Raw genomic sequence first — 57,671 nt, forward strand, 5'->3', positions numbered from 1 at the left:
CCCTGGGACAGGGAGACCCCGTCGGCCAGATTGAACGACACCGTCGTCGCCAACTCGCCGTTCTGGTGGTTGACCGAGGTCGCGGTCGGCGCCTGGCGCACGTCGGCGACCACCGACAGGGGGGTCATCGGCGTGGCCGTGGTCGCCAGGGCCGATCCTGTCGAAGGATCGTTCAGGGCCGGATTGGTGACGCTGGTCTGGGTCGTGTCGGTCGATGACGAGGTGGGCACCTGGACGTCGGCCAGGGCCTCCGGCCCCTGGGCGAACTGGGGCATCCATTCCATGATGACCGAATACTGGTTGATGTCCTCGTAGATGGTCGCCACCTGGCGCTGGCCGAAGGCGTTGTAGAGGCTGTTATCGATGGCGCGGGGCGTCACGCCCAGGCGGGCGGCCACGTCGCGGTCGATGGTCAGATAGGTCTCGACCCCGTTCTGGGCCAGGTCGCTGTCGACGTCGATCAGCTCGGGCCGGGTCTTCATCTCGGTCTCCAGCTTCTGGGCCCATTCGCGCAGATCGTCGCTGGAATCGCTGATCAGCGTGTACTGATAGGTCGAGTTCGAGGATCGTCCGCCCATGCGCAGATCCTGGACGGGGTTGAGGAAGATGCTGATCCCCTCGACCTTCTCCAGTTGCGGCCGCAGCCGGGCGATGACGGCGGCGCTCTTCTCGCCTCTGCGCTCGGCCAGCGGCTTCAGATTGACGAACATGAAGGCGCCGCCCGACCGCGCGCCGCCGGTGAAGCCGACGACCGTATCGACCGACGGATCGGCGTCGATGATGGCGACCACCTTCCTCAGCTTGGCGGACATGGACTGGAAGGACACGCTCTCATCCGCCCGCACGCCGGCCATCAGCTGACCATTGTCCTGCTGGGGGAAATAGCCCTTGGGCACGACGACATAGAGGTAGGCGGTCAGGCCGATCACCGCCGCCAGCGACAGCATGACGATCGGCTTGGACTGCAGCGCCCAGTCCAGGCACCAGGAATAGCCGTTCTGGATTTTCGTGAAGCCGGCTTCCAGCAACCGCCCGACCGGCCCCTCGCGGCGGCCTTCCTCGCGCGGCTTCAGCAGATAGGCGCACATCATCGGCGTCAGGGTCAGGGAGATGACCAGCGAGATCATCACCGCCGCCGACAGGGTCACGGCGAACTCGCGGAACAGCCGCCCGCTCTGGCCGCCCATGAACAGCAGGGGAATGAAGACCGCCACCAGCGAGACGCTGATCGACAGGACGGTGAACCCGACCTCGCGCGCGCCCAGCAGGGCGGCCTTGAACCGCTCCATCCCCGCCTCGATGTGGCGCTGGGTGTTCTCCAGCACGACGATGGCGTCATCGACGACGAAGCCGGTCGCCACGGTGATGGCCATCAGGCTGAGGTTGTTCAGCGAGAAGCCCATCAGATACATGACGCCGAACGTCCCCAGCAGGGACACCACCGTCGCCACCGTCGGGATGAAGGTCGCCCGCGCACTGCGCAGGAAGACCGAGACCACCAGCACCACCAGGATCAGCGACACCACTAGCGTGATCTCGATCTCGTGCAGCGAGGCGCGGATGGATTTGGTGCGATCCGACGCGACCTGGATGCTGATGTCGCCGGGCAGCTGGGCCTGGATTTCGGGCACCGCGGCGCGGACGGCGTCCACCGTGTTGATGATGTTGGCGCCCGGCTCGGTCGTGATCAGGACGATGATGGCCGGCTTGCCGTTGAACAAGCCCAGGGTGCGGGTGTCGGACACGCTGTCGGTGACCTCGGCGACGTCGGACAGGCGGACGCCGGCGTTGTCGCGCCAGGCCACGATGAGGCTGGCGTAGTCGGCGGCCGTCTTGCCCGCCGCGTCGGTATAGATCTGGAACCGCCGCCCCTCGCCTTCCACCGTTCCCTTGGGCCGGTCGGCGTTTGCGGCCTCGATCGAGGCGCGCACGTCTTCCAGGCTGATGCCGTAGTTGTTCAGCTGGAACGGATTGACCCGCACCCGCACCGCCGGCAGCGAGCCGCCGCCGATCTCGACCTCGCCCACCCCGTCCACCTGGGCCACGCGCTGGGTGACGACGTTTGAGACGGCGTCGTAGATCTCGCCCGGCGTCTTGGTGTCCGAGGTCAGGGCCATGATGATGACCGGGGCGCTGGACGGATTGACCTTGGAATAGGTCGGATTGCTGCGCAGCGTCGCCGGCAGGTCGGCGCGGGCGGCGTTGATGGCGGCCTGGACCTCGCGCGCGGCGCCGTCGATGTCGCGGTTCAGGTTGAACTGCAGATTGATCCGGGTGGAGCCAGTCGAACTTTGCGACGTCATCTCGTTGACGTCCGAGATCACCCCCAGCCGGCGTTCCAGCGGCGTGGCGACGCTGGAGGCCATGGTCTCGGGACTGGCGCCCGACAGGCTGGCCTGGACCGATATGGTCGGGAAATCGACCTGCGGCAGGGGCGAGATCGGCAGGACGAAGAAGGCGCCGATCCCGGCCAGAGCGATGCCCAGGCTGAGCAGAACCGTCGCGATCGGCCGGCGGATGAAGGGTTCCGACAGGTTCAACGGACCGGCTCCGGCTCGATGTCCGCCGCCGGACCGTCCGCCTCATTCGCGCCCGCCGCGCCGGTCCTGCGCCTGGCGGGGGCCAGCCGGTCGAAGGCCAGATAGATGACCGGGGTGGTGAAGACCGTCAGCAACTGGCTGACCAGCAGGCCGCCGAAGATGGCGATGCCCAGCGGTCGGCGCAGTTCCGCGCCCTCGCCCATGCCCAGCATCAGGGGCACGGCCGACAGCAGGGCCGCCATGGTCGTCATCAGGATCGGCCGGAACCGCAGCACCGCCGCCTGGAAGATGGCGTCGTGCGCCGACTTGCCCTCGCTGCGTTCGGCGTCGATGGCGAAGTCGATCATCATGATCGCGTTCTTCTTCACGATCCCGATCAGCAGGATCAGGCCGATGATGCCGATTACGCCCAGGTCGTTGCCGGTGATCAACAGGGCGAACAGGGCGCCGACGCCCGCCGACGGCAGGGTCGACAGAATGGTCAGCGGGTGGACATAGCTTTCGTACAGCACCCCCAGGACGATGTAGACGCAGACCACCGCCGCCAGGATCAGCCACATCTGATTGGACAGCGAGCCCTCGAAAGATCCGGCCGCCCCCTGGAAGGAGGTCGTCACGCTGGCGGGAACCTCCGCAGTCTTCAGGGCGGCGCGGACCTGGCTGACGGCGGCGCCCAGCGACACGCCCGGCGCGGCGTCGAAACCGATGGTCGCGGCCGGGAACTGGGCCACCCGCGTGACCTGGGTCGGGGCGTCCTTCTCGGTGATCGAGGCGAAGGCGCTCAGCGGCGTCGCCCCGCCCGAGGCCTGGAGGTTCAGTTGCCCGAGGGATTGGGGCGTGGTCAGCATGCCGGGCGCCGCCTCCAGGATGACGCGGTACTGGTTGGTCTCGGTGAAGATGGTCGAGACGATCCGCTGGCCGAAGGCGCTGTAGAGGGCCTCGTCCACCTGGGACGCCGTGATCGACAGGCGGGCGGCGGTGTCGCGATCGATCGAGATCTGGGCCGCGGGGGTCGTCGCCTCGGAGGCGCTGTAGATGTTCCTCAGCTTGGGCTGTTCGGCCATGGCCTTAGCGATCTTGTCGGCCCAGTCGTTAACCGTCGGGGTGTCGGCGCCCTCGACCGACAGCCGGTACTGGGTCGCGCCCGTCTCGGTGTCGATCGTCAGGTCCTGGGTCGGCTGGACAAACAGACGCAGGCCCGCGATCGCGCCGACCTCGGTCTTCAGCCGTTCCATGACCTTCTGCTGCGAGCCGTGATCCGACTTCAGATTGATGGTCATCTGGCCGACGTTCAGAGCCGAGGTGCTCGACCCGTCGACCCCGACGGTGGAGCTGAGGGAGTCGACGGCGGGATCGGCCAGTATGACCTTGGCCGCCTGCTGCTGCAGTTCGCTCATCCGGTCGAAGGAGACCGAACTGGTCGCCTCGACGCGCGCCAGCAGCTGGCCGGTGTCCTGGGTCGGGAACAGCCCCTTGGGGATGACGACGTACAACAGCCCGGTCAGGATCATGGTGCCAACGGCGACCAGAAGCGTCGCCTTCTGACGCGCCAGCACCCAGACCAGGGCCTTCTCGTACCAGGCCTCGACCTTTTCGAAAGCCCGCTGCGCATATCTGCCGACGCCCTTCACCTCGGCTTCGGGATGGGACTTCAGCCAGCGTGCCGACAGCATGGGCGTCAGGGTCAGGGAGACCACGGCCGAGATCAGGATGGTGATGGCCAGGGTGACGGCGAACTCGCGGAACAGCCGCCCGACCACGTCGCCCATGAACAGCAGCGGGATCAGCACGGCGACCAGCGAGATGGTCAGGGAGATGATGGTGAAGCCGATCTCGCGCGCGCCCTTCAGCGCCGCCTGCAGCGGCTTTTCGCCCTTCTCGAGATGGCGCGAGATGTTCTCGATCATGACGATGGCGTCGTCGACGACGAAGCCGGTCGCGATGGTCAGGGCCATCAGGCTGAGATTGTTCAGGCTGTAGCCGAGCAGATACATGGCCCCGCACGCCCCGATCAGCGAGATCGGCACCGCCAGGCTGGCGATAAGGGTGGCCCGCAGGCTGTGGACGAACAGGAAGATCACCAGAACCACGCCGACGATGGCCAGCAGAAGCTCGATCTCGACGTGATGGACCGACGAGCGGATGCCGGTCGTACGGTCGGTCAGGACCGTCATCTCCAGCGAGGCCGGCAGTTGCGCCTGAAGTTCGGGCAGGCGGGCCTTGATGGCGTCGACGGTGGAGATGACATTGGCGCCGGGTTGGCGCTGGACGCTCAACAGGATGGCGGGCTTTTCGTTGGCCCAGGCGGCGAGGCGGGAGTTCTCGGCGCCGTTCACGACCGTGGCGACGTCCTTCAGCCGCACCGGCGCGCCGTCGCGATAGTCGACGATCAGGTTCTGATAGTCCTCGACCGTCAGCAGCTGGTCGTTGGCGTTGATGGTGTAGGACTGCGTCGGCCCGTCGAAACTGCCCTTGGCGCTGTTGGCGTTGGAGGCCGCGATGGCGGTTCGCATGTCCTCCAGGGTGACGCCGTAGGAGGCCAGGCGCTGGACGTCGGCCTGGATGCGGATGGCGGGCTTCTGCCCCCCGCTGAGCGACACCAGGCCCACGCCGGACGTCTGGCTGATCTTCTGGGCCAGCCGCGTATTGACCAGGTTCTGCACCTCGGTCAGCGGCAGGCTGTCGGAGGTGACGGCGATGGTCAGGACCGGCGCATCGGCCGGGTTGATCTTGGCATAGACGGGCGGCGACGGCAGGTCGGCCGGCAGCAGGGCGTCGGCCGCATTGATCGCCGCCTGGACCTCCTGCTCGGCTACGTCCAGCGTTTCGGACAGGCCGAACTGCAGGGTGATGACCGAGGCGCCGGCCGAGCTGATCGAGCTCATCCGCTCCAGCCCGGCCATTTCGCCGAGTTGCTGTTCCAGCGGCGCGGTGACGGTCTGGCTCATCACCTCCGGGCTGGCGCCCGGGTACAGGGTCTGGACCTGAATGGTCGGGTAGTCGACCTCGGGCAGGGCCGAGAGCGGCAGCAGGCGGAAGCCGACCAGGCCCGCCAGCACGATGGCCAGCATGAACAGCGAGGTGGCGACCGGCCGCTGGATGAACGGGCGGGAGGGATTCATCCGATCAGCGTCCCTGGCCCTGACCCTGGCCCTGACCCTGGGCTTGACCCTGGGCTTGACCCTGGGCTTGACCCTGGGCCTGGGCCTGAGGCCGCGCCTGACCGGCCACGCTGACCTTGCCGCCTTCGGTCAGGCGATCGCCGCCCTCGGTGATGACTTTCTCGCCCGCCTTCAGGCCCGAGGCGATCACGACGGTCGTGGTGGTGGAGACCCCGGTCACGACCTTCCGCTGCGACACCGTATTGTCGGCGCCCACGACCCAGACAAAGGAGGACGTCTCGTTCTGGCGCACCGCCGTGGACGGTACGGTGACCGCATCCTGCAAGGTGTCCAGGGTCATGCGGATATTGACGAACTGGCTGGGGAACAGGGCGCCGGAGACATTGGGAAACCGCGCCTTGCCGCGCACCGTCCCGGTCGTCGTGCTGACCAGATTGTCCAGGGTGGAGAAGACGCCGGCGTCCAGCGTCTGCTCGCGTGTCGTGTCCAGCGCCAGGACCGGCAGGCGGGCGCCGGAATAGGCGCGCTGCTGGATGGCGCCGATCTGGGCTTGGGGCACGCTGAACTCGACGTCGATGGGGGTCAGGGTGGTGATGACGGCCAGACCCGAGTCGTCGCCTGCCCCGATATAGTTGCCGGCGTCCACGACGCGCAGGCCGATACGCCCGCTGGAGGGCGCGACGATGCGGGCGAAACCGAGGTCGAGCTGCGCCGTTTCGACGGCCCCGCGATTGGCGGTGACGGCCCCTTCCAGCTGTTGGACCAGGGCGCGTTGGGTGTCGACCTCCTGGGTGGCGATCGAATCCTGCTGCAGCAGGGTTTCGTAGCGGGCCAGGGTGACGCGCGCCGCCGTCAACTGGGCCTGGTCCTGCTGAAGCTGCCCCTGGGCCTGGGTCAGGGCGGCCTGGAAGGGTCGCGGATCGATCTGGGCCAGCACCTGACCCTTGCGGACCATCTGCCCCTCGGTGAAATAGATGTCGGCGATGACGCCCGAGACCTGGGGTCGCACCGTGACCGTCCCCGCCGGAACGACCGTGCCGATCGCGTCCAGGATCACGGGGACGTCCGCGGTCGCCGCCGTGGCCACGCCGACCGTACTGGCCGCCGTACGTGGCCCGCCTGGACCGCCAGGGCCGCCAGGGCCGCCGCCGCCTTCCGCTCCCGGCGTGCTCTCCGTGCCGAGCGAACGCGCCACGACCAGGGCGAGGGCCGCCACGACCAGGGCGGCGACGATCCCGCCGATGATCTTCTGGCGGCGGGAAAGCTGACGCATCCGCGTGTGCGTCGGGCGGGGCTCTGGAGTCATGATCGGGGGCTCTGGGTCTGTATCGATCCGTCGAAGGAAGCTCTGCCTAGCGGCCATTTCAGGTTCCGCCTTGTCTCAGTGTGTCGAGCGGCGGAAAACATGTGTCGCAACGTGTCAGACAGCGACCAGAGAAGAAGCGAAACCGAATGAGGCGAGCCCCTCCCCGCCCGGCGGCGCATATTGGGCCGATGGAGACACCGTCCCGCATCCTGCTGGTCGACGACGACCGCGACATCCGCACCCTGCTGGGCGAACAGCTGACGGCCGCCGGGTTTCAGGTGGAGACCGCCGGCGACGGCGCGCGCATGCGCGAGGTCATGGCCGCCTGGACGCCGGACCTGGTGCTGCTGGACCTGAACCTGCCGCGCGAGGACGGGCTGAAGCTTTGCCGGGACATCCGGGCGACGTCGACGACTCCGATCATCATGCTGACCGCGCGCGGCGAGCCGGTCGACCGCATCCTGGGTCTGGAGATGGGCGCCGATGACTATCTGACCAAGCCGTTCGAGCCGCGCGAACTGATCGCACGCATCCGCAACGTCCTGCGTCGCACCCAGGCCCTGCCCGCCAATCTGGCGCCCCTGGAGGCGCGGCGCGCCCTGATCAACGACTGGACCCTGGATATCGAGCAGCGCCTGCTGAACGATCCCGGCGGCCGGGTCGTCATGCTGTCCGGCGCCGAATTCCGCCTGCTGCGGGTGCTGATCGACTACGCCAACCGGGTGCTCAGCCGCGAACAGCTGATCAATCTCGGCGCTGTGCGCCAGGAAGACGCCCTGGATCGCGCCGTGGACATCCAGGTCAGCCGGCTGCGTCAGAAGTTCGGCGACGATGGCGCCGTCCTGATCCGCACCATCCGCAACGAGGGCTATGTCCTGGCCGCGACGGTGACCCTGGCATGAACCCCGTTCGCGCCTTCATCGGCTCCCTGACCGGACGCATCTTCTTTCTGTTGCTGATCGGAACCGGCGCGGCGGCGGTCCTGTCCCTCAGTATCGCCGATCTTCGCCAGCGCGCGGACATCGACGCCTTTCAGCAGGAACGCACCGCCGACCGCATCCAGGCCTATGTCAACCTGCGCCAGAGGATCGGCGATGCGGAGGCGCACGCCCTGGCCGCGCGTGGCGCCACCAGCGTGCGCCCGGCGCCCGAGAACGCCGTCGTCTCCACCCCGGATCGCCTGCTGAACCGGGTGCTGGGGGACGGTCGACTGGGCGCGGTCCAGGCGTTTGCGTCCCGCACCTCGCCCGAGACCTGCGTGCGTCCTGAACCCGGCTGGCCTGATCGGGACCGACAGGCCAGGGCCGCCGTCGTCAATCAGGCCGCGTCCCTGGGGCTGGGCCCGCCGTCCTGCTGGATCGTGGAACTGCGCGAGGGGGACGCAAGCGAACGTATCGCCGTCTGGGCGCCGCCTCAGGCTGTCCGCCCTCGTTTGCTCGATCCCGGTTTCCTCCTGGCGCTGGCTCTGGCCGCAGCCCTGCTGTCCCTCGTGGTCGCCCGCACCGCGACCCGTCCGGTCCGCCATATGGCGGCCGGCGCCCTGGCCCTGGGCGAGTCTCTCGACGTGCCCCCGATGCCGGAGGCCGGTCCTGTCGAAGTGCGCCGCGCGGCCCAGGCCATGAACAGCCTGCAGAGCCGGCTGAAGGCGTCGATCGCCGCCAAGAGCCAGATTCTCGCCGCTGTGACCCACGACATCCAGACGCCGATGACTCGAATGCGGCTGAGGCTCGAGAAGGTCGCCGATCCGGAGCTTCGCGAGAGACTGCTGGGCGACCTCGCGGCCATGCAGGATCTGGCCCGCGAAGGGCTGGAGATCGCCCGCGACACGCCCAGCGCCGAACCTCTGGCCGTGCTGGCGCTCGATTCCCTGATGAAGTCCCTCGCTGACGACGAGCGCGACGCCGGCCACGACGTCGTCTTCGTCCAGGGCTGCGACTGCGACGTCGAGGTTCGACCGCAAGGCCTGAGGCGCTGCGTCGCCAACCTGATCGACAACGCCATCCGCTATGCCGGCGGCGCACGGATCAGCACGCTTCAGCGGGGCGAGCGCATCCTGATCCTGATCGACGACGACGGGCCGGGGATTCCGGAAGCCGATCTGCCCGCCGTCATGGAGCCCTTCGTCCGACTGGAGACCTCGCGCTCGCGCGACACCGGCGGCTCCGGCCTGGGGCTGGCCATAGCGGCGCGGCTGGCGCGGGACATGAACGCCGAACTGACCCTCGCCAATCGCGTGGAAGGCGGTCTGCGCGCGACCCTGTCGTTGCCGCGGGCCCGCCCCCGACCCTGACGAAGATGCAAGCCCGTTTCGCCTCACGACGGCGCCGCTTCATTTCAGCATCGTATCAAACCCGCCCTAGCGGGGACGCAAGTCGTTGCTCTCCTGTCATGGTCAGAATGCTCCCTTTCGGGGAGGCGACGATGGGGACGACCTTGAATATCACGGGATTGGAGGCGATCCGCCGGCGCGAGAGGATGCGCGCATGATCGGCGGATTCCGTCTTCCTGCCATGCCGATCACCGGCCATGTGATGATTCTGGTGATCGGGGTTCTGATCGTCGCCCAGGGCGCGACCCTGATCCTCACCCTCGCCTTCCCGCCTCAGCCGCCGCCCCAACACAGCCTGGAGGACATCGCCAGAGCGATGCGCGGTCAGAAGGTCGAGGCGGAAGGATCCCGCCCTCTGATACGCAAGGTTCTGGACAGCGCGCCGCGCCCGCAAGGACCGGGCTGGCTGAGCGCCGAGGGTCCGCGCGACCGGCTGGCCACGATGTTGAACGCGGACCCGTCCGACGTCGTCCTGATGTTCTATGTCCCGCTTCCGGCCGGAGCCCAGCCGATGACGCGACCGTCGCCCCCCCAGACGTCCCAGCAGCAGACGCCCCAGGATCGTCGTGTCTCCGAGCCCCCGCCCCCTGCCCCGCCGCCGGAGCTTGAGCCGCCTGGCGAAGCGGAGCCGGTGGTGGTGGCTGCGGCCTTCGTCGGTCAGGAGGCGCCCAACCCGCTGCTGATCCGGGCGCGCTATTCGCCCGCCGATCAGCCCGCCTTCCTCGGCGATCGCTCGTTTCCAGGCCCTCCGGCCGGCGGCCTCTCGTCAAACGTCTTCAGTCCTTCCCGTAACAGCGCCTGGTCCCGACAGGCCCCGCGCCAGAGCGCCGAACGGCCGGTGAGCGTCGCACAACAGGGGCGGCCGTGGGCGAACGGCGGCCGCGATTTCGTCCGCACCCCAAACCGGTCGACCTCGCCCAGCTTCAGTCCGCCCACGACCGGAGCCCATTCGACAGGACGATCGTTAGGCGCGGCCTGGTCGCGTCCCGCCGGTCAGTCGTCGGGCGACGACGCCTCGCCCAGGCTAGGCGGCGCCGGGTTCGGTCGAGCATTGGCGGCCGCCCTGGTGGAACGGCGTCGCAAGGCCGCGACGTCGTCCGGCGTCATGATCGGGACTTCGGTCTCGACCACGATCTCGCTCGCTTCCGCCGCACCGATCCCCAAGTCCTCGGTCGTGGCCTCCCCTCCGTCGGTCGCCGCCGACTTGAGGACGCCCCCGGCCGCAACGCCGCCCGCGCCGGTCACGCCCGTCGACGTCTCCTCGGCCAACCTTGCGGTCGATGCGCCGACGACGACGGCGGTCCAGACGGCCTCCGAACCGAGGCCCGAACCCGCGGATGTCGTCCTGACGCCGGCCGAGACGCCGCCGCCTGTTCGCCGCGGTCTCTTCGCGCCCGCCCCGGCCGGTTATATCGAGGGCGACTTCATCGCCGCCCAGCGGGTCGGCGACCGGTGGATCGTGGTCGAGCCCCGGCCGGAAGGCTTTCCATCCGCCTGGCAGAGCCGCGTGATGTTGTGGTTCCTGCTGTCCTTCGCCCTGGTCGCTCCGTTCGGCTGGCTGTTCGCCCGGCGCATCACCGCGCCCCTGCGCAGCTTCGCCGACGCGGCCGAACGCCTGGGCCGCGATCCGTCCGCGCCCGCCACTGTTCAGGGCGGATCCGCCGAGATCAGCCGCGCCGCCGTCGCCTTCAACCTGATGCAGGGGCGGCTGAAACGGTATGTGGATGACCGGACGGCCATGATCGGCGCCATTTCCCATGACCTGCGCACGCCGCTGACCCGGATGCGGTTCCGGCTGGAGGCCGCGCCCGACAAGCTGAAGCCGGGCTTCGAGACCGACATCGACCAGATGGAGGCGATGATCAGCTCGGTCCTGACCTTCATGCGCGATCAGGCCGAGGGCGGCGCACGCCAGCGGCTGGACCTGCGCGCCCTGCTGAAGGCCGCTGTGGACGACGCCGTCGCCGGCGGGGCGAACGTGGCCATAGAACCGGGCGAGGCGGTCGAGGTCGAGGCGGACGCCGTGGCCCTGAACCGGGTTTTCGCCAATCTGCTGGACAATGCGGTCAAATACGGCGGTCGGGCCGTCGTGCGCCTGGGCCAGGACGGCGGCGACGTGGTCGCCGCCGTGCGGGACTTTGGGCCGGGCCTTCCGGACAGCGAACTGGAGCGGGTGTTCAAACCCTTCTACCGCGCCCCTCACGCGGTTTCGAGCGACGCGCCCGGCATGGGGTTGGGCCTCGCCAACAGCCGTTCCATCGTCCTGGCCCACGGCGGCACGATCCGGCTGAAGTCACAGGACGGCTTGACCGCCGAAGTCCGGCTGCCGCTGGCGGTCTGACCCCGCTCGAAACCTAGACCGCCTCGGCCTCGACCAAGGGCAGGCACAGGGTGGCGATCAGCCCGCCTTCGGGCGCATTGCTCAGCGTCAGATCGCCGCCGTGGGCGCGCACGGCGTGACGAGCGATGGACAGGCCCAGGCCCGCGCCCCCCGTCTTGCGGCTTCGGGACGCTTCCAGGCGGAAGAAGGGATCGAACACCCGCTCCAGCTGGTCATCCGGAATGCCGGGTCCGCGATCCTGAATCCGGGCCACGGCGCGCCCGGCCTCGGCTCCGACCCGCACCGTCACCGCGCCGGCATGTCCGATTGCGTTGTCCATCAGGTTGGAAAGTCCGCGCCTCAGCACGCCCGGATCCCCGCGCACCTCCAGTCCCGGCTCGGCGATGACCGTGATCTCGGCGCCGGTGTCGGCGTAACGGTCGGCCATGTCCTGGACCAGATCGCCGAAATCCAGCGTCTCGGCGTGACCGACGTCGAACTGGCCTTTGACGAACTGCATCGCCTGGGCGATCAGCGCGTCCATCTCTTCGATGTCCCGGATCGCCTGACTCTGGTGCTCGGGCGGCATCGTCTCGATACGGAACCGCAGCCGCGTCAGGGGCGTGCGCAGGTCATGCGCGATCGCCGCCACCGTGTGGGTGCGGCGTTCGATATGTTCGCGCAGCTTGGCCTGCATGTCGTTGAAGGCGGCGATCGCCAGACGCACCTCATTGGGACCGGTCGGCGTCAGCGGCGCCGCGTCCGGGTCCGCGCCCAGCCGGTCGGCGGCATGGGCGAACCGTCCGATCGGACGGGCCAGCCTCTGCGCCATCCACCAGATCAGCGGCGACAGCAGCACCAGGCTGAGCAGCATGCTCAACAACAGCGCGACCTGCCAGGGCGCCAGCAATCCTCGCGGAGGGGCGATCGTCGACCACCGCCCGTCGTCCGTTCGCGCTGTCGCCAGAAAGGGGGGAAAGGCGATCTGGTCCGACACGACGCCGATCCGAAGCCCGCCCAGCCATTGGTCCCGCCCAGACGCACGACCCGGCCCGGGCGGTTCGCGGCGCTCCTCGCCTCGAGGGGGCCGGGGTCCCCAGGGGCGGCCTGCCCGATCCATTCGGACATGAACCGTCGAAACCTCCTGTCCCAACTCGTCCGCCAGGGACCGCGCCAGTGCGTCGGCGAGCGGATCCCGCTCTTGTTCGAACGGCGCGTCCGAGCCCAGACGCCGCCGCAACGGCCGACCGTCGACGGTCTTGGCCGGTTGTCCGCGAAGGGCGGCCGACGCCGACGCCAGAGTATAGCCGGCGGGCCTGGGCGCCGGCGCCAGAACGACGATGGCCAGCGTCACCAGTTGGGTGGCGATGACCGCCATCACGGCGATAAGGGCCACCTGCAACAGGACGGTGGGCGGCCGAATGCTCTTCATCAGTTTAGTGTTCGTTTTCGACCACGGCGTCGAAAAGATAGCCCTCGCCCCGCACGGTGACGATCAATTCCTTGCTGTCTTCCTCGTTCAGCTTGCGACGCAGGCGGCTGATCTGCACGTCCATGGCGCGTTCGTTGACGTCGCGACCGGCCGCGCGCGCATGTTCCAGCAGATGTTCGCGGCGCACGATGCGGCCGGCGTTCTCGACCAGCATCTCCAGCATGACGAACTCGCTGCGCGATAGCGAGACTTCCTGGCCGTTCGGCGTGGTGATCTCGCGACGCACCCGGTCCAGACGCCAGCCCATGAAGGTCACGACGGTGCCCGACATGACCGACTGGGCCGTGTCCTGGCGACGCAGCACGGCGCGGACGCGCGCCAGAAGTTCACGGGGATTGCAGGGCTTGCCGATATAGTCGGCGGCGCCGAGTTCCAGACCGACGATACGATCCGTCTCCTCGCTCATCGCGCTCAGCATCAGGATCGGGGCGCCCTTGCCCGACATGCGCCGACAGACGGACAGGCCGTCCTCGCCCGGCATCATCATGTCCAGCACGATCAGATCGACCGGCGTGCTGGCCAGGACGTCGTCCATCTCGCTGGCCGACCCGGCCTGATAGGCGATGAACCCATGCTGCGAGAGATAGTCGCCCAGGACGTCGCGAATGCCCGCGTCGTCGTCCACGACAAGTATCCGGGAGGCGGTGCTTTCCAACATCAATGACCCTCGTTTGAACAGGCGTTTGTTTCAAACCAGAAACAAAACCGCCTCACAAACCTATTTATAGCGGTCACTGGGAGCGATTTTATGTTCCGAAACCTGTCAATTGGACACTTTCGTGCAGCTGAGGACATGGAAGGGCGGCGGATCGATCCGCCGCCCTTCCCGGTTCAGAAGGACTTGCTGAGGTTGATGAAGGCCGTTCGGCCGACATAGTCGTAACCGGAATACAGCGGCACATTCCCCACCATATTGACCACGCCGGCCGACACTTCGTCGCCCGTCTTGTTGGTCAGGTTGCGAACCCCCACCGTCACGGCCCAGTCGTCGGCCTCGTAGCGGACGGACATGTTCTGGGTCAGATACGCGCCGACTTCCGCGTCATATCCCAGGCTGGCCAAAGTATATCCGTAGTATTTCCGGTAGTAGGCGTCGTAGCCCATGCCGTCGATCCACTCGAGGCCATAGTGGAGACGCCACTGGTTCCATGCATAGGAGAATTCGGCGGTAGCTGTGAACTCGGGCGTGCCGATCGTACCGACTTCGTCATAGACGGGATCGTCGGCGAACAGCGTGCTGTGGCGCTCCGTCATCTGCGTCACGGTCAGATTGGCGAGCGCCGTGCCCACGCCCACCGGCTTGCGATAGCGCACAGTATAATCGATGCCCTTGACCACGTCGGTAGCGACATTGACGTAGCTGTCATAGACCGTCAGCCCGTTCGACGCGGCGTTGCGATCGATCAGCGAGCAGTAGCCGTTGCCCGCGGCGAAGTCGGCGCTGGCGGAGGCGTAGCAGAGGCTCAGGATGCTGCTGGCGCCGATCCGATCGACGCCGTTGTCGACCTCGATCTCGTAATAGTCGACGGCGAAAGCCAGTTCGCCCCAGTTGTCCGGCAGCTTGGGCTGCAGGATCAGCCCGACGGTCAGGTTGGTCGAGGTTTCCGCCTCGAGCCCGTTATCCGCGCCGCCCGAGGTCACGACCTTCACGCTGGACGTCTGCTGGAAGGTTCCGGCCAAGCCTTCGCTGGCGCAGTTGGCCGCAATCCGGGCGTCCGTGCCCTCGTCGCCGTAGCTGTTGCACGGGTCATAGGACGAACTCAGATAACCCGATGTCGCGCCGACGAACTGTTCGAACAGGGCGGGCGCCCGATAGGAGGTGCCGTAACTGCCGCGGAAGGTCAGGAAATCGACCGGCTGATAGACCAGACCGACCTTGTAGGTCGTGTCGTCGCCGTAGGAGGCGTAGTCGGTGTAGCGGCCCGAAGCGCTGAGGGTCAGATTTTGAGCGAAACGCAGGTTCCGCAGCAGGGGAACCTCGACTTCGCCGAACACTTCCCAGACCGAGTCGTCGCCCCGCGTGATCGCGGCCGTCGAATAATTGTAGATGTTCGACGTCTGCATATCGATGCCGGGAATGTCCTCGATCGACATCTCGCGGTACTCGGCGCCCAGGAAGACGGCGACTTCGCCGGCCGGGAGGGTGAACAGCGGGCCGTCGATGCTGGCCGACAGGACAGCCTCGTCATAGAAGGTGCGGCCAGTCACGTCGGTCATCACATAACCCAGCCAGTCGGCGGGCAGTTCACCGGCGAGGGTCTTGCTGTTCAGGGCCGGAGCGGCGACGCAGCCTTCGGCGCCGCTGGCGCAGGAGAAGGAGCCGTCGCTGTTGGCCACCACGTCCAGGCTGTTCTGCAGCCGGTCGATCAGGAACTGTTCGCTGGTGTAGACCGAGTCCGACTTGGTGTAGCTGGCGGACAGATCATACCGCCAGCCTTGAAGCGGCGTGAAGTCGCCCCGGATCCCGCCGACGGTCTTGGTGAAGTCCACCTGCTGGGTGGACGTGGTGTTGCCATAGCCGATGAAGGCGCGGACGCCCACCGCCTGACCGAGGTTAAGGCCGAGGTCGGAGGCGCTGAAGACGCTGGTCGACAGGTTATCCGGTATCAGGGGACTGCCGACCGCATAATCCAGCACCAGTTGGCGATAGCCCGTCTGCGACGACTTGCGCTGATTATAGAGGAATTCGCCGTAGACCTCGGCGTTGCCGAGCGCATGCAGGTCATAGGAGCCCTGCAGATAGACGGTCGCCACCTCGACGGGGGAGATCAGCGACTCGTTGAGCATGTCGGCGTCATAGGTGTCGCGCACGCTGGTGTTGGTGCCCGTGCCCCCGACACCCTCGAAACCGACCAGACCCGTCGTCACGGCCGAATTCGGCCGCCAACGATTGAATCGGGTCGCGGTGGTCCCATCCGCAGCCTCGCCCGTCATATAGGAGGTGCCGATGGTGTTGATGGTCACGCCGCCCGCGTTCAGCGACCAGCATTTCGATTTGCCGGTCAGCGGGTCGATATAGTCGGACCCGTCCAGATAATTGTCGGTCGGGCAGCGGGTGAAGTCGCGATCGCCCAGGGTCAGTTCGTCGCGCTGGTAATATTCAGCCGAGCCCGACAGGCTCCAGCGGTCGCCGTGGGTTCCGCCCACGATCGAATAGCGTTTCTGCTGACCAGCGCCGTCGGCGTCCATCGGCGCGTTGAACTGGCCCTCGACGGTGACGCCGTCGACGTCGTTGCGGGTCACGATATTGACCACCCCGGCGACGGCGTCCGAGCCGTAAAGCGAAGACGCGCCGTCCTTCAGCACTTCGATACGCTCGATCATGGCCGACGGCAGGACGTTCAGGTCGGCCGAACCGACCGAACCCCGCGAACCCGCCGGTGCGACGCGACGCCCGTTCAACAGGACCAGTGTGCGGGTGGCTCCCAGGCCGCGCAGCGACAGGGTGTTGGCGCCGGGACCGCCGTTGGTGACATAGCCGCCGTAGGCGTTGTTGATCTGGGAGGTACCCTGGGTGATGGCTGTGCTCTGCAGCACCTCGGTCGTCGAGGCGAAGCCGGCCAGGGTGGCGTCCTCGCGGGTCACCACCTGAACCGGCGAGGCCGAGTTGTAGTTGTCGCGCCGCAGCCGCGAACCGACGACCACGACCTCTTCGACCGCCGCCGCGTCGGCGGCGGCGTCATCGGCGGAAGCGCCCGCGCTCGACTGCGTCTGCGCCCAGGTCGGCGCGGACAGGAAAGTCAGACCCACGACGACTGTGGTGCCCAACAGATGCTTTTTGAAATCGATCATGCTCTCGATCGGCCCCTCAAATAATATTAGTCGGCCCGCAAATGGATCGACGGCGTATTGAGGCGCAAAACCGGCTTATGTGGAGCGGAATAGCAAATTGAAAACAATTCTTGGACAATGATGCGACTTCACGGTGACGGTTTTCATCACAACTGAACATAAAGACATACAATATTGCCTCTTTGTTTCCAGTCGGACGCACGGATTAAATCTGAATGTCTGATTGATTTCCATTCTGACACCTCAATAACTACAATGCCCGTTAGACCGCACACCAACCGTGGCCTATCGCAGATAGTCCGACAGCTTGATCGAAATCAGGATGTTCAAAGTCGAGTACGAGGTTTGCAGAAGCGTCTCGTACTGGGTCGCGAGGATCGCCGCCTCGGCGAGGTCGGTCTCCTTCAGCGTGCTGACGACCGTGGTCAGGGTGTCGCTGCGGGCCGTGGCCTGTTCGGAGATCCGCTCCAGTCGCGACGCGGTCGAGGACAGGGAGGCGCGCAGGACGCCGATGCCGGACGCCGCCGTCTGAACGGCGTCGAGGGCGTCGGCGCTGGACATCGTCCCGGCCTCCAGTCCCTTCAGGGCGTCGATCAACCCGCTGAGCGCCGGATCGGCTGCGGTCACCGACAGAGCCAGGACCTGGCCGTCCGCAGTCGTATAGGCGCGGGCCGAGCCGCCGCCGTTGTAATAGGCGTCCGCGTCCGCCGCGTCCCAGGCGTCCAGATCGACCGCCTGGGCGTCAAGGGCGTCGCCGGCGAACAGGGCCTGATCGCCATAGGTGCTGTTCAGCAGGCTCTCGAGATCGTCCAGCCAGCCGCTGGCGAGCGAGGCCAGGGTGGCGCTGTCTTCGCCATAGGTGGCGAGCGACGACAGGATGGTTTCGGTCAGGTCCGAGATCGAGCCCAGCGCCGAATAGGCCTGTTCGACCACATTGAGCGCGCTGGCGGCGCTGGCGGCTTCGGCGTCGGCGGCGGCGATCTGGCCCTCGTGCCGGGTGATGGCGCTGGTCGCCGAACCATAGCCTCCGAAGGTGTCGCTCTTCAGGCCGGACGCGGTTTGCGCCTGAACGTCGGCGAGGCGCGCCTGGCTGGCCAGGCTGCGGTCCAGCACATAGAGGGTCTGACTGAAGGTGGACACGCGCCCGATCATCAGGACACCATGCTGATCAGGGCGTCGTACATGGCCTGGATGGCGGCCATCAGCTGGGCCGATATTTCGTACTGCTGCTGATACAGGCTGACTAGGGCGGTCTGCTCGTCCAGGTTCACGCCGGTGGCGTTGCTCAGGCTGTTGGCGTAGCCGTCGCGCAGGGCCGTGGCGCTGGCCGCCGTGCTGGCGGCCGTCGATATGGTCGTCGCGGCCCCCGACAGCACATCCGTCGCATAGTCCATCAGGCTGCGGCTCCGCGCCGACAGATTTCCGGACTCGGCGAAGGACCGATCCTCGGTCAGGGCCGTCATGAGCGCCACCGCGCCGCCGGCGCCGCCCGAGGCCACGGCGGTCTGGCCGACGGCCGCCGACGTGTCCAGACTGGACGCCGCCAGAAGACCTGGGTTCGTCGTCAGGGCGGCGACGACCCGGATGGTCGAGGCGTCGTCGCCGGAAAAGACGTCGTTGAATCCCATCCAGTCGGTCAGGGTTTCCCCGTCTGCGGTCAAGGCGACGGACGAATCCAGGGTCACTCCGCCCGAACTGCTGGAAATCGTCAGCTTGCCGTCCACGATACTGGCCGTGACGCCGCTGACGCCGTTCAGGGCGTCCATCAGTTCCCCGACCGTGGTCACCGTCGACAGGTCGATCTGGTCGACGGCCGTGGCGACGCCGGCCGTGGTCGATTGCACGACGCCCAGGCTTCCCGTCAGCGACAGGGGCGTGGCCGCCGTCACGGCGGCGGTCGAGGTCAGGGTTCCGGGCGGGGACGCCGCGCCCGTGGACGCCGCCGTATTGACTGCGGAGATCAAGGTCGCCGCCAGACTGTCCAGCGCCGCCTGTTCGGCGGGCAGGGCCTCGTCGCGCAGGTCAATCAGGGCGCCAAGCTCTCCACCGGTCAGGCTGGAGGTCACGTCCCGCCCGTTGACGCTGACGCCGGACAGACTGGTGGGATAGGCGGAGTCGGACGACACGGCGCCCGAGGCGGTGAAGGACAGGGTGCTGACGGTCGTCCCGACCAGCATCTGTCCGCCAGCGTAGATGTTCAGCCGTCCCGACGCATCGGTATAGCTGGTGACGCCGACCAGACCCGACAGAGTCTGCAGGGCCGTGTCGCGCGCATCCGCCAACGTGGTCTGGTCGCCCTGCCCCGCCACGATCTGGTCGTTCAGGGAATCGATCTCGAGCAGAAGCGCATTGATCTCATCGACCGTGGTGGCGATGGCGGCGTCGGCGTCGGACCGAAGATCCTGAATTCCGGACGACAGGGTGCGCAGCCCGTCGGCCAGTTCGCTCGCCGCGCTGACCACCGCCGCCGCGTCGGTGTCGCCCGTGCCCGCCGCCAGAGTGGTCAGACTGGTCGCCAGCGCCGACGTCAGGCTGGCGATGTCGCCGCTGCTTGAGGTGTCGCCGAGCAGGGTGTCGTAACGCGACATATAGCTGTCGATGGTCTCGGCGTAGCCGGCCGAGGCGCTGCTGGAGATCAGCGACTTCTGAAGATAGGTGTCGGTGACGCGCGACAGTTCGCCGGTGCTGAGCGCCAGGGTCGCCGTCTGGGATGTCGCCGAATAGGTCTTGGTCGTGTAGCCGTCGGTGCTGGCGTTGGCGACATTGGTCGTGCTCAGCGCCACCTGATACTGGGACGTCGTCAGTGCGGCGGACGCATTGGCGAGGGCCCCGGACAGGCTCATTTCCGCCTCCGCGCGCCCAACCGTCCTCCGGCCGCATAGGCGCCCGCCGCGCCGGCGCCGCGGTTCAGCCGCACGATCTCGGCCGAGGTTTCGCTCATCCCGGCGCGCAGAGTGTCGGCCCGGCGCTTCAAGGCGGCCTCGAGCAACCGAATATCGCTGATCAAGGTCGCTCTATCCGACCAGGGCAGGGCGGCCAGGCGTTCGGCCAGATCGTGGGCGATGGCCGCCGCCTGTTCGTAGCTTTCGACGATGGGACGGTCGAAGCCGGTGCGCCGCGAGCGGCCGGCCCGGTCGAGGATGCGGCCGATCTCGTCCATCAGCGCACCACGGAGATCAGGGTGTCGAACATGTCCTTGACGCTGCTGACGACCTGGGACGCGGCCGAATAGGCCTGTTGCGCCACGATCATCTTGTTGAACTCGGTCGCGGTGTCGGTCGTCGAACCTTCCAGGGCGCTGGCCACGATGCTTCCCGAGGCGCCGACGCCCGACAGGTTTATCGTCGCCGATCCGCTGAGGTTGGTCGCCTTGAAGGTCGTGCCCGAGATCTGCGTCAGACCTTCGGAGTTGGCGAAGGTGGCGACCGGGACCTGATAGATGACCTTCGTCAGCCCGTTGCTGAAGGTCGCCTCAACCTGGCCGCCGTCATTGATGGCGACGCTGGTCAGGGAACCGGCGACGATGCCGTCGTCGGTGATGCTGGAAATCGTGATGCCGGGCTCGTTGGCGCCGGAATCATACTGGGTGAGACCCGACGACTTGCCGATGTCGCCCAGATCCATGTCCACGGCAGCCGCCGCCGCGCCGTTGGTGAAGGTGAAGCCCACTTCCGTCGGATCGGGGCTGATGCTGGCCGGCAGACCCGAGGAATCGAAGGTGATGGTGATGGTCGTGCCGTCGGCCGTGCCGGTCGTTTCGCCAGTCGCGGCCGAATAGGGATCCCCCGTCGACAGGGTCCAGGTGTTGGCGTCGGTCTTGGTCCAGGTCTGATCGACGATATGGGTCGCGCCAAGACTGTCGACGATTGAGGCCGTCGAGGTGAAGACGTCGCCCACCTCGGCGTCGGCGGGCAGGTTGGCGGCGACGCTGACCGTGGTGGTGGCTTCCGCCGGGCTGGTCAGGTTGGAGAGGTTGATGGTCTCCAGACCCGAGACCCCGCCGCCGATGACATTGCCGTCCTCATCGGTGGGATAGCCCTGAAGGTAATAGCCCTCCGAGTTGACCAGATAACCCGAGGCGTCCGTCGAGAAGCTGCCGTTGCGGGTATAGGCGAGGTCCGAAGCCTGGCCCGTGGTGCTGTCGGCGACGATGAAATAGCCGGAGCCGTTGATCGCCAGATTGGTGCTGGTCGCGCTGGTGGAGATGGTGCCCTGAACCGACATGGCGCGGCTGAGAGAGGTCGTCACACCGCCGGCGGCGGCGCTGGACTTCATGCTGGCGCTGACCAGGGCCTCGAACGAGGTCTCCTTGGTCTTGTAGCCGGTGGTGGAGGAGTTGGCGATGTTCTCGGAGATCGCCGACAGGGCGGCGCTCTGGGCCGTCAGGCCGGAAACGGCCGAGGAAAGGGAGGCGGACAGGCTCATGGGATATTCCTCAGGCCTGGCCGTAGAAGGCGAGGACGGCGGATGGATCGATGACCGCGTCGCCCGCCCGATAGGACGTGACGCCGTCGGCGAGGAGGACGGCGTCCAGGGTGGCGAAGGCGGTGACGGCGTTGGACGCGGACGTGTCGTCGGCGTTGGTGGAGACCGAGGTCAGGGTCAGGATGTCGCCCTCGGCGACGCCGCTCAGGTCGGACAGACTCAGGGACAGGCCGTGCTCGCCGTCGCCGGTCTCGCCGCTTCCGCTCCAGACGACGTCGCCGTCCTGATTGGTGACCACCAGGGCGGTCGAGGCGGCCTCGCCGTCCAGGGTGTAGGTCCAGCTGGCCGCGCCGTCCTGAACCGGGGCCATGGCGCTGTCGTACTCGACCTTCTGGCCGACATAGCCGGCGCTCTGGGTCGTCAGGATGGAGGTGAGAGAGGACGACAGGCTTTCCAGCGTCTCGTTGGTGGAGGTCTGCTGGCCCAGCTGGGCGTAACCGACGAGCTGGTTGGTGAACTCGGTGACGTCAGTCGGTTCGAGCGGGTTCTGGTTCTGCAGCTGGGTGACCAGGATCTGCAGGAAGTCGTCCATGTCGATGGACAGAGCGGACGACGACGACGAGGTGGTCGCCGCCGCCGTTGAGGTCGTCACATTAACCGTGGTCATGGGTCTTCGCCGAAGCCGGTGGATGTCACGGCTTCAACGGGACGAGGCGCGCCGATGGGGCGCACAAAATATCAGCGCCCCATTTGGCGGGGTCGCTCCGTTTCTCTGCTGAAGGTCGGGGTCAGAAAGCGCCCTGGCCTTCCCGTCCGGCGTTCGCCTGACGGTGTTCAGTCTGGAGAGAATGAGGAAAGAATGCCCAGTATCTCAACCAATACCGCCGCCAACACCGCCCTGCGTTATCTGAACGCCAACTCCGAAGCCCAGTCCGCCTCCCTGGCGAAACTGTCCAGCGGACAACGCATCCAGAGCGCCAAGGACGATGCGGCCGGCCTCGCCACCTCGACCAATATCGCCGCTGACGTGGTGGTGCTGGAACAGGCCGCCATCAACGCCCAGCAGGGATCCGCCGTGCTTCAGACGGCCGACGGCGCCCTGTCGCAGATCAGCGACATCCTGCAACGCATGAAGTCGCTGACGGCCCAGTCCCAGTCGGGCTCGGTCGACGACGCCGGGCGGGCGAACATCGACGCGGAATATCAGCAACTGATCGAGGAAATCGACGACATCGCGTCGTCGACCAACTTCAACGGTTCGGCTCTGCTCGATGGCGCAGGCGACTTCTCGACCGGCGTCTCATTCCTCCTGGGGACCAGCAGCAGCGATACGCTGACGATCACCATCGACGGAGCGACGGCGACGGACCTGGCTGTCGATACGACCGACGTCACCTCCTCGGCCAATGCCGCCACGGCGATGGACGCGGTCGATGCGGCGATCAACACCATCTCGACGGCTCGGGCGAATGTGGGCGCAAGCCTGTCGCGCTTCGAGTATCGGGCGAGCGTCATCGACACTTCGCTCGAGAACCTTGAGGCCGCCAAATCGGCCATCTCGGACGTCGATCTGGCTGCTGAACAGACCAACTACACGAACCTGTCGACCCTGACGCAGGCCGCCATCGCGGCTCTGGGCCAGGCGAACAGCATGTCGTCGTCGTTGCTCAAGCTGCTGCAGTGACAGCGCGGGCGGGGGTTCGCTCCCGCCCGTTCCCTTTGACCTCCAGAACCGCGCCCCGGATCATTCATGTCCACGACCTCCACAGCCGGCGTCTCGACCAGCAGCGGCGCCAGCTACATCACCTCGACCGCCTCGGGCCTCGACACCGACGCCCTGATCGAGACCGCCGTGGCGCAGAAGACCGCGCGCGCCGACACGATCGACGCCAAGGTCACCGCCAACGAGGCCAAGATCGCGGCCTATGAGGAGATCCAGACCTTGGTCGCGGCGGTGTCCGACGCCATCGAGGGGCTGGCGCTGCCGGCCTATTCCAGCCTGGGCTCCGAAAACGCTTTCGACTCGCGCAGTGCGTCGCTGAGCAGCAGTTCCGGCGAGACCGTCACCGGCCTGGCCGTGGACGTCACCAGCGACGCCATCAACGGCGACTACGAGATCGAAGTCCTGCAACTGGCCCAGGCGATGAAAGTCAGCGCCTCCGCCGGTTCCTCGACCGAGGCCATAGGCGCGGCGGGCGTCCTGTCGCTTGGCGTCGACGGCGGAGAGACGGTCGAGATCACCGTGACCGCGACCACGACCCTCAGCGATCTCGCCAAGGCGATCAACGCCCAGAGCGACAAGTCCGGTGTCCAGGCCTCGCTGATCAAACTGGATTCCTCGACCGTGCAGCTGGTTCTGTCGGCGACCGACACCAACCAGACGATCGTCCTCTCGTCGGTGTCCGGCGACGACGTCGCCCAAGCCATCGGCCTGACCGACGACACGGGCGCCTTCGCCAATGTGCTGCGCGAGGCCCAGCCGTCCATCATCACCGTGGATGGGGCCACGGTGACCCGCGACACCAACGAACTGACCGACGTCATCGACGGCGTCAGCCTGTCCCTGTCGGGCGTCACGGACGGCGTCACCACCCTGACCATCACCACCGATTCCTCGGCGGTGAAGACGGCGATCACCGACTTCGTCGACGCCTATAACGCGCTGAAACAATACATCCTGGATCAGTCGGCCGTCTCGTCGGACGGCGGCGCGGACGAGGATGCGGTGCTGTTCGCGGACTCGGTCATGCGGATGCTGAACTCCACCCTGCAGACCCTGATCAATTCGGGGAGCGAATCCGCCTCCGACGACATCACCCTGTTCAGCGACATGGGCATCACCTGGACGTCGGAAGGCCTTCTGGAAATCAGCGACGAGACGGCGCTGAACGACGCCATCCTGTCCAACCTGGACGCCTTAGAGAGCTTCTTCGAGACCGACTTCTCGACCTCGGACAGCAATCTGAAGATGCTGGCCAACAATACGACCAACTCGCTCGCCTTCACCCTGACTATCGTCACTGACGAGACCGGCGCCATCACCGGGGCCTCGGCGGACGGCGACAGCGGGGCCTTCACCATCTCGGGCTCGCGCCTGGTGGGCGCCGAGGGCTCCATCTACGAGGGGCTCAGCTTCACCCTGTCGCCGGCGACCAGCGGCGACATCTCCATCTCGATTCAGCAGGGCTTCGCCAATCTGCTGGCCCAGACGTTGAAGCAGTTCGACGACAGTTCGAGCAGCCTGATCCAGCAGCGGATCGACTCCCTGACCGAAATCAACACCGACCTGTCGGATCGCTCGGACAAGATCCGCGAGGACGCCGAGACCTATCGGACCCGGCTTGTAACCAAATACGCCAACATGGAAGCCGAACTGGAGGCCGCCCGTCTGCTGCAGGAGCAGATCGCGGCCATCCTCGGCGCGAGTGACGATGATGACTAACGCCGCCTATTCCCGCGCCATCGCCGGCTATCGGGCCGTCAGCCAATTGGCCCTGAGCCCCAGCGACATCGCCCTGGCCGTGCATCAGAAACTCTATGCAGCCGTCAGCGCGGCAAGATCTGCCGATGAGCAGAATCGGCTGGACGAGATGGTTTTTCACCTCGGCGTGGCCAGCCAGATCATCAGCGCCTTGAAACTCCACATGGATTTCTCGGCGGCCGGCCCGGAGGGGGCCAATCTCAAGCGCTTCTACGCTCGGACCCATCGCGACATACGCCGCATGGGAATGCTTCAGAAACGTCACAGAGACTGGTCAATCATTACAGATCCAATTCAGAACATGATTAGATCACTAATCAATATATCAAGATCGTCACAAAGCTTATCTAATAATACAATGCAGTAATATTATCCGTTTGGCACGCACGTTGCTTGGATTTGATCGACCTAACGCAGGTATAGATCATGCATTCGTCCGCACTTCACGCCTTCCATCATCAAGACATCGCACCGAAGGCCGATCGCGCCATCGCGTCAGACCAGGAGCTCTATGAAGCCATGCGCGGCGGCGACGATCTTTCCCTGCGAACCTTGATGGAGCGGCATCGGGGAATGGCGCACGCCGTCTGCCGAAACATCCTCGGCGACGAATGCGAGGCCGACGACGTCGTCCAGGAGGTCTTCTTCTCCCTGTGGAAGCGGGGCGGCTGGACCCCCGGCGACGTGCGCTTCACCACCTGGTTGCACCGGGTGCTGATCAACCGGTCGATCGACCACCGCCGGCGTCGCCGCGACACGCCGACCGAGGCTGACCTGCTCAGCAGCGCGGTCGAGAACTTCGGCGCCGGCGGCGGGCCGGACCCCGAGGAAATGATCGCACGACAGGAGACCAGCGACCGGCTGCGGTCGGCGCTGCTTCGCCTGCCGACGGCGCAGCAGCAGGTGCTGAGCCTGCACTATTTCGAAGACGCGGACGTGCCGGAGATCATGGCGCGGCTGGCGGCCACTGAAAACTCGGTGCGCTCCCTGCTCAAAAGAGGCAGAATGGCGCTCCGGGAAGACCTACGGAAACAGAAGAAGATCTGGACCCATGACCTTGACCGAACTGCACGCCACGCTTGACCGACTGGGTCCCGACATCAGCGCCTGGCCGTCGGTCCTGGCCGAGCCGGCGCTGGACCTGATCTCGATCTCCGACGCCGCCAAGGATCTGTTCGCCGCCGCCACGGAGGCCTCGCTGATCGCCGACGCCCCGGCCGCGCCCCGCTGGCAGGCGACCGCGTCGACCGCCCCCTGACGGGCTGATTTCTACAGGATCGACGCAGAAACGACGGCTGGGCGAAACAATCCAGCCATTACAAGACCGCGGTCCCGGCCTTCTCTCCTCAGCTCCTCGACAGGCTCGCTTCGTCTGTCGTGAAAGAGAGTAGAGCCATGACGCCCCATACACCCGCCATTCTGATCTTTGAGCGCCAGACGACCTTCCCCGACGGCCTGCGTTCGTATCTCTGCCGCGAAGGGTTCGAGATTCTGGACGCGAACACTCCGGACGAAATGGAACAGATCCTATCCGCCCGCGACATTCGCCTGACCCTGATGGACATCGACGACGCGGACCTGAACGCCCTGTCCCTCTGCCGCGACCTGCGGGGCGCCGGCCGCGCGCCGATCCTCGCCACGGGGACGCGTAACACCGTATCGGACCGTGTCGCCGCTCTGGACATGGGCGCGGACCGATATCTGGCCCGTCCGTTCAGCCAACGGGAGCTTCTGGCCCATGTGCGGTCCCTCGCCCGGCCGCTTGCGCACGACGGCGACGTTGGCCAGCCGGGCGACCTGTGTTTCAGGGGATGGCGCCTGCAGCCGACACGGCACAAGCTGTTCACCCCGACGGGCGACGAGGTCGTGCTGACCCATCGCGAGTTCAGAATCCTGTCGGCCTTCCTGGACCAGCCCAGAACCCTGCTCACACGCGCCTTCCTTAAGGAGACGGCCCGGATCGACGACACGGGAAAGACCGCACGGATCATCGACCTGATGATCTATCGCCTGAGGCGCAAGCTGAAACAGGGCCTGCACGGCGCCACCCTGATCCATACGCGGCACGACAAGGGTTATGTCTTCACTGCGGCCGTCGTTCGTCAATAATCTGCAGGCTTAGGACTTCGGACCGGAAACAATATCGCATCACTATAGACACTTAGGCTTCACCCGAGAAACAAGTTCACCGTACAACCGCCACCGGGACCGAGAACTGTAGCCACCGACAATGTCGTCGTCGGGATTTGTGCTCAACATGCTTTCACGGTTCGCCACAGCGGCCGCCATCGCGCCGCTCGTGCTGGCTTCGGCCGCCCATGCCCAGGTCGAAATCTCCTCAGCCAGGAAGACACCGGTTCTGACCTCAACGGCATCCAACGGCTCGGCGGCCGACATCACTGTTTCGGAAGACGGCTCCGTCGTGCTGACGGGCGGCGTCGCCATCACCGGTGATTCCGACAATGACATCGTCCTGGAGGAAGGCTCGCTCATCACCATGGACAAAGCCGAGGACGGCGACACCGGCATCCTGCTGGAGGCCGGCCAGACGGGCGACCTGACGATGGGCGGCGCCATCTCGATCACCGATGATATCGACAGCTATGAGGACGAGGACGACGACGGTGACGCGGACGGCGAATTCGCCAGCGGCAGCGACCGGTATGGCATTCGCGTCGCCGGCGACGGCGTCCGCACCGGCGACATACTGGTGGAGGACACCGGCAGCATCGCGGTCCAGGGCAATGACTCCGCCGGCATATCGATCGAGAGCGAGATGGTCGGGAACCTGACCGTGCTCGGCTCCATCTCCGTAACCGGCGACAACGCCGTCGGCGTCCGGGTGGCGGGAGACCTGGACGGCGACGTGCTGCTGAGCGGCAGTTCGGTGTCGGTGACCGGTGAAAACGCCGTCGGCGTCTCGGTGGAAAGCGCCATCTCCGGCGCCCTTCAGATCCAGTCCTCGGTGTCCAGCAACGGCTACCGATACACCTATCAGCCGACCTCGCTCGCCGACCTCGACGAGGACGACGCGGCGGACGTCGATCTTTCCGACGACAGCCTCTACCTCGAAGATCTCGACGCCGACGACCTGCTGCAGGCGGGTTCGGCGGTTCAGGTCACGGCCAGCGTCGGAGGCGGCATACTTCTGGGCGCCGCCCCTTCCTACGAGGACTCCGACGGCGAGGACGGCGACGACGACCGCGACGGCGTCACCAACGGCAAGGAGGACGACGACGGCGACGGCACGATCAACGCAGACGACGACGATCGCGACGGCGACGGCATCCTGGACGAGAACGAGGGCACATCCTCCCTGACCACCTATGGGGCCGCCCCTGCCCTGGCGATCGGCGCCGCGAGCGACGACATCGTCATCGGCGTCTACGGGACAGGCGACTTGGCCTATGGGCTGATCAACGAAGGGTCGATCACGGCCTATGGCGTCTTCGACGACATCGCGGCGACCGCCGTCCTGATCGGCGGCGGGACGGGATCGACCCTGATCGAGGGGGGGATACTGAACGACGGTTCGATCACCGCCAGCTCCAGCGAGGCGGACGCCACCGCGTTGCGGCTGTCGTCCGGCGCAACGGTCCCGACCCTGGTCAACAGCGGCTCCATCACGGCCACCGCCACGACCGAGGGCGAGGATCTGGCCACGGCCTTGATGATCGACGCCGACGCCTCCCTGCCCGGCATCGTCAACAGCGGGACCATCGCCGCCTATATCTATGGCGAGGCCGGGGACGCCGTGGCCATTCGCGACGCCAGCGGCACGGTGAGCAGCCTGACCAATACCGGCGGCATCTTCAGCTACATCGTCGCGACCGACAACGACGACGACGACGAGACGGACGACGAAGTGATCACGGGCCGGACCATCGCCATCGACTTCTCGGCCAACACGACGGGCGTGACCATCACCCAGGCGGCGGCGGCGAACGACCCGCTGTCCGACTACGACGGCGACGGACTCTATGACGACGAGGACCCGGACGATGACGACGACGGGATCCTCGACGAGGATGATGACGACGATAACGACGATGACAACGACGGCGTCGCCGATGCGTCGGAGCCCTATATCGTCGGCGACATCCTGCTGGGGTCGGGCGCCGACACGGTCGATATCCAGAACGGCTATGTGATCGGCGACATCGCCTTCGGCGCGGGGGCTGACAGTTTCTCGCTCAGCGGCGGCGCCGTCTATCAGGGGGCGCTTTCGGACGAGGACGGCCTGCTCGATATCTCCGTGATCGACGGGGTTCTGCAGGGGCTTCAGGGCGAGACGCTCAATCTGAGCAGTCTGACGGTCGGCGAGAGCGGCGAGATCTATTTCACGATCGATCCCGTCACCGGGACCGTGGGCGACTATGTGGTGGCCGGCGCCGCCGTCTTCGCCGACGGGGCGACGATCAGCATCCACCTCGACTCGCTGGTCGATGACGACGGCCAGACCTTCCAGATCCTGTCGGCCGGCTCGCTGTCCTACGGCGACGTGCTGGGGTCCGACCTGAGCGGCAGTTCGCCCTATATGATCGTTTCGACCCTGTCCGGCGACGAGGCAGCGGGAACGATCGACGTCAACCTGCGCAAGCGGACCACGACGGAAATGGCCCTGTCCGGCGTCGAGACAGCGGCGTACGACGCCTTCTACAGCGCCCTGAGCCGCGACGAAGACGTCATGGACGCCTTCCTGAACCAGTCGACGCACGAAGACTTCATGAACCTGTACGAGCAGACCCTGCCGGATCATTCCGGCGGCACGCTCATGTCTCTGGCCAGCGGGGTCGAGGCGGTGACCCAGGCCCTGGCCGCGCGCAACAACACCGCCGCGGTGGGAGAGGTCAGCGGCTGGGTGCAGGAGATCAACTTCTACGAGGACAAGGACAAGACCGACACCTACGGCTATCGCGCGGAAGGCTTCGGCGTCGCCGGCGGGGTGGAGAAGATGACGAACGCGGGCGCGGTCGGCGTCTCGGTCGCCCTGGCCTCGTCCGACATGGAAGATCCCGAGTCGGAGGCCGAGGAGGAGTTGTCCGCCAACCTGCTGGAACTGGGCCTGTACTGGCGCGCCCAGGGGCATGGCTGGACCGGATGGGCGCGCGGCGCGGTCGGCTACGCCGCCTTCAACAGCACCCGCACCCTGGTTGGGGACGACATCTATCTGAGCACCGACGCCGACTGGGACGGCTATACCCTCTCGACGGCGGCCGGGTTCGCCTATGAACACCGGTTCGGCCGTCTGTCCCTGAGGCCAGAAGCCTATGCCGAATATTTCAGCCTGACGGAGGGATCGCGTCGGGAATCGGGCGGCGGCGACGCCTTCGACCTGGAGATCGACGGCCGCACCGGCCATGTCGCCAGCGCCACCGCCGCCGTGAAGATCGGCTACGGCTTCGGTCAGAACCAGATGTTCCGGCCCGAGCTCAAGCTGGGGTGGAAGCAAATCCTGTCCGCCGAGTACGACGAGACCACGGCCCGCTACATCAGCGGCGGCGAGAGCTTCTCCCTGACCGGCGAACCGATCAGCGGCGGCGGCCCGGTCCTCGGCCTGGGCATGACCATGGCCAACGGCCTCAGTTCCCTGACCCTGTCCGGCGACGCGCAGCTGCTGGAGGACTATGTCCGCTACAGCTTCCTGCTGCGGGCGACCTTCCTGTTCTGATCAGGCGGTGGAATTGCACATGAGGAAAAACCAGTGCAATGAAGTGCAATTTACCGTTAGGCGTTGTTTTAAATAAGGAAATTTTCCGCGCTAAATTGCACTGTGCAACAGAGTGCAATTGTCAGGGGCGGCCGGATCGCAGATCCGGTCAAACGCGCTGGGTGCGATAGACATGTCAAAGACCAAGGCGTGACCATAACACCGATCCCGGGGGCGCCGGTTCGATCGCCGCTTCTATTTTCAACCGACTGAAAAACCGACGATTCCTGTTCAGAATTAGGAGGGCTGCGGCCTCCACCCTAACCCCGTCATCCTCGGGCTTGACCCGAGGATCGGAGGGTCCGCCGCATTGCGTCAGCTCCGGGCGCACAGCCCGATCCGCGTCTGATCCTCGGGTCAAGCCCGAGGATGACGGAGTGTGGGAGAGGGTCACGAAGAGGCGGGGGCGGCAGCCGCTCCCCCCGGAGCGAGTGAGCAGAACCCGGATCAGCTATCGGCTTGCCGGGCAACTGAGGGGTGTTTACCGCGCCCCACACTTCCTGGCGGTCGTGACCGAAAGGTCGGCGATGTGACGGTGCGGCGATTTCGAGTTTCGACCCATTGCGGACGTTGGGTGGACGCTCCTTTGGGGGCCATGCGAAGCTAAGCTATGACCGCACACACAATCACGAACGAGAACTACGGTGAGGCGCTGGATGCCATAAGGGACATCCTCTTGCTCTACGTAGACATGGCCGAGTCGTACTCGGGCTTCGGACATGCGACGGACGTCAACGTGCGGTTCGACCCTCTCAAGTTTGTAGACGCGGAACTGATCAATCCACCAGGATACGCGCCGCTCGTAGACATAGCCTTCCTACGAACCGGATCTGCGGTCGCAATCCTCTGCTCTCTGTACGACGAGTGGTGCGAGTTCGAAGCCGTTGTTGGTCAGCAGTTCAAAGACGCGATCCAAGCCGGGCGACTACGGTTGGTTCCAGACATTGATCGCGTGGCGAGAGAGGCGCTTGAACGCGGAGATATGCGCCTCGAGGACCCGTGGTTCGATGAGGCTGTGGAGCCGATCTACCAGCGCCATGTAGTCGGCTACTTCGAAGCGCTGTCCAAGATGCACCGGCGAGAGGGTGGAGACGGACACCTTGCCAAGTAGGGTCCGCTACCCACCCATAGCGGACGATCACCACGTCCGCTTTCGGGCGAGCAGGCCAATGTTTCGTTTGCGACCGGGCGCAAATAGCCCTTCCCGACCCGTTGCGGACATTGATCCGGTATCGCATTGTCCAGCCCATGGCACTGGATGACCTCGAAGGCATCGTCGTCGCGAGCGGCAGTTGGCTCTATGACGGCACAATCTCCAAACGCACGCTCGTGATCGCCAGAAACTACGATGTGAAATGGGCGACCTATCAAGCCGATGGGCTGCTTGAAGAAGGTGAGCTTCCAGCAGAGACGGGACCAGATGGTCTCTACTATTACGTCTCAGGGACCGGGCCATTTTCCAACGTCGATGCCGCCAAGGAGTGGACCGAGCAGGCGTGGGGGCCGGTTGTCTGGGACGAATAGATAGGTCTGCTAACCACCACTGGGCAGCACGTCGGAATGTCCGCTTCCTGCAGCCGCGACCTAAGGATGACGGGGGCGAGGTGAAGACTAGTCTTCCCTCCGAGCATGGGCCGTCAAGAGCCCCTCCACGACGCTTCGCCCTCCTCCCCGCAAGCGGGGAGCAACCCTGTCCGTTCTCCATTGGCCTCCCGCTTTCGTCATTCCGGGCGGAGCGCAGCGGAGACCCGGAACCCAGCGGCGCCGAAGGCGAAATGGTTCAGCCGCACGATGCTGGACCACCGAGTCCGCGACAGTTTCGCGCTCTCGCGCGCCGCTGGGTTCCGGGTCTGCGGGCCAAGCGGCCCTTCGCCCGGAATGACGAAAGCAAACAGGCGTGACCTTCCCGATAGCCGTCTCGGGCGCCATTCGATCGGGTGGTGGTCCAGGTTGAAGACGCACAGCAACCACTCGCCGCCGCCCCCTCGCCGACGCGAGAGGACGGGGGAGCGGAGCCGGCGATCAGCTGTCGGCCTGCCAGCCGCCGGCCAAGGCCTTGAACAGGGCCACCTGATAGGTGGTGACCAGGGCGTCCGACTGGGCCAGGGCGGCGTCGGCCGAGGCCTGGGTCCGTTCGGCGTCCAGCACCAGCAGGAAGCTGTCGGCGCCGGCGTTGAAACGCTGACGCGACAGGTTGGCGGCGCGGGCGGCCTGGTCGCGCGCCTCGGTCAGGGCCGCGCGGCGGTCCAGTTCGTTGGCGTAGTTGCTGAGGGCCGTCTCGGTTTCCTGAAGGGCCGTCAGCACCGTCTGGTCGAAGGTGGCCAGGGCGGCGTCCGAACGGGCGCCGGCCGCCTTGATCTGGGCGCGGGCGGCGAAGACGTTCGGGAACGACCAGCTGATCAGCGGACCAAAGCTGAAGCGGAAGTTCTGATCGTCGCTCAGTTCGTCCGATTCCAGCGCCGTGGAGCCGACCGAGCCCCCGAGGCTGATCTGCGGGAAGAGGTTGGCGGTAGCCACGTTCACGCGGGCGGCGGCGGCGGCTAAATCGGCCTCGGCCTGACGCACGTCGGGGCGACGCGCCAACAGGGCCGCGCCGTCGCCGACGGGGATCGGCTGGCTGAGTTGCGGCGGCCGGACGCAGGCGGCGGCGGCCTGGCTGGCCTCGGCGGGCGTGACGCCCGTCAAGGTGGCCAGGCGGAACAGCGCCTCGTTCCGCGACGCGCGCAGGGTCGGCAGGGTCGCCGCCGTCTGGGCCAGGGCCGCGCGGGCGCTGGCCACGTCCAGACCGGTGCCCACGCCCTGATCGAGCAGGGTCTGGGTCAGGTTGGCGGTGTTGCGTTGCAGACCCAGGGTCCGTTCCGCCACGGCGATCTGGGCGTTGGCGGAACAGGCGTCGGCATAGGCCCGGGTCGTCTCGGCGGCCACCGTCACCTGCACCGAGGCCAGGGCGGCTTCCGCGGCCCGGGCGTCGGCGCGGGCGGCGCGGATCGTCGATTCGACGCGGCCGAACAGATCGACCTCGTAGGACGCCTGAAGACCGACGTCATAGGTGTCGATCTCGGGCGCCTTGCCGTCGGCTTCCAGCACGGACGACGTGGCGGCCGAGGCGCGGCTGCGCTGGGCCTGGGCGCTGGTCGTCGTGGTCGGGAACCGGCCCACGCGGGCCTCCGACAGCGACGCCCGGACCGCGCGCAGATTGGCGAAGGCGGCCTCCAGCTCGTTGTTCTGGGCGAAGGCCTGCTGGATCAGGCCGTCCAGCACCGGATCATTGTACAGCCGCCACCAGTCGTCCCTGGCCTCGGCCGTCGAGACGGTGGTCGAGGCGGAGCCGATGAAGGCGCCCGTGCCCGCCGGGGGCAGGTCGGCGGCGGGCGCCCGGGGCCCGACCGCGCAGGCGGCGAGCAAGGCGCTCGCGGCCGCCGCAGTCAGGAAGTTCAGCGTCTGGGTTCGGGTCATCAGAGGTGGCCTCCCTGGCCCGTCGCCGGAGCCGGCGCATCGGGATCGGTCAGGTTGGAAGTTTGATCGTAGCGGACAGTTTCCGCGCCGGTCGGTTTGGGCTTCGGCGTCTTGCCCTGCGGCAGTTTCGACGACATCCAGCGCGTCACGACATAGAAGACCGGCGTGAAGATCAGGCCGAAGAAGGTCACCCCCAGCATGCCGGAGAAGACCGCCGTGCCGAGCGACTGACGCATTTCCGCGCCAGGCCCGGTCGCCAGCATCAGCGGCACGACGCCGAGGATGAAGGCGAAGGAGGTCATCAGGATCGGACGCAGGCGGGTCTTGGCCGCAGCCACGGCCGCCTCGAACCGGTCCATGCCCTCGTCTTCTTCCGCCTGTTTGGCGAACTCGACGATCAGGATGGCGTTCTTGGCCGCCAGGGCGATCAGGACGACCAGGCCGATCTGGACCAGGATGTTGTTGTCCAGACCCCGCAGGTTCACGCCGACGATGGCCGCGAGCAGACACATCGGCACGATCAGGATGACCGCCAGCGGAAGCGTGAAGGCTTCATACTGGGCCGCCAGCACCAGGAAGACGAAGACCACGGCCATCAGGAAGATCATGGTCGCGCCCGATCCGGCCGCCTTCTGCTGGTAGGCCAGCTCGGTCCACTCGTAGGTGAAGCCCTGCGGCAGGGTGCTGGTCGCCATCTGCTCCATCACCTGAAGCGCCTGGCCGGAGGACACGCCCATGGCCGGGTTGCCCTGCAGTTCGGACGCCGGGAACAGATTGTACCGGACCACCCGCGACGGACCCGAGTCATTGACCAGGTTCGCCACCGAACCGATCGGCACCATGGCCCCGCTGGAAGAGCGGGTCTTCAGGTTGGCGATGTCGGCGATGTCGTCGCGATACTGCGGCTCGGCCTGGGCCGTCACACGGTAGGTGCGACCCAGCAAGTTGAAGTCGTTGACGTAGGACGAGCCCAGATAGACCCCCAGGGTGTCGAACACTGCGCTGGGCTGGACGCCCATCATCAGCGCCTTGTCACGATCCACGTCGGCCTCGATGCGCGGCGAGCCGGTGTTGTAGGTCGAGAAGACCTGGCTGACCTGATCCGGGGCCTGGGCGGCGGCGCCCATCATGGCGAAGGTCGCCCCCTCCAGCGCGCGGTAGCCGGCGCCCGAGGTGTCCTGGATCATCATCTTGAAGCCGTTGCCGTTGCCCAGACCCTGAACCGCCGGCGGGGCGATGACGAAGATCTGCGCGTCCTCGATCTGACCGGTGGCCTGGGTGATGGCCCCGGCCAGGGCCGTCGCGGCCTCTTCCTTGGTCCGCTCCTCGAAGGGGCTGAGACGCACGAAGATGGTGGCGGCGTTGGAGCCGAACGAGAAGCTGGCGCCGTCGAGGCCCGCGAAGGCGACGGTGCCGTCCACGCCCCCGGTGCTCCGGATGATGTCGCTGGCGCGCTGCATCACCGCCTGGGTGCGGTCCAACGAGGCGCCGGCCGGCAGTTGGATGACGCCGATCAGATAGCCCTGGTCCTGCTCGGGAATGAAGCCCGAGGGGGTGTCGACCAGACGCCAGGCGGTCAGGCCCAGCAGGCCGGCGTAGATGATCAGCACCAGGCCGACCGTACGCACCAGACGCGCGGTCAGACGACCGTAGCGATCCGACAGCCAATCGAAGCCTTCGTTGAACTTGCGACCGCCCCAGCCGCCGTAATAGACGACGGCGCCCAGAACGCCCGGCTTGCGGACGTTCTCGTGGTCCTTCTTGTGCGGCTTCAGCAGCAGGGCGGCCATGGCCGGCGACAGGGTCAGGGACACGAACAGCGAGATCACCGAGGCCGAGGCGATGACCACGGCGAACTGGCGATAGAAGATGCCGGGAATGCCGGGGACAAACATGGTCGGCACGAACACCGACACGAGCACCAGGCCGATGGCGATCAGGGCGCCCGACACCTCCTGCATCGATCGATAGGCGGCCTCCTTGGGCGACAGACCTTCGGAGATGGCCCGTTCCACGTTCTCGACCACGACGATGGCGTCATCGACGACGATGCCGACGGCGAGGACGAGCGCGAACAGGGACAGGGAGTTGATCGAATAGCCCAGGGCCAGCTGCACCGCGAAGGTGCCGACCAGGGCGACCGGGATGGCCACGATGGGGATGAGGGCCGCGCGCCAGGTCTGCAGGAAGACCATGACCACGATCACCACCAGAACGATGGCCTCGACCAGGGTGTGCTGAACCGATTCAACCGATGCGGCGACGAATTCGGTCGGGTTGTAGGGTACGGAGATCTGCATGCCGGCCGGAAGCTCGGCCTTGACGGCCTCGACCTCGGCCAGGACCCGTTCGGCGGTGCCCAGGGCGTTCGCCCCAGGCTGCTGGACGACCGCCAGACCGACCCCGCGCTCGCCGTCGAAGAAGCCGCGGATGCCATAGTCCTGGGCGCCCAGCTCCACCCGCGCGACGTCGCGCAGATAGGTGACGCGGCCGTCGGCGTCGGTCTTGAGGACCACGTCCGAGAACTGTTCCGGATCGGTCAGACGTCCCTGGACCTGGACAGGCAGCTGGAAGGCGGAGGCGTTGTTCGGGAAGGGCGGCTGGCCGATGGAGCCCGCCGCAGCCTGGACGTTCTGAGCCTGCAGGGCGGCGACGATGTCGGGGCCGGTCAGGCCACGCTCGGCCGCCTTGGCCGGATCGATCCAGATCCGCATCGAATAGTTGCCGCCGCCGAAGACCTGGACGGCGCCCACGCCCTCGAGACGAAGCAGACGGTCCCGCAGATTCGAGTTGCCGTAGTTGCCGACATAGTCGTTGCTGAGCGAACCGTCGGGCGAGGTCAGGCCCAGGACCATCAGGAAGCCGCTCTCGGCCTTGTTGACCACGACGCCCGTCTGACGGACCGCGTCGGGAAGACGAGGTTCGGCCAGGGAGACGCGGTTCTGGACCAGGACCTGGGCGGCGTCGAGATCGGTGCCCGGCTGGAAGGTCACGGTGATGGCCACCGCGCCGTCCGAGGTGGACGACGAGGTGATGTAAAGCATGTTCTCGACGCCGTTCACCTCCTGCTCGATCGGGGCGGCGACGGTTTCGGCCAGGGTCTCGGCGGAGGCGCCTGGATAGGTGGCGTTGATGGTGATCGTCGGCGGCGCGATCTCCGGATACTGCGACAGGGGCAGCAGCGGATAGGCGAAGACGCCGACGATGGTGATCACCACCGAGATCACGGCCGCGAAGATCGGCCGGTCGATGAAGAAACGGGATATGTTCATGGCTTAGTCGCCGGTGGAAAGGCTGTTGGCGAACGAGGCGCTCGAGGCCGGGGCCGCCTGGGTGACCGGAACGTCGGACGCCTGTTCGGCGACGGGCGCGATGCGGCCGTTCTTGGCCGTGACCTTGGAGCCCGGCTGAGCCGCGCGCTGGAGGCCGGCGATGATCACGCGGTCGTTCGGAGCGAGGCCCGACTTGATCACGCGCAGACCCTGGACGATCGGACCCAGTTGCACGACCTTGGCCGTCACGGAGCCGTCGGCGTTGACGACCGAGACGACGCGACGCGACTGGTCGGTGCCGATGGCCGTATCGGGCACCAGCAGGGCGTCGTAGGAGCCGGCGCCCGCGACCTGGGCGCGGCCGAACAGGCCGGGACGCAGGAAGCCGTCGCCGTTCGGCACGATGGCGCGCATGCGGATGACGCCCGAAGAGGTGTCCAGCGCATTGTCCGAGAAGTCCAGCCGGCCGGTGCGGGTGAAGCCGCTCTCGTCCTGCAGGCGGATGCGGACCGGGGCGCCGTTGCTGGCGCCGCCGTCACGCAGATACTTCAGCAGGACCGCTTCCGAACCGTCGAAGACGAAATGGATCGGACCGCCCGAGATGATGGTGGTCAGGACGTCGCCGGCCGACGAGCCGCCCGCGACCAGATTGCCCGGATCGACGCGGCGGTCCGAGACCCGACCCGAGGTCGGCGCCGTGACCCGCGTATATTCCAGGTTCAGCTGCGCCGTGCGCGCCGCCGCGTTGGCCGCCGCGAGGTTGGCGACGGCGGCGTCGACGGCCGCCTTGTTGGAATCGTATTCAGCCTTGGACACCGCCTGCGAAGCCAGCAGGCTTTCGCTGCGCGCCAGATTGGCGCGGGCCAGCGTCAGTTGCGACTGCATCTGTGCGACCTGGGCCTGAGCCTGCGCCAGCGCGGCCTGGGCCGGGCGGGGGTCGAGGGTGAACAGCAGTTGGCCGCGCTGGACCATCTGGCCGTCGCGGAAATGCACAGCCTGGACGTAACCGCCGACGCGCGCGCGCACCTCGACGCTTTCGACCGCCTCGAACCGGCCCGTGAATTCGTCCCAGTCCACCACCTTCTGCTGCAGCGGCGTGGCCACTGTCACGGGAGGCGCGCCTTGCGCCTGCCCTTCAGCTTTTGGGGAACATCCATAAAGCGCACCCGTCACCATGACGGATACGGCAGCAATCTTCAGCCCGCGCATCTGCGCAATCTCCCTATCGGAGTAAAATCCCACCCGTGCGGACACAGACCGATGGGGAGTCGGCCCTTGTCAACGCGTGGTGACTTAATGGGGATGCTCGTAACGCTTGTCAACAGGCGTTGACAAAGCCATATGTGATCTACGGTTATTCATCTGTGGAGTGTCATCCCCTTGTTATGTCCCGGCCCACGCCCGAGAAACGCTGCGGCGACCCGCACTGCCATTCTCGATGCAGCGCGCGATCGATTCGCGGCCGAGAGCTATGACGACGTGGGCATGCGCGATATCGCCCGCGACGTCGGCGTCGATGCGGCGCTGATCAGCCGCTATTTCGGATCAAAGGACGACCTGTTCCTGGCTGCTCTGGACAGTTGCAGCGACGGCAGCACCCTGATGTCGGGCGAGAAGTCCGAGTTCGGCCGACGGGTCGCGCACGAGATCGTCTTCGAACCCAAGAAGGCTGAAAAGCTGAAGGGCATGTCGATCATGCTGCGGTCGATCGGCTCGGCCAAGGCGTCGGAAATGGTGCAGACCACCTGCACCCAGCGCTTCTTCGGCCCGCTGGAGGAATGGCTCAGCGGACCGAGCGCCACGGTGCGCGCGCGACTGCTGGCGGGCTTCATCATGGGCATGTCGGTCAGCCGCGAGCTGGGGGGCGGCAGCTTCAATATCGAGCAGGCCGAATGCGAAGAGATGCGCGACCGCCTGGCGCCCATACTCCAGTCCCTTATCGACGGCTGACACAGCGGCGGACATGAAGAAGGGCGCGGAGGCCAGCCCCGCGCCCTTCGTCTTGTCCAGTCCTGGACCTCAGTGCGACGCGGTCGTGGTCACTTCCGCTGTCGCCTTGGTGCGGGCGCAGGCGATGGCGAAGACGGTCAGGCCGATATAGCCCGCCATCGGCACCAGGAAGGCCGGCTGAAGCGCGCCGGCGGCGTCGGCGATCCGCGCCGCCACCTGAGGCAGCAGAGCGCCGCCGATGATGCCGAAGACCAGCAGACCCGAGGTGGCCGAGGTCGGAGCGGTCGACCGCTCCAGCGTCAGGGTGAAGATGGTCGGGAACATGATCGAGTTGAACAGACCGATGGACAGGACGGCATAGGCCGCCGTCGGGCCGCCGATCTGGCTGACCAGCAGGCACAAGGCCGCAGCGGCGACGGTGCAGAAGGTCAGCACCACGCCGGGCGAAACACGAGACAGAACCCAGGAACCGATGAACCGGCCGACCATGGCGCCGCCCCAGTAGAGGGCGACCATCTTGCCCGCCGTCTCGATCGGGGCGTTCAGGATGTCGGGGCTTTCGAGGAAGTTGGTCAGCATGCCGCCGATCGCCACCTCGGCGCCGACATAGAGGAAGATGGCCAGGGCGCCGAAGATCGCCCAGGGCGAAGACAGGGCCTTCAGCGGCGAAACCGCCTCGGTCGCGGCCGGAGCCGCCGCATTGATCTTCTTGCGGGCGGTGAAGATGAAGAAGGCCACGACCGCGAAGAAGGCCCCCATGCTCAGGAAGGCCATGTCGATGCTGCGCAGCGACTGGCTGCGTGTCGCAACTGTGACCACGGCGCCGGCGGCGAAGACGCCCCCCGTCAGCAGGACGTGTGAGCCCAGCCACGGACCGACCGTGGTCCCCAGGGAGTTGAAGGCCTGGGACAGGTTCAATCGGCTGGACGCGCCCTTGCGGCTGCCCAGTTCGGCGACCAGCGGATTGGCCGCGACCTGCAGCAGGGTGACGCCCGAGGCGATCACGAACAGGGCGATCAGCACGCCCGGATACCAGTCGGCGGCCGTGGCGGCCGGCACGATCAGGCAGCCCGCCACCATGACGATCAAGGCGCCGATGATCGAACGGCTATAGCCCAGCCGGCCCAGAACCGCCGCCGCAGGCAGTGACATCAGCCCGTAGGCGATGAACCAGGCGAAGGTGGTCAGAAACGCCTCGGCGTTGTTCAGGTCGAACACCCGCTTCACCGCCGCGATCAGCGGATCGATCAGCGAGGTGGCGAAGCCCCAGGCGAAGAACAAAGTGGTGATATAGGCGAAGGCCAAGCCTGTGCCCTGGCGCTTTGCGCCCTCTGATGCGGACATGAATTCCCCCTGCTCGATAAGATCAAAGAAGCGCCGCGCTTCCCGCGCGGTTCTAGCCGTCTTGGTTCGGGCATCCGGCGAGCCCCGTCCAGCCGAAAAATCGCTTCTGTAACCAAACTTTGGCGCGTTCTCGGGGAACGAACCAAAAAAAAGGGCCGCCTCGTTTCCGAAGCGGCCCAGTCTGCTCAGGGAAGAAATCAGAAGCGGTAGTTCATGCCCACCGCGAAGGTCCGGCCGTAGCTCTGATAATCGATGGTCCGGCGCTCATCGCCGTTCTCGAAGGTCTTGAACGGTTCGTCGGTCAGGTTGTTGACCTGGGCCAGGATGGACAGGCCCTCCAGCGGACCCGACTGGAACTCGTAACCGACCTGGGCGTCCACGACGGTTTCGGCGGCGACCGAACGCAAGGTGCGGCCGTTGCCGAAGCCGGCGACTTCACCGAGGTAGTCGGAGCGATAACGGGCAGAGACGCGCGACTGGAAGCCGTAGCGCTCATAATAGACGGTGCCGTTCATGACGGTTTCCGACAGGCCCGGCATGGTGGTCGGAGCCTCGTTCGGATCCGGCTGGACTTCGCTGTCCGTAGCCGAGGCGCTGAACAGGGCGCCGAAGCCCTCCAGAGCGGGGTGGAGGATGTCGAACGGCGCGGAGACCGAGAACTCGACGCCCTTGATCCAGCCGCCATCACCATTGTCAGGGCGCGAGGACAGGCCCTGGTTGATCACAGGGGTCACGCCGCCGGTCGGATAGCCAGTGAAGTCGACGATCTGGTTGCGGGTGTAAACATAGCTTTCGAGGTTCTTGTAATAGGCCGCCACCGAGACATAGCCCTTGCGGTTGGCGAAATACTTCTCGAGCGAGATGTCCGCCACATCGGCGATATAGGGGCGCAGTTCGGGATTGCCGCCGCTGGCGCTCCAGGGCGACTGGTTGTCGGGCTGGGCGCTGGGGATGTTGTTCGCCACGTTGAAGGAATAGTTCTGCGAGGCGCGCATGTCGTCCATCCGAGGACGCGCCAGGGTGCGGGCCACGGCGAAGCGGGCGAACAGGTCGTCGCCGACTTCCAGGATGAAGTTCGAGCTGGGCAAGATTTCCAGATATTCCACGCCGCCGTCGACGGCGACGGTTTCCGACACGCCGGGGCCCACTTGGCGGGCCGAGAAGCCGGTGGAGCTCTGGTCGGTATAGACGAACTGCATGCCGACGTTGCCGGTCAGCGGCCGACCGAACAGTTCATGGTCGATGTTGGCGCGGACATAGGCCGTAGAGACCTTTTCGGTCACTTCCCAGTTGCCGGCGGCGACGTCGGCGTTCGGGTTGCGGACCAGGTCCAGCAGACCGCTGTTGACCAGGCCCAGGGCGTCATAGCTGAGCACCTGCGAGATGCCGAGATAGCCCAGGTCGGTCGGCTCCAGCAGATATTCCGACGGGACGAACAGATCGCCGCCGCCGGGGACGCCGATGTAATACTGGTCGTTGACGAAGCTCTTGTTGCGCTCCGAATAGTTGACGCCGAAGTCGATCGACTTGAACGGGCTCTGGTGCAGGGCGCGGTTCGCCGTCAGGCGGACAGCCTTGATCTCGTCCTCGATGGAGGGGGTGTTCATATAGCCGACCTGACCGCCGGGGATGACGTCTGCGCCCCAGCCCTGGGCCGAGGTGATGCGGATCAGGGCCGGGTCGGCGTAGTCCAGCTGGCTGGTGAACCGGGTCACGCCGTCGTCGGTCAGTTCGAAGCCCAGGGTGTCCAGCGCGCCGTTGATGTTGCGGCCGGTGCCGGCGTTGGTTTCAAGAATGATGTCGTCGCGCTCGACCTTGGAGTAGCTGAGGTCCAGACCCAGGGTCCAGTCGTCGGTGGCGACGAACTCGGTGTTCCAGCCCAGGGCCGTGATGTTGCTGTCGCGCTTGTTCAGGTCGTTGCGGACGACGCCCTTGATGTTGTCCCAGGTGCCGGCGACGATCAGGCCGTCCTCGACCGTGTAGCCCGAACGAAGCGACGGCGCCGGGCGGCAAAGGGACGACGGCACGTTCACGGTGCAGTCGCCCGCCGAACCGCCCCAGGCCAGCGGGAACTCGATGCCGCGCAGGACCTGGGTATTCTTGAACTCGGAATAGAAGGCGTCGATGGTCGAGTGGATGCGGTCGTTCGGACGCCATTCCAGCACGCCCATATAGCCGTCGCGCTCCAGCTCCGACGACATGACATAGGGTTTGACGCCGCCGGTCAGCAGATTGCCGTCGCTGTAGGTCGGATAGCCCCAGGCGTTGAACCGTTCGGACTGGTACGGCGAGCTCATGTGGGCGTAGCCCAGGGCGACGCCCAGCGTGCCGTCCATGAACTGGTCGATGTAGGAGATGGTGTAGCGGTCGCCGCTGTCGGTCGTGCCCGAGTTCAGGGCGCCGATGTCGTTCCACTCGTGGCGATAGTTCACCGCAATGGCCTGACGACCATAGGCCAGCGGACGCACGGTGCGCAGATCGACGGTGCCGGCCAGGCCCTGGCCGACCAGGGCCGAGTCCGGGGTCTTGTAGACGACGACGCTGCCCAGCAGTTCCGACGGGAACTGGTCGAACTCGACGCCGCGGTTGTCGCCGGTCGTGACCAGCTCGCGGCCGTTCAGCAGGGCGGTGGTGAAGTCGGGGCCGAGGCCGCGGATCGAGATGGCCTGGCTGCGGCCGTCGAGGCGCTGCGAGGTCACGCCCGGCAGGCGGGCCAGGGATTCGGCGATGGAGACGTCCGGCAGCTTGCCGATGTCTTCCGCGGAAATGACCTCGACGATCGAGGTGTTGTTGGCCTTGGCCGAGATCGAGGCTTCGATCGAGCGGCGGATGCCGGTGACGACGATCTCGCCGACCTCGGCGGCCTGATCGTCGGCCTGGGCCGTCGTATCACTGGTTTGAGCCTGAGCGCCGCTGACGGCCATGAGCGCGGCTGCGCCGAATGCGACACCCGACAGCAGGCGCACGCGCCGATTGAGACCTTGAGACATTGTCATCCTCCCTGGGGCTGTCGCGATTCTGAATGTCGCAACCGAAGCCGTCGCAAAAATATGCAAACCTTAGGCATCATTGCAAGCTGTTAATCTCGGCGGCCCAATTTCGCCGCACCGCTGCCGCGTCAACAACCGCGTACTACTAAGCTTTTGAGGCTGATATTGCCCCTCTATTGCTGCGATGCAGCATTCTAATCCGCGTTGACAGGCAGCATCAGGACTGCAAAATCTTGCAAATCGATCTGGAAGGCTTTGCACTTTCCGGACGGGGAGGACGACAGGATGATCATCGCTCGACAATGGAAGAGCCGGACGCGCGCCGTATTGACTGCGGCGACCCTGCTCGCCGGCGCCTCCCCCCTGCCCGTCCTGGCCCAGACCTCGGTGCAAACGATCGCCCCGACGACCACAACGCCGGACGCGCTGAACGCCCTGCGTCAGCGCCCGCCGCAGGACGAGGTGATCTATTTCCTGCTGCCCGACCGGTTCGCCAACGGCGATCCGTCCAATGACAACGGCGGCTATGCCCCCGAGCGGCTGAAGAGCGGCTTCGACCCGTCGGATACCGACTTCTATCACGGCGGGGATTTAGCCGGGGTCACGCAGCGACTGGACTATATCCAGGGCCTGGGCGCGACCGCCGTCTGGCTGGCGCCCGTGTTCAAGAACAAGCCGGTGCAGTCGCACGGAAACTATACCGGCGCGGCGCACCACGGATACTGGATCACCGACTTCACGGCGGTGGACCCTCACTTCGGCGACGAGGCGGCGATGCGCGCCCTGGTCGAGGCCGCCCATGCGCGCGGCATGAAGGTCTATCTAGACATCGTCGCCAACCATACGGCCGACGTGATCCGTTATCGCGAATGCCCGGACCGGCTCTGCGAATACCGCGGCCGCGCCGACTATCCCTATACGCGCCGAGGCGGCGTCGACGGAGCGCCGATCAACGAGGGCTTCGACGGCCGGGACTTCTCGCGCCTGACGCGGCCCGACTACGCCTATACGCCCTATGTTCCGGCGGGCGAGGAGAACGCCAAGACGCCCGCCTGGCTGAACGATCCGATCCACTATCATAACCGGGGCGAGAGCACGTTCGCCGGCGAAAGCGGACTGGACGGCGACTTCGCCGGGCTGGACGATCTGCTGACCGAGGACCCGGTCGTGGTCCAGGGCATGATCGACATCTTCGGCGGCTGGATCGAGAAATACGGCATCGACGGCTTCCGCATCGACACCGCCCGCCACGTGAACCCCGAGTTCTGGCAGGCCTTCATCCCCGCCATGCTGGAGCGGGCGCGGGCCAAGGGCATCCCGAACTTCCACATCTTCGGCGAGGTCTATGACCATGATCCGGCGGTCACGGCGCGGTTCACCAAGGTCGACGACTATCCCGCCGTGCTGGACTTCCCCTTCCAGAAAACCGCTGTCGACGTCGCCTCGGGCAAGGCCGGGACCGACGCCCTGGCCAAGCTGTTCGCCGCCGACGCCCTCTATGCCGAAGGCGCGGACACCGCCGCTATCCTGCCGACCTTCCTGGGCAACCACGACATGGGCCGCGTCGGCTTCTTCGTGAAACAGGCCAACCCCGACGCCGATGACGCCGAACTGCTGGCGCGCGTGAAACTGGCCCACGCCCTGATGATGTTCAGCCGCGGCGTTCCGACCCTCTATTACGGCGACGAACAGGGCTTCGCCGGCGCCGGGGGCTATGGAAACTCGCGCCAGGACATGTGGGCCAGCCGGACGCCGGTCTATGCCTCCGAGGTCCCGCTGGGCGGCCGTCATGACGCCTATTCGACCGAGGCGCCGCTGTACCGCGCCATCGCCGAAATGGCCCGTATCCGCGCGGCCGAGCCGGCCCTGCGTCACGGCCGTCAGGAGGTCCGCGCCGCCGGCGACGCACCCGGCCTGTTCGCCGTCTCCCGCCTGGACGAGACGGGCGGCGAGACCCTGGTCCTGTTCAATTCCTCGACCGCCCCTGTCACGGCTCAGGTTGAGGTGGAGCCCGCCTCGCTGCGGTGGCAGTCTGTTCGCGGCGACTGCGCGGCCCAGGCTTCGGCGCCGGCCAGCTACGCCGTACGCATCGCCCCTCTCGACTATCTGATCTGCAAGAGCACGCCACAGTGAACGCCCACACCCTCGACCTCGCGACCGCCGCCCAGCCGGCGACCGCCCATCACGAATGGTGGCGGGGCGCGGTGCTGTACCAGATCTATCCGCGCAGCTTCGCCGACGCGAATAACGACGGCGTCGGCGACCTGAAGGGGATCACCGACCATCTGGACCACGTCGCCTCTCTGGGCGTGGACGGGATCTGGCTGTCGCCGTTCTTCACTTCGCCGATGAAGGACTTCGGCTACGACGTCGCCGACTATTGCGACGTCGATCCGATCTTCGGGACCCTGGCCGACTTCGACGCCCTGGTCGCGCGCGCTCATGCGCTGGGGCTGAAGGTCGTCATCGACCAGGTCTTCTCCCACACTTCGGACGAACACGCATGGTTCCTGGACAGCCGCGCATCGCGGACCGGGCCGCACGCCGACTGGTACGTCTGGGCCGACGCCAAGCCCGACGGCTCGCCGCCGTCGAACTGGCAGTCAGTGTTCGGCGGGCCCGCCTGGACCTGGGACGCGCGTCGCGGCCAGTATTACATGCACAATTTCCTGGCCTCCCAGCCCCAGCTGAACGTCAGGAACCTCGAGGTCCAGGACGCCCTGATCGCGGCGGCGCGGTTCTGGCTGGACCGGGGGGTGGACGGCTTCCGCCTGGACGCCATCAACTTCGCCATCCACGACCTGAAGCTGACCGACAATCCGCCGATCAACGACGGCAAGAAGCGCACCCGGCCGTTCGACTTCCAGGACAAGATCAACAATCAGAGCCAACCGGAGATCATCGGCTTCCTGAACCGTATCCGCGCCCTGACCGACAGCTATGAGGGCCGGTTCACCGTCGCCGAGGTCGGGGGCGACCACGCCGACCGGGAGATGAAGGAATATACGGCCGGGGACGACCGGCTGCATTCGGCCTATGGCTTCCTCTACCTGTACGCCGATACGTTGAAGAGCGAACTGGTCGCCCAGGGCGAGACCATGTGGCCGGACCAGCAGGGCGAGGGCTGGCCGTCCTGGACCTTCTCGAACCACGACGCCCCGCGCGCCGTATCGCGCTGGTCACAGGGCCGCGACCCCAAGGCCTTCGCCGAGATGGCCCTGCTGCTGCTGGTCTGCCTGCGCGGCAATGTCTTCGTCTATCAGGGCGAGGAACTGGGCCTTCCCCAGGCCGAGGTGCCGTTCGAACGGCTGGTCGATCCCGAGGCCATCTCCAACTGGCCCCAGACCCTGGGCCGCGACGGCGCCCGCACCCCCATGCCCTGGCATGCGGCCCAGACCAACGCCGGCTTCTCAACCGTCGAGCCCTGGTTGCCCGTCGATCCCCGACACCTGGCCCTGGCCGTGGACGCCCAGGAGGCCGATCCGGCCTCGACGCTTCAGGTCGCCCGTCGCCTGATCGGCCTGCGCCGCGAGCATCCGGCGCTGCGCCACGGCGGCATGGCGCCGATCGAGACCCACGGCCTGCTGGTCTTCGAGCGTCAGGAGCGGGGCGGATCGCAACAGCGGCTGCTGTGCGTCTTCAACCTGAGCCACGAGACCGCCGACTGGAGCCCGCCCGCCGGAGCGACCCGGATCGAGGCGATCAACTGGACCGAGGCGGACGGGCAGGCCCTGCCTCCGCTCGCCGGCCTGGTCTTCAGCCTGGCATGAGGCCGTCAGCCGCCACAGGTCTCGCGCACGATCAGATCGGTCGGAACCCGTTCCGACCGGCCGGCGGTCGCGCCCCCGTGGTCGAGCAGTTTGGACACCATCAGCCGTCCGGCCTTCATCGTGTCCTGGGCGATGGTGGACAGGGCCGGACGCGAGTAGCGGCTGAACGGCACATTGTCGAAGCCGATGACCGAGACGTCGCCGGGCACGGTCAGTCCGGCGTGCTCCAGCGCCCGCACCGCGCCCAGCGCGATCTGGTCCGACGCCGCCACCACCCCGTCGAAGGCGACGCCGCGACGGACCAGGGCGTCGACAGCCGCCTCGGCGGATTCGACCTCGAAATGGGCGGGGACGATCAGGTCCGCATCCACCGCAATGCCCGCCGTCTCCAGGGCCTCCAGATAGCCGCGGTGCCGTTGCATGGCCTCGGGCGGGTCCAGGTCGCCCAGGAAGACGATACGTTGTCGGCCCAGCCGGGCCAGGTGCGAGGTCGCGCGTCGGCCGCCCGAAAAATTGTCCGAGCCGATGGAGCAGTAGTCCTGCTCCGCCAGGTCCGCGCCCCAGACGACGAAGCGATGGTCGCCCGCCGCCAGACGGTTGAAGGCGCCGTGCAGGCTGGACTGGCCCAGGAAGATGACGCCGTCGGCGCGGCTGGTGTTCATCGCCGCCGCCAGTTCGTCATAGGTGGCCGGCGAGATATGGCTCATCAGCAGGTCGCAGTCGCGCTCTCGCGCCGCCTCCCCCACCCCGGCCAGAAGCTCCAGGAAGAAGGGATCGGAAATCCGGCCCTCGCGCCCCTGCGGACGCGGCGTCACCAGGGCGATGGTGCCCTGGGCCCCGATGGGGCCGGCCGGCATGTAGCGGCGGAACGGATAGTCGTGCTCCTTCGCCAGCTTCCAGATCAGCTGTTTGGTGCGGTCGTTGACGGCGGGGCTGTCGTTCAGCGCCCGCGAGGTCGTGGCGACCGAGACGCCGGCCAGGCGCGCAATGTCTTCAAGTCGGGTGGTCTTGCGGCTCAAGGTCGCGGGTCCTCGAAGCAGTCTGTCGTGACTGCAAATTTTTCTGCAAACATTTCAGCCACCGTTCGCGGCGGTTGGCAAGAGGCGGCGTAACGGAGTTCACATGATGAAGCGCAGATCCTTCCTGGCCCTCGGCGGCGCCTCGATCCTGGCCTTCGGCGCCACCGGCGTCCGGGCCCAGACCAGCCCGGTCCACGCCCGCGCCAGCTCGCCCGGCGGGGTGCTGACAGTCGAGGCCTTCACCGACAACGACGGCCGACCGATGTATTCGGTCATGCGTCAGGGGCGGGTCGTCGTGGCCCCGTCCAAGCTGGGCTTCCTGCTGACCGACGCCCCGGCGCTGGAGCGGGGTCTGGCCGTCGCCGCCGGTCAGCCGATCACGTTCGACGAGACCTGGGAGCAGCCGTGGGGCGAGCGCCGCTTCATCCGCAACCACTACAACGAGTGGCGGGTCGGCTATGTCGAGACCGGCGCCCTGGGCCGCCGCGTGGACGTGGTCTTCCGCCTGTATGACGACGGCCTGGGCTTCCGCTACGAGGTCCCGGACCAGCCGGGTCTGAAGACGGTCCGCATCGGCTCCGAGATCACCGAGTTCAACCTGGCCGAGGACGGCGAGGCCCTGTGGTGCCCGGCCTGGGAATGGAACCGCGAGGAATATCTGTACAGCCGCACGCCGATCAGCGCGGTCGGCAGCGCCCAGACGCCGATGACGGTCAAGGGCCAGTCCGGTCTGCACGTCTCGATCCACGAAGCCGCCTGCATCGACTACGCCGGCATGAACCTGCGCCGGTCGGAGGGCACGAAGTTCCGCGCCCAGCTGACGCCCGGCCTGACCAACGCCGCCGTGGTGCGACAGGCGCCGTTCAACAGCCCGTGGCGGACGCTGCAGGTGTCGGACAGCGCCGCCGGCCTGATCGACTCCAGCCTGATCCTGAACCTGAACGAGCCCAACAAGCTGGGCGACGTCAGCTGGTTCAAGCCCATGAAATATGTCGGCGTCTGGTGGGAGATGCACCTGGAGCTGAAGAGCTGGAACTCGGGTCCGAAGCACGGCGCCACGACCGAGAACACGATCAAACATATCGATTTCGCGGCCAAACACGGCTTCGGCGGGGTTCTGGTCGAGGGCTGGAACAAGGGCTGGGACGGCCAGTGGTTCGCCAACGGCTCGGACTTCAGCTTCACCGAATCCTATCCCGACTTCGACATCGAGGCGGTCTGCGCCCATGCCCGGTCCAAGGGCGTGCAGCTGATCGGCCACCACGAGACGGGCGGCAACGCCTTCCACTACGAGCAGCAGCTCGAACCGGCCATGGCCCTGTACGAGCGGCTGGGCGTCCATTCGGTCAAGACCGGCTATGTGGCCGATGCGCAAGGCGCGCGCGTCGCCGGACCGGACGGCCAGATGGTCATGGCCTGGCACGAGAGCCAGGCGATGGCTCAGCACCACATGAAGGTCGTCGAAGCCGGCGCCCGGCACAAGGTGGCGATCAACGCCCACGAGCCGTTCAAGGATACCGGCCTGCGCCGCACCTATCCGAACATCATCAGCCGCGAAGGTCAGCGGGGCATGGAATATTCGGCCTGGGGGAACCCCGGCAATCCGCCCGAGCACGAGCCGAACCTGGTCTTCACCCGCCTGCTGGCCGGGCCGATGGACTATACGCCAGGCATCTTCGGCATGGAGACGCGCAGCCCCGGCGGCGTGCAGACGACCTGGGCCAAGCAGCTGGCCCTCTATGTCGTCATCTACAGCCCGATCCAGATGGCGGCGGATCTGCTGGTCAATTACGAGGCCAATCCCGCGCCGTTCCAGTTCATCAAGGACGTGCCATGCGACTGGGCCGAGACCCGGGTGCTGGCGGCCGAGATGGGCGACTACGTCGCCATCGCGAGGAAGGACCGGGCGTCGGACGTCTGGGCCCTGGGCGCCATCACCGACGAACATCCGCGCGTCCTGACCGCGCATCTGGACTTCCTGGACGACGGCCGTCGCTACCGGGCCGAAATCTATCGCGACGGTCCCGAGGCCGACTATCGCGGCAAGCGCGAGGACATAATCATCGAACAGCGTGAAGTGACCTCGGCCGACGTACTGACCCTGGCCCTGGCGCCCGGCGGCGGCCAGGCCATCCGCTTCGTGCCGATTGGACGCGCGCGTCGATGAGCAGCGCGACGCCCGAACCCCTCCACGCCCACCGCCCGCGCCTGTCCGGCCTGGCGATCTGGAACATGTGCGTCGGCTTCTTCGGCATCCAGATCGGCTTCGGCCTGCAAAACGCCAACACCAGCCGAATCTTCCAGACCCTGGGCGCCGAGGTGGATTCGCTGGCCATCCTGTGGATCGCCGCGCCGCTGACGGGCCTGCTGGTCCAGCCGATCATCGGCCATTTCAGCGACAAGACCTGGACCCGGTTCGGGCGTCGCCGCCCCTATTTCCTGGTCGGGGCCATACTGACGACCCTGGCCCTGATCGCCATGCCCAACAGCCCCAGCCTGTGGTTCGCCGCAGCCATGCTGTGGATCATGGACGCCTCGATCAACATCACCATGGAGCCGTTCCGCGCCTTCGTCGGCGACAATCTGCCCGAGGAACAGCGCACCGCCGGCTATGCGATGCAGAGCTTCTTCATCGGGGCGGGGGCGGTGTTCGCCTCGGTCCTGCCCTGGCTGCTGTCGAACGTGTTCGGCGTGGTCTCGACGGCGGCCGAGGGGGTCGTGCCCCTGTCGGTCAAGATCGCCTTCTATGTCGGGGCCATCGGCCTGTTCTCGGCCGTGCTGTGGACCGTGCTGTCGACCAGGGAATACAGCCCCGAACAGATCGCCGCCTTTGAACGCGCCAAACTGGCGGCCCTGGGCGCTCCCGCTCCCGAAGAGGGGCCTGAAGCGCCGGCCCGCAGCGTCCAGGCCTGGATGGCCTCGGGTCTGGTCTGCGCCGTTTTGGGCGGTCTGGGCTTCGTGTTGATCTCGGTGCTGAACCTGGAGAAGGAACTGCTGGTCCTGGCCGGCTTCTTCGCCGGGTTCGGCCTGCTGCAGATCGCCGTGGGGATGATGCAACGCCGCCGCATCGTCAACGCCGCCACCGAAATCCTGAACGACATCTTCCGCATGCCCGAGACGATGCGCGGCCTAGCGGTGGTGCAGTTCTTCAGCTGGTTCGCCCTGTTCGCCATGTGGATCTACACCACGGCCGCCGTGACCAGCGTCCATTACGGGACCACCGACACGACCTCGACCGCCTATGCCGCTGGCGCCGACTGGGTCGGCGTGCTGTTCGGGGTCTATAACGGCGTGGCGGCCCTGGCGGCCTTCCTGCTGCCCCAGCTGGCCCGTCGCATCGGGCGAAAGGGCGCCCACGCCGTCATGCTGATGTTCGGGGCGGCGGGCCTGTTCGGCGTCTTCGCCATCCGCGATCCGGCCCTGCTGTGGCTGCCGATGATCGGCGTCGGCTTCGCCTGGGCCTCGATCGTCTCCATGCCCTATGCCATCCTGTCGGCGGCGGTGCCGGACCGGAAGATGGGCGTCTATATGGGCGTCTTCAACATCTTCATCGTGGTGCCCCAGCTGCTGGCCGCCACGGTCCTGGGCCTGATCCTGAAGACCCTGTTCGACGGCCAGGCCATCTGGGCCTTGGTCCTGGGCGCCGCCGCCTTCGTGCTGGCGGCGATCAGCGCCCTGCTGGTCCGGGAGCACCGCGCATGAACCGGCGCGGTCTGCTGGCCCTGATGGCCGCCCTACCCTTCGCGAACGCCGCGCAGGCCCAGATCGCGGGCGGGCGTCTGGTCGTTCACGACGACCTGACCCTGGTCCACGCCGCGCCGCGCAAGATCTCAGTCTGGCTGCCGCCCGGTTATGAGGCGTCGGACCAGGCCTATCCGGTCCTCTACATGCACGACGGCCAGAACCTGTTCGACGCCGCCACGGCCAACTTCGGCGAATGGGGCGTGGACGAGCATCTGCAGCGACTAATCGCCAATGGCCAGGTCCGGGCGCCCATAGTGGTGGGGGTCTGGAACACCGACCTGCGCCTGAGGGAATATGTCCCCGCCGATCTGATCGCCGCCCTGCCCGACGACATGCGGGCGGATGTCCAGGCCATCTATGGCGGCGCGCCCCTGTCGGACGGCTATGTCCGTTTCCTGGCCGAGGAGCTGAAGCCCTTCATCGACCGGACCTATCGCACCCTGCCGGGTCGCGACGACACGACGGTCAGCGGCTCCAGCATGGGCGGGCTGATCTCGATGTATGCGGTGATGAAACGGCCGGACGTGTTTTCCGCCGCCGCCTGCCTGTCGACCCACTGGCCGTTGAAGGTCGAGGGGCTACAGGCCGGCCCCCAGCTGGACGCCTGGCGCGAGCGGCTGGTCGCCGCCTGGACCGGCGTGATCGAACGCGGCCTGCCGGCGCCGGGTTCGCATCGCTTCTATTTCGACCGGGGCGACGAGACGCTGGATCAGTTCTACGCCGCCTTCCAGGGCCAGGTGGATCAGACCTTCCGTCGTCGCGGCTACGGCCCCGGCGATTTCCGAAGCCTGGTCTTCCCCGGCGCCCAGCACAACGAGGCCTCCTGGAACAGCCGCCTCGACGTGCCCCTGACCTTCCTGCTTTCCCCCGTCCCCCAAGAGGAGGCGCGTCATGCGTAACCTGAAATCCCTCTGCCTCGCCGGCGCCGCCGGCCTGGCCTTCGCCTCGGCCGCGACGGCGCAATCGGTCGCCCCCGGCGCGCCCGGCGACGTGCCGACCTGGTCCAGCGCGGCCAAGACCGGCGCGGGCGCATCCTATGAAGCCTATGTCGACGGCCAGTACCGCGACGGCGGCCCGACCGGCGCGGTGTCCAAGGTGTGGTTCTCCATCGCCGACGGCGTTCTGACCGAGACCATGTACGGCCTGATCCACGAGGCCCAGATCAAGGCCCTGCGCTTCGCCGTGGTCACGCCTGAGGGTCTGGCCCTGGAAGGGACCGACACCACCGAACGGACCGAATACCTGCACACGGACGCCGAGGGCCGCCCGCTGTCGCCGGCCTACAGGGTCACGACGCGCGACAAGGCGGGCCGGTTCGAGATCCAGAAGCTGATCTTCACCGATCCCGACCACAACGCCCTGGTGCTGCGCGTCACCATCACGGCCCTGAGCGGCGAGGTGACCCCGTATCTGCTGCTGGAGCCGCACATCGCCAACACCGGCGTCGACGACCACGGCGCGGTGACGACCCAGGCCTTCCACGCCTGGGAGGGCGACACCCATCTGGTGCTGAGGCCCAGCGAGGCCTTCACGGCGGCCAGCGTCGGCTTCGTCGGCGCATCGGACGGCCTGACCGACCTGAAGGACGGCAAGCTGGACTGGACCTACGCCTCGACCGGCGAAACCGCCGGCAACACGATGATGACCGGCGCCCTGCCGAGCCTGCGCATGGGCCAGAGCGTCAAGCGCGACTTCGTCATCGGCTTCGGCGACAGCGAGGCGTCGGCTGAAGGCGCGGCGGACGGCGCCTTCGCCACCGGCCTGGACGAGGTCCTGGCCCGTTTCAACGGCGAGGGCGATCGCATGGGCTGGGAGGACTATGTCGCCTCGCTGAGCGAACTGCCGCGCATCGCGCAGCAGGCGACCGACGGCGGCAAGCTGGCCTATGCCTCGGCCCTGATGCTGAAGGTGCAGGAGGATCGCACCCACGCCGGCGCCCTGATCGCCTCGCTGTCCAATCCGTGGGGCGACACGGTGGACGCCTCCAAGTCCTCGACCGGCTACAAGGCCGTCTGGCCGCGCGACTTCTATCAGGTGGCCATGGCCCTGGCGGCCCTGGGCGACAAGGCGACGCCGATGGCGGCCTTCAACTATCTGCCCCAGGTCCAGGTCGGGCCGAACACGCCGGGCAACACCGGCGTCGGCGGCTGGTTCCTGCAGAAGACTCATGTCGACGGCGAGCTGGAATGGGTCGCGGTCCAGCTGGACCAGACGGCCATGCCGATCATGCTGGGCTATCGCCTGTGGAAGATGGGCTGGCTGTCCGACGCGCAGATGACCGAACGCTACAACGCCATGCTGAAGCCGGCGGCCGACTTCCTGGTCGACGGGGGCAAGGTCGGGCTGTTGTGGAACGACGCCGAGATCAAGCCACCCTTCACCCAGCAGGAACGCTGGGAAGAACAGCAGGGCTATTCGCCGTCCACCACAGCGGCCGTCGTCACCGGTCTGACGGTGGCGGCCGAGATGGCCCGCGCCTCAGGCGATACGGCCGGGGCGATGCGCTACCAGGCCGCCGCCGACCGCTACGCCTCCAAGATCGAAGACCGGATGTTCACCACCAACGGCGACTTCGGCGATGGTCGCTACTACATCCGCATCACCCAGAACGAGACCCCCAACGACAAGGCGCCGATCGGGGGCGCCAACGGTCAGATCGCGCCGGCCGAGGATCGGGTCGTGGACGGCGGCTTCCTGGAACTGGTGCGCTATGGCGTGCGCAAGGCCGACGATCCGCACATCCTCGCCACCCTGCCGGTCTATGACGACCAGTCGCTGGAGGACCTGTACCGGGTCCGCTACGACTTCGGTCCAGAGGGGGACAAGACGCCGGGCTGGCGCCGTTATGGCGTCGACGGCTATGGCGAGGATCACGTCACCGGCGCCAACTACGGCGTCGGCGGCGAGATGAGCCCGGGCCAGCGCGGCCGGGTCTGGCCCTTCTTCACCGGCGAGCGCGGCCATTATGAACTGGCCCGCGTGAGCGTGAACGGGACGCCCTCGGCTGCCGACATCGCCGCCATCCGCCAGACCTATGTGCGCGGCATGGAGCGGTTCGCCAACGACGGGCTGATGCTGGCCGAACAGGTCTGGGACGGGGTCGGCGACCCGACCGCCCACGACTACGCCCTGGGCCAGAACACCGACTCGGCCACGCCCCTGGCCTGGACCCACGCTGAATATCTGAAGCTGCTGCGGTCGCTGGCTGACGGCAAGGTCTGGGACCGTTACGATCCGGTCGAAAGCCGATACGCCCGCTAATGCAAAAAAGCCCCGGAGATCGCTCTCCGGGGCCTTCTTCATTCAGGGAAGGAAGCGATCAGAACGCCAGTTTCAGGGCGCCGACCACGCGGCCCTCGGCGATGGTGACATCGTCCACGTCGGTGTCGTGATAGCGCACGTCGAGCGCCAGATTTTCGGTCAGGGCGTAGGCGACGCCGACGTTCCAGGTCACATAGTCGTCGCTGACGTCCAGCCATTGCTGGCCCACGGCGCCCGAGATCGTCCACCGTTCAGCGGGGGCGAAGGCGGCGTTGACCTCAGCATAGGTCGCCGCCTCGTCCGCGCCGAAGAAGTCGGGCGAATAGAAGACGGCGCCCCCGATGGTGGCGGGTCCGACGGCGCGGGACGCCGCAGCCTTGAACTCCACATAATTGTAGTCCGCCTCGTCCGGCTCGCCGGGATAGAGGTAGCCGACCACGCCGACGTCCAGCGCGAAGCCGCCGGCTTCGGTGCGGTAGCCGCCGTAGAGATCGACCTCTGCGTCGGTGTCATCACCGAAATCGACGTTCGAGGCCCAGGCGCCGACATAGAAGCTGCCTGCGGTTATATCGACGCCGCCCTGGATGGCGGGATCTTCGTCGGTCTGGCTGAAGCCGCGGAAGACATAGTCGCTGAACACGCCGGCGTTGAAGGCGACTTCGACGTCGGACTGAGCCGAGGCAGGGGCCGCCAGACCGACCAGACCCAGGGTCAGGGCCGCGGCGGCGGCGGTACCGAGTAGTTTCACGCTCATACTGTATCCCCTTGTTTTGTTTGTTTGTTATGCCTCACCGGCACGAGCGCCGGAAAGTCGGGCGCGGCCGGCGGGCCGCGCCCTTTCCTTCAGTGTTCCAACGCCTCGCCGTGCAGCGACGTGTCCAGCCCGGCGGTTTCCTCCGCCTCGCTCACCCGCAGGCCCGTGGTGAACTTGCAGACGATGAGGATGATGAAGGTGCCGACCGCGCTGTAGGCGATGGTCCAGGCCAGGCCGATGGCCTGGGCGCCGACCGTGGCGTCCGCCGACAGGCTGTTGATCGCGGTGGTCGCGAACACGCCGGTCAGCAGGGCGCCGATCAGACCGCCGGCGCCATGGATGCCGAAGGCGTCCAGGGAGTCGTCGTAGCGCAGCAGCTTCTTGATCCAGACCGACGAGATATAGCAGACCGGTCCGGCGATCAGGCCGATGATCACGGCGCCCTTCGGATCGACGAAGCCGGCGGCCGGGGTGATGGCCACCAGACCGGCGACCACGCCCGACAGCATGCCGATCAGCGAGACCTTCTTCTTCTCGATCAGTTCGATCAGCTTCCAGGTCAGGGCGGCCGCGGCGGCGGCCAGGACGGTGTTCAGCAGGGCCACGCCCATCAGCTCGTTGGCGGCGCCCGCCGAGCCGGCGTTGAAGCCGATCCAGCCGACCAGCAGCAGCGAGGCGCCGATCATGGTCAGGACCGGATTGTGCGCCAGGATCGGCTCGGACCCATAGCCCTTGCGACGCCCCAGGAAGATGGCGCAGACCAGACCCGCGACGCCCGAGTTGACGTGGACGACCGCGCCGCCAGCGAAGTCCAGCACGCCCGCCGCGCCCAGGAAACCGCCGCCCCACACCCAGTGACAGATGGGCGCATAGATCAGCAGCGACCACAGGGCCGTGAACAGCAGCAGGCCGGAATATTTCATCCGCTCGGCGAAGGCGCCGGTGACCAGGGCCGGGGTGATGATGGCGAAGGTCATCTGGAAGGAGATGAACAGATATTCGGGGATGCCCGTCAGCAGGCTGTTGGCCGTGCCCAGGGTCACGCCGTTCAGGAACAGCATGTCCAGGCTGCCGACATAGGGTTGAAGCATCGGGTCGGCGTTGGCGCCGAAGGCGATGCTGTAGCCGGCGATGAACCAGACCAGCGAAACGACCGCGAAGACGCCGACCGACTGGGTGATGGTGGCGATGACGTTCTTGCGGCGGACCATGCCGCCGTAGAACAGGGCCAGACCCGGCAGGGTCATCAGCAGGACCAGGGCGGTCGAAGTGCCCAGCCAGGCCGTGCCCGCCCCATCCAGTTCCAGCGCGGACTGGTGGGCCAGAAGCGCGGGCGCGGCCTCCGCCGTCTGGGCGAAGGCGCCGCCCGCATAAAAGAGACCGATGGTCAGAAGCAGGAGCGCGGCGGCTCCCGGAAGTCGATTCCAGACACGCGACATAAGCAATTCCCCCTTGGCAATCTCGCAAGTGCGAAGGTTTTACTGCAATCGCATTTCGCGCAAGGGGCTTGGCCGTAAACGGTGCAACTTTCTTGCAACGGTTATTGATAAAAAGTTAAGCTCGGCATGATCGTTGCGCTTAAACGCCCAAAACC

General features: G+C 66.6%; 38 protein-coding genes (1 of these 38 cut by a window edge). 19 read left to right on the top strand and 19 right to left on the bottom strand.

All coding sequences use genetic code 11. The annotated features are described in order from the left end of the window. The 3 genes in view from H2037_RS09585 to H2037_RS09595 are tightly spaced (at most 4 nt apart) and all read right to left on the bottom strand, a layout consistent with a single transcriptional unit that may run on beyond the window. Positions 1–2,540: the 5' portion of an efflux RND transporter permease subunit gene (locus H2037_RS09585; RefSeq protein ID WP_292120844.1), read on the bottom strand. It extends 649 nt beyond the left edge of the window; only the first 2,540 of its 3,189 coding nucleotides appear in the window; its start codon is at positions 2,538–2,540; the stop codon falls past the left edge of the window. After that, positions 2,537–5,662: an efflux RND transporter permease subunit gene (locus H2037_RS09590; RefSeq protein WP_292120846.1), complete on the bottom strand. Its 3,126-nt coding sequence runs from the start codon at positions 5,660–5,662 to the stop codon at positions 2,537–2,539. The genes H2037_RS09585 and H2037_RS09590 overlap by 4 nt, the downstream gene beginning before the upstream one ends. Positions 5,663–5,666: 4 nt before the next feature. Beyond that, positions 5,667–6,935 (bottom strand): efflux RND transporter periplasmic adaptor subunit, encoded by a 1,269-nt coding sequence (locus H2037_RS09595; protein WP_292120849.1) that lies wholly within the window; start codon positions 6,933–6,935, stop codon positions 5,667–5,669. Positions 6,936–7,156: 221 nt separating this feature from the next. Between H2037_RS09595 and H2037_RS09600 the strand changes: the two genes are divergently transcribed. The 3 genes from H2037_RS09600 (at position 7,157) to H2037_RS09610 (ending at position 11,638) form a co-directional block, all read left to right on the top strand. Next, complete coding sequence (locus H2037_RS09600; RefSeq protein WP_292120852.1) at positions 7,157–7,870, top strand: response regulator transcription factor; 714 nt, start codon at positions 7,157–7,159, stop codon at positions 7,868–7,870. After that, positions 7,867–9,258, top strand: coding sequence for an ATP-binding protein (locus tag H2037_RS09605; protein ID WP_292120856.1), 1,392 nt, complete (start codon positions 7,867–7,869; stop codon positions 9,256–9,258). Before H2037_RS09600 ends, H2037_RS09605 begins: the two co-directional genes overlap by 4 nt. A 193-nt stretch (positions 9,259–9,451) precedes the next feature. Beyond that, on the top strand, positions 9,452–11,638 hold the full coding sequence (locus H2037_RS09610) for a HAMP domain-containing sensor histidine kinase (RefSeq protein ID WP_292120860.1): 2,187 nt from the start codon (positions 9,452–9,454) through the stop codon (positions 11,636–11,638). A gap of 13 nt (positions 11,639–11,651) precedes the next feature. Here H2037_RS09610 and H2037_RS09615 read toward each other — a convergent pair whose 3' ends face one another. The 8 genes from H2037_RS09615 to H2037_RS09650 all read right to left on the bottom strand — a co-directional run bounded on the left by H2037_RS09615 (position 11,652) and on the right by H2037_RS09650 (position 21,993). Continuing rightward, on the bottom strand, positions 11,652–13,049 hold the full coding sequence (locus H2037_RS09615; RefSeq protein WP_292120863.1) for an ATP-binding protein: 1,398 nt from the start codon (positions 13,047–13,049) through the stop codon (positions 11,652–11,654). 4 nt (positions 13,050–13,053) lie between these two features. Further along, positions 13,054–13,767: a response regulator transcription factor gene (locus tag H2037_RS09620; RefSeq protein WP_292120866.1), complete on the bottom strand. Its 714-nt coding sequence runs from the start codon at positions 13,765–13,767 to the stop codon at positions 13,054–13,056. Between the two features lie 173 nt (positions 13,768–13,940). Beyond that, positions 13,941–16,901 (bottom strand): TonB-dependent receptor, encoded by a 2,961-nt coding sequence (locus H2037_RS09625; RefSeq protein WP_292120869.1) that lies wholly within the window; start codon positions 16,899–16,901, stop codon positions 13,941–13,943. A gap of 285 nt (positions 16,902–17,186) precedes the next feature. Further along, positions 17,187–18,041, bottom strand: coding sequence for a flagellin (locus tag H2037_RS09630; protein ID WP_292120871.1), 855 nt, complete (start codon positions 18,039–18,041; stop codon positions 17,187–17,189). An 11-nt stretch (positions 18,042–18,052) separates the two neighbouring features. After that, entirely contained in the window at positions 18,053–19,744 is a 1,692-nt protein-coding gene (gene flgK / locus H2037_RS09635; protein ID WP_292120874.1) for a flagellar hook-associated protein FlgK, read from the bottom strand. Further along, positions 19,741–20,061, bottom strand: coding sequence for a hypothetical protein (locus H2037_RS09640; RefSeq protein ID WP_292120877.1), 321 nt, complete (start codon positions 20,059–20,061; stop codon positions 19,741–19,743). The genes flgK and H2037_RS09640 overlap by 4 nt, the downstream gene beginning before the upstream one ends. Continuing rightward, positions 20,061–21,326, bottom strand: a complete 1,266-nt coding sequence (gene flgE / locus H2037_RS09645; protein WP_292120880.1) for a flagellar hook protein FlgE — start codon at positions 21,324–21,326, stop codon at positions 20,061–20,063. The genes H2037_RS09640 and flgE overlap by 1 nt, the downstream gene beginning before the upstream one ends. Before the next feature lie 10 nt (positions 21,327–21,336). Further along, complete coding sequence (locus H2037_RS09650; RefSeq protein WP_292120883.1) at positions 21,337–21,993, bottom strand: flagellar hook capping FlgD N-terminal domain-containing protein; 657 nt, start codon at positions 21,991–21,993, stop codon at positions 21,337–21,339. Between the two features lie 192 nt (positions 21,994–22,185). On the opposite strand from H2037_RS09650, the gene H2037_RS09655 reads away from it, so the two are divergent. The 9 genes from H2037_RS09655 to H2037_RS09695 all read left to right on the top strand — a co-directional run bounded on the left by H2037_RS09655 (position 22,186) and on the right by H2037_RS09695 (position 32,041). Continuing rightward, positions 22,186–23,010 (top strand): flagellin, encoded by an 825-nt coding sequence (locus H2037_RS09655; protein ID WP_292120886.1) that lies wholly within the window; start codon positions 22,186–22,188, stop codon positions 23,008–23,010. A gap of 66 nt (positions 23,011–23,076) precedes the next feature. After that, on the top strand, positions 23,077–24,768 hold the full coding sequence (gene fliD / locus H2037_RS09660; protein ID WP_292120889.1) for a flagellar filament capping protein FliD: 1,692 nt from the start codon (positions 23,077–23,079) through the stop codon (positions 24,766–24,768). After that, the gene (locus H2037_RS09665) at positions 24,758–25,174 is read left to right on the top strand and encodes a flagellar protein FliS (protein ID WP_292120892.1); all 417 of its coding nucleotides are present in this window, start codon (positions 24,758–24,760) and stop codon (positions 25,172–25,174) included. The genes fliD and H2037_RS09665 overlap by 11 nt, the downstream gene beginning before the upstream one ends. A 59-nt stretch (positions 25,175–25,233) precedes the next feature. Further along, complete coding sequence (locus tag H2037_RS09670; RefSeq protein ID WP_292120895.1) at positions 25,234–25,890, top strand: sigma-70 family RNA polymerase sigma factor; 657 nt, start codon at positions 25,234–25,236, stop codon at positions 25,888–25,890. Continuing rightward, positions 25,859–26,065: a hypothetical protein gene (locus H2037_RS09675; RefSeq protein ID WP_292120897.1), complete on the top strand. Its 207-nt coding sequence runs from the start codon at positions 25,859–25,861 to the stop codon at positions 26,063–26,065. Before H2037_RS09670 ends, H2037_RS09675 begins: the two co-directional genes overlap by 32 nt. Before the next feature lie 137 nt (positions 26,066–26,202). Then, the gene (locus H2037_RS09680) at positions 26,203–26,916 is read left to right on the top strand and encodes a response regulator transcription factor (protein ID WP_292120900.1); all 714 of its coding nucleotides are present in this window, start codon (positions 26,203–26,205) and stop codon (positions 26,914–26,916) included. A gap of 148 nt (positions 26,917–27,064) precedes the next feature. Then, positions 27,065–30,478, top strand: coding sequence for an autotransporter outer membrane beta-barrel domain-containing protein (locus H2037_RS09685; protein ID WP_292120903.1), 3,414 nt, complete (start codon positions 27,065–27,067; stop codon positions 30,476–30,478). 649 nt (positions 30,479–31,127) lie between these two features. After that, entirely contained in the window at positions 31,128–31,628 is a 501-nt protein-coding gene (locus H2037_RS09690; protein WP_292120905.1) for a hypothetical protein, read from the top strand. Between the two features lie 137 nt (positions 31,629–31,765). Beyond that, the gene (locus H2037_RS09695; protein WP_292120909.1) at positions 31,766–32,041 is read left to right on the top strand and encodes a hypothetical protein; all 276 of its coding nucleotides are present in this window, start codon (positions 31,766–31,768) and stop codon (positions 32,039–32,041) included. A gap of 498 nt (positions 32,042–32,539) precedes the next feature. On the opposite strand, the gene H2037_RS09700 is transcribed toward H2037_RS09695, so the two are convergent. From H2037_RS09700 to H2037_RS09710, 3 genes are read right to left on the bottom strand one after another with little or no spacing between them, the layout of a single operon-like run. After that, on the bottom strand, positions 32,540–33,973 hold the full coding sequence (locus tag H2037_RS09700; RefSeq protein WP_292120911.1) for a TolC family protein: 1,434 nt from the start codon (positions 33,971–33,973) through the stop codon (positions 32,540–32,542). Beyond that, on the bottom strand, positions 33,973–37,245 hold the full coding sequence (locus H2037_RS09705) for a multidrug efflux RND transporter permease subunit (protein ID WP_292120914.1): 3,273 nt from the start codon (positions 37,243–37,245) through the stop codon (positions 33,973–33,975). Before H2037_RS09705 ends, H2037_RS09700 begins: the two co-directional genes overlap by 1 nt. A 3-nt stretch (positions 37,246–37,248) precedes the next feature. After that, entirely contained in the window at positions 37,249–38,355 is a 1,107-nt protein-coding gene (locus H2037_RS09710; RefSeq protein WP_292120916.1) for an efflux RND transporter periplasmic adaptor subunit, read from the bottom strand. A 270-nt stretch (positions 38,356–38,625) separates the two neighbouring features. Between H2037_RS09710 and H2037_RS09715 the strand changes: the two genes are divergently transcribed. Beyond that, positions 38,626–39,195: a TetR/AcrR family transcriptional regulator gene (locus H2037_RS09715; RefSeq protein WP_292120919.1), complete on the top strand. Its 570-nt coding sequence runs from the start codon at positions 38,626–38,628 to the stop codon at positions 39,193–39,195. A 69-nt stretch (positions 39,196–39,264) separates the two neighbouring features. Here the strand turns inward: H2037_RS09715 and H2037_RS09720 are convergent, their stop codons facing one another. After that, positions 39,265–40,539, bottom strand: coding sequence for a sugar MFS transporter (locus tag H2037_RS09720; protein WP_292120922.1), 1,275 nt, complete (start codon positions 40,537–40,539; stop codon positions 39,265–39,267). A gap of 197 nt (positions 40,540–40,736) precedes the next feature. Then, positions 40,737–43,529, bottom strand: coding sequence for a TonB-dependent receptor (locus H2037_RS09725; RefSeq protein WP_292120924.1), 2,793 nt, complete (start codon positions 43,527–43,529; stop codon positions 40,737–40,739). Positions 43,530–43,814: 285 nt separating this feature from the next. On the opposite strand from H2037_RS09725, the gene H2037_RS09730 reads away from it, so the two are divergent. Continuing rightward, entirely contained in the window at positions 43,815–45,662 is a 1,848-nt protein-coding gene (locus H2037_RS09730) for an alpha-amylase family glycosyl hydrolase (protein WP_292120925.1), read from the top strand. Continuing rightward, the gene (locus H2037_RS09735) at positions 45,659–47,299 is read left to right on the top strand and encodes an alpha-amylase family glycosyl hydrolase (RefSeq protein WP_292120928.1); all 1,641 of its coding nucleotides are present in this window, start codon (positions 45,659–45,661) and stop codon (positions 47,297–47,299) included. Before H2037_RS09730 ends, H2037_RS09735 begins: the two co-directional genes overlap by 4 nt. A 5-nt stretch (positions 47,300–47,304) precedes the next feature. On the opposite strand, the gene H2037_RS09740 is transcribed toward H2037_RS09735, so the two are convergent. Then, complete coding sequence (locus H2037_RS09740; RefSeq protein WP_292120930.1) at positions 47,305–48,318, bottom strand: LacI family DNA-binding transcriptional regulator; 1,014 nt, start codon at positions 48,316–48,318, stop codon at positions 47,305–47,307. Positions 48,319–48,421: 103 nt separating this feature from the next. Here H2037_RS09740 and H2037_RS09745 point away from each other — a divergent pair, with 103 nt between their 5' ends. The 4 genes from H2037_RS09745 to H2037_RS09760 are packed head-to-tail and all read left to right on the top strand — an operon-like array spanning position 48,422 to position 55,323. Continuing rightward, on the top strand, positions 48,422–50,485 hold the full coding sequence (locus H2037_RS09745; RefSeq protein ID WP_292120933.1) for a glycoside hydrolase family 97 protein: 2,064 nt from the start codon (positions 48,422–48,424) through the stop codon (positions 50,483–50,485). Beyond that, positions 50,482–52,020 carry an MFS transporter gene (locus tag H2037_RS09750; RefSeq protein ID WP_292120936.1) on the top strand — a complete coding sequence of 513 codons (1,539 nt, stop codon included), beginning with the start codon at positions 50,482–50,484 and terminating at the stop codon, positions 52,018–52,020. Before H2037_RS09745 ends, H2037_RS09750 begins: the two co-directional genes overlap by 4 nt. After that, entirely contained in the window at positions 52,017–52,961 is a 945-nt protein-coding gene (locus tag H2037_RS09755; protein WP_292120938.1) for an alpha/beta hydrolase-fold protein, read from the top strand. Before H2037_RS09750 ends, H2037_RS09755 begins: the two co-directional genes overlap by 4 nt. Continuing rightward, positions 52,954–55,323, top strand: a complete 2,370-nt coding sequence (locus tag H2037_RS09760; protein WP_292120941.1) for a glucan 1,4-alpha-glucosidase — start codon at positions 52,954–52,956, stop codon at positions 55,321–55,323. Before H2037_RS09755 ends, H2037_RS09760 begins: the two co-directional genes overlap by 8 nt. A gap of 58 nt (positions 55,324–55,381) precedes the next feature. Here the strand turns inward: H2037_RS09760 and H2037_RS09765 are convergent, their stop codons facing one another. After that, entirely contained in the window at positions 55,382–56,077 is a 696-nt protein-coding gene (locus H2037_RS09765; RefSeq protein ID WP_292120944.1) for a TorF family putative porin, read from the bottom strand. A gap of 89 nt (positions 56,078–56,166) precedes the next feature. Next, entirely contained in the window at positions 56,167–57,516 is a 1,350-nt protein-coding gene (locus H2037_RS09770) for an ammonium transporter (protein WP_292120947.1), read from the bottom strand. Positions 57,517–57,671 lie beyond the last annotated feature (155 nt).

It is taken from the genome of Brevundimonas sp., assembly GCF_013912065.1.
In the GTDB taxonomy this organism is placed as follows: Bacteria; Pseudomonadota; Alphaproteobacteria; order Caulobacterales; family Caulobacteraceae; genus Brevundimonas.

Excerpts from the sequence above, each read along its gene's own strand:
- fliD (WP_292120889.1), top strand. The coding sequence starts at position 23,077 with ATGTCCACGACCTCCACAGCCGGCGTCTCGACCAGCAGCGGCGCCAGC.
- H2037_RS09755 (WP_292120938.1), top strand. The coding sequence starts at position 52,017 with ATGAACCGGCGCGGTCTGCTGGCCCTGATGGCCGCCCTACCCTTCGCG.
- H2037_RS09770 (WP_292120947.1), bottom strand. The coding sequence starts at position 57,516 with ATGTCGCGTGTCTGGAATCGACTTCCGGGAGCCGCCGCGCTCCTGCTT.
- H2037_RS09595 (WP_292120849.1), bottom strand. The coding sequence starts at position 6,935 with ATGCGTCAGCTTTCCCGCCGCCAGAAGATCATCGGCGGGATCGTCGCC.
- H2037_RS09680 (WP_292120900.1), top strand. The coding sequence starts at position 26,203 with ATGACGCCCCATACACCCGCCATTCTGATCTTTGAGCGCCAGACGACC.
- H2037_RS09605 (WP_292120856.1), top strand. The coding sequence starts at position 7,867 with ATGAACCCCGTTCGCGCCTTCATCGGCTCCCTGACCGGACGCATCTTC.
- H2037_RS09695 (WP_292120909.1), top strand. The coding sequence starts at position 31,766 with ATGGCACTGGATGACCTCGAAGGCATCGTCGTCGCGAGCGGCAGTTGG.
- H2037_RS09765 (WP_292120944.1), bottom strand. The coding sequence starts at position 56,077 with ATGAGCGTGAAACTACTCGGTACCGCCGCCGCCGCGGCCCTGACCCTG.
- H2037_RS09730 (WP_292120925.1), top strand. The coding sequence starts at position 43,815 with ATGATCATCGCTCGACAATGGAAGAGCCGGACGCGCGCCGTATTGACT.
- H2037_RS09745 (WP_292120933.1), top strand. The coding sequence starts at position 48,422 with ATGATGAAGCGCAGATCCTTCCTGGCCCTCGGCGGCGCCTCGATCCTG.
- H2037_RS09620 (WP_292120866.1), bottom strand. The coding sequence starts at position 13,767 with ATGTTGGAAAGCACCGCCTCCCGGATACTTGTCGTGGACGACGACGCG.
- H2037_RS09705 (WP_292120914.1), bottom strand. The coding sequence starts at position 37,245 with ATGAACATATCCCGTTTCTTCATCGACCGGCCGATCTTCGCGGCCGTG.
- H2037_RS09640 (WP_292120877.1), bottom strand. The coding sequence starts at position 20,061 with ATGGACGAGATCGGCCGCATCCTCGACCGGGCCGGCCGCTCGCGGCGC.
- H2037_RS09685 (WP_292120903.1), top strand. The coding sequence starts at position 27,065 with ATGCTTTCACGGTTCGCCACAGCGGCCGCCATCGCGCCGCTCGTGCTG.
- H2037_RS09655 (WP_292120886.1), top strand. The coding sequence starts at position 22,186 with ATGCCCAGTATCTCAACCAATACCGCCGCCAACACCGCCCTGCGTTAT.
- H2037_RS09610 (WP_292120860.1), top strand. The coding sequence starts at position 9,452 with ATGATCGGCGGATTCCGTCTTCCTGCCATGCCGATCACCGGCCATGTG.
- H2037_RS09690 (WP_292120905.1), top strand. The coding sequence starts at position 31,128 with ATGACCGCACACACAATCACGAACGAGAACTACGGTGAGGCGCTGGAT.
- H2037_RS09750 (WP_292120936.1), top strand. The coding sequence starts at position 50,482 with ATGAGCAGCGCGACGCCCGAACCCCTCCACGCCCACCGCCCGCGCCTG.
- H2037_RS09615 (WP_292120863.1), bottom strand. The coding sequence starts at position 13,049 with ATGAAGAGCATTCGGCCGCCCACCGTCCTGTTGCAGGTGGCCCTTATC.
- H2037_RS09670 (WP_292120895.1), top strand. The coding sequence starts at position 25,234 with ATGCATTCGTCCGCACTTCACGCCTTCCATCATCAAGACATCGCACCG.
- flgK (WP_292120874.1), bottom strand. The coding sequence starts at position 19,744 with ATGAGCCTGTCCGGGGCCCTCGCCAATGCGTCCGCCGCACTGACGACG.
- H2037_RS09665 (WP_292120892.1), top strand. The coding sequence starts at position 24,758 with ATGATGACTAACGCCGCCTATTCCCGCGCCATCGCCGGCTATCGGGCC.
- H2037_RS09700 (WP_292120911.1), bottom strand. The coding sequence starts at position 33,973 with ATGACCCGAACCCAGACGCTGAACTTCCTGACTGCGGCGGCCGCGAGC.
- H2037_RS09650 (WP_292120883.1), bottom strand. The coding sequence starts at position 21,993 with ATGACCACGGTTAATGTGACGACCTCAACGGCGGCGGCGACCACCTCG.
- H2037_RS09590 (WP_292120846.1), bottom strand. The coding sequence starts at position 5,662 with ATGAATCCCTCCCGCCCGTTCATCCAGCGGCCGGTCGCCACCTCGCTG.
- H2037_RS09725 (WP_292120924.1), bottom strand. The coding sequence starts at position 43,529 with ATGTCTCAAGGTCTCAATCGGCGCGTGCGCCTGCTGTCGGGTGTCGCA.
- H2037_RS09600 (WP_292120852.1), top strand. The coding sequence starts at position 7,157 with ATGGAGACACCGTCCCGCATCCTGCTGGTCGACGACGACCGCGACATC.
- H2037_RS09625 (WP_292120869.1), bottom strand. The coding sequence starts at position 16,901 with ATGATCGATTTCAAAAAGCATCTGTTGGGCACCACAGTCGTCGTGGGT.
- H2037_RS09675 (WP_292120897.1), top strand. The coding sequence starts at position 25,859 with ATGACCTTGACCGAACTGCACGCCACGCTTGACCGACTGGGTCCCGAC.
- H2037_RS09720 (WP_292120922.1), bottom strand. The coding sequence starts at position 40,539 with ATGTCCGCATCAGAGGGCGCAAAGCGCCAGGGCACAGGCTTGGCCTTC.
- flgE (WP_292120880.1), bottom strand. The coding sequence starts at position 21,326 with ATGAGCCTGTCCGCCTCCCTTTCCTCGGCCGTTTCCGGCCTGACGGCC.
- H2037_RS09760 (WP_292120941.1), top strand. The coding sequence starts at position 52,954 with ATGCGTAACCTGAAATCCCTCTGCCTCGCCGGCGCCGCCGGCCTGGCC.